The organism is Sphaerimonospora cavernae (assembly GCF_042435035.1).
GTDB lineage: Bacteria > Actinomycetota > Actinomycetes > Streptosporangiales > Streptosporangiaceae > Sphaerimonospora > Sphaerimonospora cavernae.
Map to the genome: position 1 here is coordinate 37,526 of NZ_JBHMQT010000037.1, position 55,430 is coordinate 92,955.

At 69.1% G+C, this 55,430-nt stretch carries 54 protein-coding genes and 2 tRNA genes (1 of these 56 cut by a window edge); 28 read left to right on the forward strand and 28 right to left on the reverse strand.

Annotated features, from left to right (window positions below):
- The first annotated feature begins 827 nt into the window (after window positions 1-827).
- Complete coding sequence (locus tag ACFHYQ_RS17280; RefSeq protein ID WP_394302179.1) at window positions 828-2,657, forward strand: HNH endonuclease signature motif containing protein; 1,830 nt, start codon at window positions 828-830, stop codon at window positions 2,655-2,657.
- 19 nt (window positions 2,658-2,676) lie between these two features.
- Here ACFHYQ_RS17280 and ACFHYQ_RS17285 read toward each other — a convergent pair whose 3' ends face one another.
- Window positions 2,677-4,116 carry a nitronate monooxygenase gene (locus ACFHYQ_RS17285; RefSeq protein WP_394302180.1) on the reverse strand — a complete coding sequence of 480 codons (1,440 nt, stop codon included), beginning with the start codon at window positions 4,114-4,116 and terminating at the stop codon, window positions 2,677-2,679.
- Between the two features lie 268 nt (window positions 4,117-4,384).
- On the opposite strand from ACFHYQ_RS17285, the gene ACFHYQ_RS17290 reads away from it, so the two are divergent.
- The 7 genes from ACFHYQ_RS17290 to ACFHYQ_RS17320 all read left to right on the forward strand — a co-directional run bounded on the left by ACFHYQ_RS17290 (window position 4,385) and on the right by ACFHYQ_RS17320 (window position 10,755).
- Entirely contained in the window at window positions 4,385-5,617 is a 1,233-nt protein-coding gene (locus tag ACFHYQ_RS17290; protein WP_394302181.1) for a helix-turn-helix domain-containing protein, read from the forward strand.
- 62 nt (window positions 5,618-5,679) lie between these two features.
- Window positions 5,680-5,916 (forward strand): hypothetical protein, encoded by a 237-nt coding sequence (locus tag ACFHYQ_RS17295; protein WP_394302182.1) that lies wholly within the window; start codon window positions 5,680-5,682, stop codon window positions 5,914-5,916.
- 129 nt (window positions 5,917-6,045) lie between these two features.
- Complete coding sequence (locus ACFHYQ_RS17300) at window positions 6,046-6,840, forward strand: DNA glycosylase family protein (protein ID WP_394302183.1); 795 nt, start codon at window positions 6,046-6,048, stop codon at window positions 6,838-6,840.
- A complete protein-coding gene (locus ACFHYQ_RS17305; protein WP_394302184.1) occupies window positions 6,797-8,254 on the forward strand; it encodes a B12-binding domain-containing radical SAM protein in 1,458 nt (485 codons plus the stop codon). The genes ACFHYQ_RS17300 and ACFHYQ_RS17305 overlap by 44 nt, the downstream gene beginning before the upstream one ends.
- Complete coding sequence (tmk, locus tag ACFHYQ_RS17310; RefSeq protein ID WP_394302185.1) at window positions 8,254-8,868, forward strand: dTMP kinase; 615 nt, start codon at window positions 8,254-8,256, stop codon at window positions 8,866-8,868. Before ACFHYQ_RS17305 ends, tmk begins: the two co-directional genes overlap by 1 nt.
- A 13-nt stretch (window positions 8,869-8,881) precedes the next feature.
- Window positions 8,882-9,340: an NUDIX hydrolase gene (locus ACFHYQ_RS17315; protein WP_394302186.1), complete on the forward strand. Its 459-nt coding sequence runs from the start codon at window positions 8,882-8,884 to the stop codon at window positions 9,338-9,340.
- 269 nt (window positions 9,341-9,609) lie between these two features.
- On the forward strand, window positions 9,610-10,755 hold the full coding sequence (locus ACFHYQ_RS17320) for a tellurite resistance/C4-dicarboxylate transporter family protein (RefSeq protein ID WP_394302187.1): 1,146 nt from the start codon (window positions 9,610-9,612) through the stop codon (window positions 10,753-10,755).
- Here ACFHYQ_RS17320 and ACFHYQ_RS17325 read toward each other — a convergent pair.
- The 3 genes from ACFHYQ_RS17325 to ACFHYQ_RS17335 form a co-directional block, all read right to left on the reverse strand.
- Window positions 10,716-11,933: a TIGR04053 family radical SAM/SPASM domain-containing protein gene (locus ACFHYQ_RS17325; protein WP_394302188.1), complete on the reverse strand. Its 1,218-nt coding sequence runs from the start codon at window positions 11,931-11,933 to the stop codon at window positions 10,716-10,718. The two genes, ACFHYQ_RS17320 and ACFHYQ_RS17325, sit on opposite strands and share 40 nt — an antisense overlap.
- A gap of 15 nt (window positions 11,934-11,948) precedes the next feature.
- Window positions 11,949-12,443, reverse strand: coding sequence for a hemerythrin domain-containing protein (locus ACFHYQ_RS17330; RefSeq protein ID WP_394302189.1), 495 nt, complete (start codon window positions 12,441-12,443; stop codon window positions 11,949-11,951).
- A gap of 146 nt (window positions 12,444-12,589) precedes the next feature.
- A complete protein-coding gene (locus tag ACFHYQ_RS17335) occupies window positions 12,590-13,090 on the reverse strand; it encodes a DoxX family protein (RefSeq protein ID WP_394302190.1) in 501 nt (166 codons plus the stop codon).
- Between the two features lie 786 nt (window positions 13,091-13,876).
- Here ACFHYQ_RS17335 and ACFHYQ_RS17340 point away from each other — a divergent pair.
- The gene (locus ACFHYQ_RS17340; RefSeq protein ID WP_394302318.1) at window positions 13,877-14,887 is read left to right on the forward strand and encodes a sulfite exporter TauE/SafE family protein; all 1,011 of its coding nucleotides are present in this window, start codon (window positions 13,877-13,879) and stop codon (window positions 14,885-14,887) included.
- Between the two features lie 87 nt (window positions 14,888-14,974).
- On the opposite strand, the gene ACFHYQ_RS17345 is transcribed toward ACFHYQ_RS17340, so the two are convergent.
- On the reverse strand, window positions 14,975-15,940 hold the full coding sequence (locus ACFHYQ_RS17345) for a TIGR03557 family F420-dependent LLM class oxidoreductase (RefSeq protein ID WP_394302191.1): 966 nt from the start codon (window positions 15,938-15,940) through the stop codon (window positions 14,975-14,977).
- 73 nt (window positions 15,941-16,013) lie between these two features.
- Complete coding sequence (locus ACFHYQ_RS17350) at window positions 16,014-17,111, reverse strand: NADH:flavin oxidoreductase/NADH oxidase (protein ID WP_394302192.1); 1,098 nt, start codon at window positions 17,109-17,111, stop codon at window positions 16,014-16,016.
- 205 nt (window positions 17,112-17,316) lie between these two features.
- Here ACFHYQ_RS17350 and ACFHYQ_RS17355 point away from each other — a divergent pair, with 205 nt between their 5' ends.
- On the forward strand, window positions 17,317-18,483 hold the full coding sequence (locus ACFHYQ_RS17355; RefSeq protein ID WP_394302193.1) for a sulfite oxidase: 1,167 nt from the start codon (window positions 17,317-17,319) through the stop codon (window positions 18,481-18,483).
- Between the two features lie 124 nt (window positions 18,484-18,607).
- Window positions 18,608-19,426, forward strand: a complete 819-nt coding sequence (locus ACFHYQ_RS17360; protein ID WP_394302194.1) for an SAM-dependent methyltransferase — start codon at window positions 18,608-18,610, stop codon at window positions 19,424-19,426.
- Window positions 19,427-19,442: 16 nt separating this feature from the next.
- Here the strand turns inward: ACFHYQ_RS17360 and ACFHYQ_RS17365 are convergent, their stop codons facing one another.
- Window positions 19,443-19,925, reverse strand: a complete 483-nt coding sequence (locus ACFHYQ_RS17365) for a hypothetical protein (protein WP_394302195.1) — start codon at window positions 19,923-19,925, stop codon at window positions 19,443-19,445.
- A 356-nt stretch (window positions 19,926-20,281) separates the two neighbouring features.
- Here ACFHYQ_RS17365 and ACFHYQ_RS17370 point away from each other — a divergent pair, with 356 nt between their 5' ends.
- Genes ACFHYQ_RS17370 through ACFHYQ_RS17385 form a run of 4 tightly spaced genes read left to right on the forward strand, consistent with a single transcriptional unit; the run spans window position 20,282 to window position 23,845 of the window.
- A complete protein-coding gene (locus ACFHYQ_RS17370; protein WP_394302196.1) occupies window positions 20,282-21,250 on the forward strand; it encodes a metal ABC transporter substrate-binding protein in 969 nt (322 codons plus the stop codon).
- Window positions 21,247-22,047, forward strand: a complete 801-nt coding sequence (locus ACFHYQ_RS17375; protein WP_394302197.1) for a metal ABC transporter ATP-binding protein — start codon at window positions 21,247-21,249, stop codon at window positions 22,045-22,047. The genes ACFHYQ_RS17370 and ACFHYQ_RS17375 overlap by 4 nt, the downstream gene beginning before the upstream one ends.
- On the forward strand, window positions 22,044-22,949 hold the full coding sequence (locus tag ACFHYQ_RS17380; protein WP_394302198.1) for a metal ABC transporter permease: 906 nt from the start codon (window positions 22,044-22,046) through the stop codon (window positions 22,947-22,949). Before ACFHYQ_RS17375 ends, ACFHYQ_RS17380 begins: the two co-directional genes overlap by 4 nt.
- Window positions 22,946-23,845: a metal ABC transporter permease gene (locus tag ACFHYQ_RS17385; RefSeq protein WP_394302199.1), complete on the forward strand. Its 900-nt coding sequence runs from the start codon at window positions 22,946-22,948 to the stop codon at window positions 23,843-23,845. Before ACFHYQ_RS17380 ends, ACFHYQ_RS17385 begins: the two co-directional genes overlap by 4 nt.
- Before the next feature lie 18 nt (window positions 23,846-23,863).
- On the opposite strand, the gene ACFHYQ_RS17390 is transcribed toward ACFHYQ_RS17385, so the two are convergent.
- Genes ACFHYQ_RS17390 through ACFHYQ_RS17400 form a run of 3 tightly spaced genes read right to left on the reverse strand, consistent with a single transcriptional unit; the run spans window position 23,864 to window position 25,548 of the window.
- Window positions 23,864-24,628: a DUF72 domain-containing protein gene (locus tag ACFHYQ_RS17390; protein WP_394302200.1), complete on the reverse strand. Its 765-nt coding sequence runs from the start codon at window positions 24,626-24,628 to the stop codon at window positions 23,864-23,866.
- Between the two features lie 40 nt (window positions 24,629-24,668).
- The gene (lipB, locus tag ACFHYQ_RS17395) at window positions 24,669-25,310 is read right to left on the reverse strand and encodes a lipoyl(octanoyl) transferase LipB (RefSeq protein WP_394302201.1); all 642 of its coding nucleotides are present in this window, start codon (window positions 25,308-25,310) and stop codon (window positions 24,669-24,671) included.
- 46 nt (window positions 25,311-25,356) lie between these two features.
- Window positions 25,357-25,548, reverse strand: coding sequence for a PspC domain-containing protein (locus ACFHYQ_RS17400; RefSeq protein WP_394302202.1), 192 nt, complete (start codon window positions 25,546-25,548; stop codon window positions 25,357-25,359).
- A 166-nt stretch (window positions 25,549-25,714) separates the two neighbouring features.
- Here ACFHYQ_RS17400 and ACFHYQ_RS17405 point away from each other — a divergent pair, with 166 nt between their 5' ends.
- The 4 genes from ACFHYQ_RS17405 (at window position 25,715) to ACFHYQ_RS17420 (ending at window position 29,931) form a co-directional block, all read left to right on the forward strand.
- On the forward strand, window positions 25,715-26,305 hold the full coding sequence (locus tag ACFHYQ_RS17405) for an LURP-one-related family protein (protein WP_394302203.1): 591 nt from the start codon (window positions 25,715-25,717) through the stop codon (window positions 26,303-26,305).
- Between the two features lie 309 nt (window positions 26,306-26,614).
- On the forward strand, window positions 26,615-27,283 hold the full coding sequence (locus ACFHYQ_RS17410; RefSeq protein ID WP_394302204.1) for a TetR/AcrR family transcriptional regulator: 669 nt from the start codon (window positions 26,615-26,617) through the stop codon (window positions 27,281-27,283).
- A gap of 45 nt (window positions 27,284-27,328) precedes the next feature.
- On the forward strand, window positions 27,329-28,267 hold the full coding sequence (locus tag ACFHYQ_RS17415; protein WP_394302205.1) for an ABC transporter ATP-binding protein: 939 nt from the start codon (window positions 27,329-27,331) through the stop codon (window positions 28,265-28,267).
- Window positions 28,264-29,931: an ABC transporter permease gene (locus ACFHYQ_RS17420; RefSeq protein ID WP_394302206.1), complete on the forward strand. Its 1,668-nt coding sequence runs from the start codon at window positions 28,264-28,266 to the stop codon at window positions 29,929-29,931. Before ACFHYQ_RS17415 ends, ACFHYQ_RS17420 begins: the two co-directional genes overlap by 4 nt.
- A gap of 62 nt (window positions 29,932-29,993) precedes the next feature.
- Here ACFHYQ_RS17420 and ACFHYQ_RS17425 read toward each other — a convergent pair whose 3' ends face one another.
- From ACFHYQ_RS17425 to deoC, 3 genes are read right to left on the reverse strand one after another with little or no spacing between them, the layout of a single operon-like run.
- On the reverse strand, window positions 29,994-30,860 hold the full coding sequence (locus ACFHYQ_RS17425; protein WP_394302207.1) for an aldehyde dehydrogenase family protein: 867 nt from the start codon (window positions 30,858-30,860) through the stop codon (window positions 29,994-29,996).
- Window positions 30,857-32,296 (reverse strand): aldehyde dehydrogenase family protein, encoded by a 1,440-nt coding sequence (locus ACFHYQ_RS17430; RefSeq protein ID WP_394302319.1) that lies wholly within the window; start codon window positions 32,294-32,296, stop codon window positions 30,857-30,859. Before ACFHYQ_RS17430 ends, ACFHYQ_RS17425 begins: the two co-directional genes overlap by 4 nt.
- On the reverse strand, window positions 32,296-33,234 hold the full coding sequence (deoC, locus tag ACFHYQ_RS17435; RefSeq protein ID WP_394302320.1) for a deoxyribose-phosphate aldolase: 939 nt from the start codon (window positions 33,232-33,234) through the stop codon (window positions 32,296-32,298). The genes ACFHYQ_RS17430 and deoC overlap by 1 nt, the downstream gene beginning before the upstream one ends.
- A gap of 388 nt (window positions 33,235-33,622) precedes the next feature.
- Between deoC and ACFHYQ_RS17440 the strand changes: the two genes are divergently transcribed.
- From ACFHYQ_RS17440 to ACFHYQ_RS17450, 3 genes are all read left to right on the forward strand, one after another.
- Window positions 33,623-34,078, forward strand: coding sequence for a helix-turn-helix domain-containing protein (locus ACFHYQ_RS17440; RefSeq protein WP_394302208.1), 456 nt, complete (start codon window positions 33,623-33,625; stop codon window positions 34,076-34,078).
- Window positions 34,079-34,080: 2 nt separating this feature from the next.
- Window positions 34,081-34,308 (forward strand): hypothetical protein, encoded by a 228-nt coding sequence (locus ACFHYQ_RS17445; protein ID WP_394302209.1) that lies wholly within the window; start codon window positions 34,081-34,083, stop codon window positions 34,306-34,308.
- Between the two features lie 413 nt (window positions 34,309-34,721).
- The gene (locus tag ACFHYQ_RS17450) at window positions 34,722-35,291 is read left to right on the forward strand and encodes a TMEM165/GDT1 family protein (RefSeq protein ID WP_394302210.1); all 570 of its coding nucleotides are present in this window, start codon (window positions 34,722-34,724) and stop codon (window positions 35,289-35,291) included.
- A 1-nt stretch (window position 35,292) separates the two neighbouring features.
- Here ACFHYQ_RS17450 and ACFHYQ_RS17455 read toward each other — a convergent pair whose 3' ends face one another.
- The 11 genes from ACFHYQ_RS17455 to ACFHYQ_RS17505 form a co-directional block, all read right to left on the reverse strand.
- Window positions 35,293-38,178, reverse strand: coding sequence for a helix-turn-helix transcriptional regulator (locus ACFHYQ_RS17455; protein WP_394302211.1), 2,886 nt, complete (start codon window positions 38,176-38,178; stop codon window positions 35,293-35,295).
- Between the two features lie 144 nt (window positions 38,179-38,322).
- A complete protein-coding gene (locus ACFHYQ_RS17460) occupies window positions 38,323-38,496 on the reverse strand; it encodes a hypothetical protein (RefSeq protein WP_394302212.1) in 174 nt (57 codons plus the stop codon).
- A gap of 155 nt (window positions 38,497-38,651) precedes the next feature.
- Entirely contained in the window at window positions 38,652-39,719 is a 1,068-nt protein-coding gene (locus tag ACFHYQ_RS17465; protein ID WP_394302213.1) for a UDP-N-acetylmuramate dehydrogenase, read from the reverse strand.
- A gap of 91 nt (window positions 39,720-39,810) precedes the next feature.
- On the reverse strand, window positions 39,811-40,287 hold the full coding sequence (locus ACFHYQ_RS17470; RefSeq protein WP_394302214.1) for a hypothetical protein: 477 nt from the start codon (window positions 40,285-40,287) through the stop codon (window positions 39,811-39,813).
- A 93-nt stretch (window positions 40,288-40,380) separates the two neighbouring features.
- Complete coding sequence (locus ACFHYQ_RS17475) at window positions 40,381-40,839, reverse strand: MaoC family dehydratase (protein ID WP_394302215.1); 459 nt, start codon at window positions 40,837-40,839, stop codon at window positions 40,381-40,383.
- Between the two features lie 2 nt (window positions 40,840-40,841).
- Window positions 40,842-41,291 carry an FAS1-like dehydratase domain-containing protein gene (locus ACFHYQ_RS17480; protein ID WP_394302216.1) on the reverse strand — a complete coding sequence of 150 codons (450 nt, stop codon included), beginning with the start codon at window positions 41,289-41,291 and terminating at the stop codon, window positions 40,842-40,844.
- A gap of 206 nt (window positions 41,292-41,497) precedes the next feature.
- Window positions 41,498-41,662, reverse strand: a complete 165-nt coding sequence (gene rpmG, locus ACFHYQ_RS17485) for a 50S ribosomal protein L33 (RefSeq protein ID WP_036325591.1) — start codon at window positions 41,660-41,662, stop codon at window positions 41,498-41,500.
- Between the two features lie 79 nt (window positions 41,663-41,741).
- Window positions 41,742-41,815, reverse strand: a tRNA-Met gene (locus ACFHYQ_RS17490).
- A gap of 127 nt (window positions 41,816-41,942) precedes the next feature.
- Window positions 41,943-42,015, reverse strand: a tRNA-Thr gene (locus ACFHYQ_RS17495).
- 102 nt (window positions 42,016-42,117) lie between these two features.
- A complete protein-coding gene (locus ACFHYQ_RS17500) occupies window positions 42,118-42,645 on the reverse strand; it encodes a hypothetical protein (RefSeq protein ID WP_394302217.1) in 528 nt (175 codons plus the stop codon).
- 50 nt (window positions 42,646-42,695) lie between these two features.
- Window positions 42,696-42,905 carry a transposase gene (locus ACFHYQ_RS17505; RefSeq protein ID WP_394302218.1) on the reverse strand — a complete coding sequence of 70 codons (210 nt, stop codon included), beginning with the start codon at window positions 42,903-42,905 and terminating at the stop codon, window positions 42,696-42,698.
- Between the two features lie 502 nt (window positions 42,906-43,407).
- Here ACFHYQ_RS17505 and ACFHYQ_RS17510 point away from each other — a divergent pair.
- Window positions 43,408-43,758 (forward strand): STAS domain-containing protein, encoded by a 351-nt coding sequence (locus ACFHYQ_RS17510; RefSeq protein WP_394302219.1) that lies wholly within the window; start codon window positions 43,408-43,410, stop codon window positions 43,756-43,758.
- Window positions 43,759-43,870: 112 nt separating this feature from the next.
- Here the strand turns inward: ACFHYQ_RS17510 and ACFHYQ_RS17515 are convergent, their stop codons facing one another.
- Window positions 43,871-45,382, reverse strand: coding sequence for a serine/threonine-protein kinase (locus tag ACFHYQ_RS17515; RefSeq protein WP_394302220.1), 1,512 nt, complete (start codon window positions 45,380-45,382; stop codon window positions 43,871-43,873).
- Window positions 45,383-45,393: 11 nt separating this feature from the next.
- Window positions 45,394-46,848 (reverse strand): DUF4407 domain-containing protein, encoded by a 1,455-nt coding sequence (locus ACFHYQ_RS17520; protein WP_394302221.1) that lies wholly within the window; start codon window positions 46,846-46,848, stop codon window positions 45,394-45,396.
- Between the two features lie 208 nt (window positions 46,849-47,056).
- On the opposite strand from ACFHYQ_RS17520, the gene ACFHYQ_RS17525 reads away from it, so the two are divergent.
- Genes ACFHYQ_RS17525 through ACFHYQ_RS17535 form a run of 3 tightly spaced genes read left to right on the forward strand, consistent with a single transcriptional unit; the run spans window position 47,057 to window position 51,773 of the window.
- On the forward strand, window positions 47,057-48,538 hold the full coding sequence (locus ACFHYQ_RS17525; protein WP_394302222.1) for a hypothetical protein: 1,482 nt from the start codon (window positions 47,057-47,059) through the stop codon (window positions 48,536-48,538).
- An 8-nt stretch (window positions 48,539-48,546) separates the two neighbouring features.
- The gene (locus ACFHYQ_RS17530; RefSeq protein ID WP_394302223.1) at window positions 48,547-49,554 is read left to right on the forward strand and encodes a DEAD/DEAH box helicase family protein; all 1,008 of its coding nucleotides are present in this window, start codon (window positions 48,547-48,549) and stop codon (window positions 49,552-49,554) included.
- Window positions 49,551-51,773 (forward strand): hypothetical protein, encoded by a 2,223-nt coding sequence (locus tag ACFHYQ_RS17535; protein WP_394302224.1) that lies wholly within the window; start codon window positions 49,551-49,553, stop codon window positions 51,771-51,773. Before ACFHYQ_RS17530 ends, ACFHYQ_RS17535 begins: the two co-directional genes overlap by 4 nt.
- Before the next feature lie 37 nt (window positions 51,774-51,810).
- On the opposite strand, the gene ACFHYQ_RS17540 is transcribed toward ACFHYQ_RS17535, so the two are convergent.
- On the reverse strand, window positions 51,811-52,515 hold the full coding sequence (locus ACFHYQ_RS17540; RefSeq protein WP_394302225.1) for a response regulator: 705 nt from the start codon (window positions 52,513-52,515) through the stop codon (window positions 51,811-51,813).
- Entirely contained in the window at window positions 52,512-53,741 is a 1,230-nt protein-coding gene (locus ACFHYQ_RS17545; RefSeq protein ID WP_394302226.1) for a sensor histidine kinase, read from the reverse strand. Before ACFHYQ_RS17545 ends, ACFHYQ_RS17540 begins: the two co-directional genes overlap by 4 nt.
- A gap of 169 nt (window positions 53,742-53,910) precedes the next feature.
- On the opposite strand from ACFHYQ_RS17545, the gene ACFHYQ_RS17550 reads away from it, so the two are divergent.
- On the forward strand, window positions 53,911-54,990 hold the full coding sequence (locus tag ACFHYQ_RS17550; RefSeq protein ID WP_394302227.1) for an ABC transporter permease: 1,080 nt from the start codon (window positions 53,911-53,913) through the stop codon (window positions 54,988-54,990).
- A protein-coding gene (locus tag ACFHYQ_RS17555; protein ID WP_394302228.1) for an ABC transporter ATP-binding protein crosses the window boundary here: on the forward strand, window positions 54,987-55,430 show its 5' portion. 276 nt of this gene lie beyond the right edge of the window; the window shows 444 of its 720 coding nt (coding positions 1-444); the start codon lies at window positions 54,987-54,989; its stop codon lies beyond the right edge, outside the window. The genes ACFHYQ_RS17550 and ACFHYQ_RS17555 overlap by 4 nt, the downstream gene beginning before the upstream one ends.

Here is a 55,430-nt window from a genome sequence, read left to right on the forward strand (position 1 = left end):
CCCCACCCCGACACCCCATCCCGACGGCCCTCCCGTGACAGCCCTGCCCTACCGGACAAGGCGGTCGCCGTGCCGAACTGCATGCTCGGTACGGCGACCGCCGCATTTTTCCCGTTTTACGCCTTACCCCCATATCTACATTCTCCATTACCGGCATTTCGGACTTATAAAGCAAGTGGTATCTATTTCTCATAATTCTTTCCAAACAGATCGAGGAAGGTATTGCGATCCTCGGGTGGGCATGAGATTATTCAGACAGGCTTTCGACAATCGAAGTCTCGGCAAGAAGTGGCACCGAAAGGGGGGCTATGGAGTCGGAAAAGCTAACCAACCTCGACGAGCTGTTCCCGTCGGGTTTGCCGCGTCCAGGGATTCCACCCCTACTTGGGCCCGAGTGGTGGGCCGAGGTGAAGGCGGAAGCCGCAGCACGTGCTGCGGCCCGTTCCTCAGGCTCTTCGACGGACGCCTCATCGTGGACCGACTGGTCCGCAGCGTTCCGCCGTACGCCTCCGGACGCTTCATCTCCAAGTGCCGACTCTCCGCAAGGCGGCTGGCCGGCCAATGCGGTTGTCGGTGATAGGACTCGTACGACTGGCGGTTCCCGGGCGCGCGTCGCAGATGGTGACGGCCCCCATCGGCAGCGCGCCCCAGAGACCACGGCTGCGCCTTCTGATGGCCCATCTGACAATCCCCCTGGCAAGCACTCTGAAAAGCACTCTGGCAACGCCCCTGATAATTCTTCTGACGGCCCCTCGGGCGGCTCAGCGGACGACCCTAAGGGTGCCTCTGCGACTTTTTCCGCAGTCGGGTCGGCGTCGTGGCCGTTGGTGAGTGAGATCCGGGAGAGCACCCTGTCGCTGGCATTGACCCCGGCGCCGGACTCGCCCCAACAGTGCCTGGCCCAGATGGAGGAGTTGGCTTTCGCGCGTGACCGACTGGAAGCGGCGATCGCGATGCGGACCCAGCGGGTGCACGCCGCCGGGGCCGCCCGCGAGCACGGACACGCCTCCACCAAGACATGGCTGCGCTCGGCATGCGGGATGAGCCGACGTGCCGCCAACCGCCTGGTGGCTCTGGGGACCGATCTGGAGCGGCTACCGGAGGTCCGGCACCGGTACGCCGCTGGGATGCTGAATGAGGGGATCGTGTCGGCGATCTGCGCGGCCACGAGCGGTCTCGGTGACGAGGACGCCGCCAAGGCCGAGGCCATCTTGTTGGAACTGGCCGTCGCCGCCGGTCCGGATGAGATCGCCAAGGCGGGGCGATACCTGCGGGCGGTTCTGGATCCCGACGGGGAGATCGCCGACGCGAACGCCGACAATGATGCCCGGTTCCTCCTGGTGCGGGAGACCGGCACCGGTGGGCTGGAAGGGGAGTTCCGCCTGCCGCGTGAGGCCGCGGCCCGACTACGAACGCTCCTCGACTCGTATGCCAAGCCCAAGGCGCGGGAGGATGACCGGCCGCTTCGGGTCCGCAACGCCGACGCGTTCATCGCGTTCTTGGAACAGCAGATCACAACCGAACTGCTGGTGCTGGTAAACGCCGAGTCCCTCCCCGACGACCCGGCACCCGCCGGCGGCCCCGCCCCCAGTGCCCCCGCTCGCGACGACGATACCGCTCGCGACGACGACACCGCCGACCACGGCGATGCCGCCTCCAAGACTCCCACCCGAGACGACGCCGAAGCCGACGCCGACGCCGACGCCGACGCCGATGACGATGCCGGCTCCGAGGCTCCCGCCCCTGCTCGGGAGGGCGTCGCCGCCGACTCCGCACATGGTGGCGGCTCAGCGAGCGGGGCTGGTGAGGGCGAGGCCGCCGGAGGTGAGACCGCCGGAGACGGCCACCTCGGGAGCGGGGTCGATGAGGGCCACGATCCCGCATCCCCGCCGGCAGCGGGCATCGGTAGCACTCTGGCGCGCCCGCGACACGGAGGCGAAACCGCTGACGGTGACCAGACGGGCCGGACCGGCGACCATGACGAGAGCCGCGCCCACGATGAGAATGGCGGCCAGGGCCAAAACGGCGGACGGGGAAGGAACCACGGCAGCGGGACCGACACCCGCAGGAGCGGCGATCCCGGCAGGAGCGGCGATCCCGGCAGGAGCGGCGATCCCGGCAGGAGCGGCGATCCCGGCAGGAGCGGCGATCCCGGCAGGGGCGGCGATCCCGGCAGGGGCGGCGATCCCGGCAGGGGCGGCTACCAGATCGGTGACTGGCGGTGGCACGCTGTGCTGCGGACCCTGCCCGGGCTGCTGCTGTCCACCGGACACCTGCTACCCATCACCGACGTCCACCGCCTGGCCCGCACCTCCACCCTCATGCGCATCGTCATGAACGCCCAAGGGCAGGTCCTGGACATGGGCCGCAAAGTCCGGCTGGCCACCCCCGCCCAGCGTCGCGCCGTCCTGGCCCGTTACGCCACCTGCATGGTGGACGGCTGCCCCCTCCCGGCGAGCATGTGCCAGGTCGACCACGTGGACAACTGGAGCGACGGCGGCCGCACCGACCTGACCAAACTCGGCCCCACCTGCCAACATCACAACCGGGACCGCTACCGGCACCCCGACCGCTACATACGCCGCCAGATCGGCCCCGACCGATGGGCCTTCATCTACACCGGCCCCTCCCGTACGAGACAACAGACACGTTGGTAGCGATCGTCGGGCAGACCTCCTAGCGCGCGCCCAGAAGGTGGCGGACGACGTCGGCGGCGCCGTACTCGCCGGACGGGAAACCGTCCAGGAATCCCTCCAGGAAGCTCACGTCCTGGCCGAGGGTCAGCAGCGGGGGTTCGACGTAGCCGTCGCGCCGGTGCTGCCCGAGGCCGACGTCGGCGGTGAGCGCGTTGCACAGACAGCGGCGTCCGGTCGTGTCCGCCGCCGACCCGCCCTTGCGCACATAGTCGTCGACCGGCTCGGCCGGGCAGCGGTAGCCGACCCCGCCGTCGGCCTTCAGATACGGCGTGCGCAGATATCCCAGGTCGCACAGGCGTGGGCGCTCGGCGTAGACCTCCTCCTCCGACAGCGTCCCCGGCGCCTTGGCGACCTTGAACGGGAATCCCGTCGGCGAGGCGTACGGGTCGTTGCGCACCTCGAGCGTGCCGTCGGCCGCGTCGCTGAGCAGCCGCCGCCGCAGCTCCGGCGTCATGCCGGACTCCCGGCACAGCGCGAAAGCCGTGCCGACCTGGATCCCCGCCGCCCCAGCCGCCCGGGCGTCCGCCAGCGCCTCCGGCGTCGCCTGGCCGCCGGCGAGCCAGAACGGCAGGCCGAGGGCGGCGACCTTCGCCAGATCGGCGCGGTCACGCGGGCCGTAGACGGGCTCGCCGGTGTCGTCCAGCCGCAGGCGTCCCCGCGGCGGGGCGCTGTGACCTCCGGCCGACGGCGCCTCCACGACGAACCCGTCCGGCCGGGTGATCGGAGACCGGTTCAGGTAGAGGGCGAGCACGTCGGAGGAGACGATGGCCAGGAAGCGCGGCCTGCGTGGCGGGTTCCCAGCCGATGCGAGCAGCAGGGCGGGATCGAACGCGACGATGTGCCGGTCGTCGGATCCGGCCACCGTCACCGACAGCTCCGCCTTGGCGGGCACGGCGAGCGCGTCCAGCAGCGCCGGGATCTCGCTGGGAATGCCGGCCCCCATCAGAACGTAGTCGACCCCGGCCAACATCGCGCCGAACACGGCGGCCGGCGTGGCGAGCTGGATCTTCTCCAGATAGTTGACCCCCACCAGACCGTCGTGGCCCTCCTTGGCGAGCCATACCTCGACGAAGTTGCCGGCGACGGTCAACTCGTCGCGCCACCGGTTGGGGCGCAGGCCCAGCCGCGGGACCGGCCTGAACGGGCTTCCCTTGGCGATCCCGCCGGGCACGTAGAACTTCCGCAGGATCCGCTCGACGACCTCCTGGTTCGGGAAGCTCGCCAGCGCCCGGCGCACATGCCCGTCGGGATCGCCGAGCTGCAGGCGGCGGGCCATCAGCGCGTCCTGGGCGACGCCGGACACGACGCCGAGCTGCCCGGCCATGGCCACCGCCCGGGCCAGCCGCCACCCGGAGACCCCGACCCCCATGCCGCCCTGGATCATGAGCGGAAGAGCGGACTCGGCAGCTGGTTCAGCCACGACGATGCCCGGCCCGGGCCGTCTCGGTGAATTCTTGAAGCATGGAGTTCCCCTCCCCGTTGGAACCGTCCCGGCCTAAGATCATGCCCGGTCGCCGGACCGAAATACTGGGGACTTTGGTCCCCAAAACCCGGCTCATGGTCCCATCCTGATCACAGCGGAAACGGCTGGCCGAGCCGTACGGCTGTCAGAGGTGAGCGATCCCTCGCATGAAACATGCCCTGCGCCTACGCTGGGATTTGCTGAGATCGTCAGGAGGGGCAGGGCCTTGAACGACGCTACGAATGATTTCACCGGACCAACACTCACTCTCGGGCAGCGCATCCGCTCCTTGCGTGAACGCCGCGGCATGACCCGCGAAGTCCTCGCCGGACTGGTCGGGAAATCCGCGTCCTGGCTCAAGCAGGTCGAGACCGGCCGCCTGCAGCAGAGTCCACGACTGCCGATTCTCCTGCAGCTCGCCGAGGCACTCCGGGTTCGCGATCTCTCAGAGTTGACCGGTGACCAGTCCATGCCGGTGCGGATGTTCACCGGCCCCGGCCATCCCGCCCTGGACGCGGTACGGCACGCCATCAACGCCGCGCCGCTGCAGCCCACCGGGGTCGTGCAACCGCTCAGCACGCTCCGTGCACGACTGGACACCGCATGGCGGGCTCGGCACGCCTCCCCCGACCACCGGACCATGCTCGGCCGGATCCTGCCCGACCTGATCCGAGACGCCCAGCTCGCCGCGGCCATGTACGTCGGGCTTGATCGTCGCCGCGCCCAGGCGTTGCTCGCTGAGACCTACGGCCTCACTCAGATGTTCCTCGCCTATCAGCCGGCCCAAGATCTGCTGTGGCGGGTTGCCGACCGCGCACTGCTCGCCGCCCAGGAGTCCGAGGACCCGCTTGCCCTGTCATGCGCCGTGTGGTTCCTCGGGCAGGCCCACCGCGACGCCGGGGACCTCGACTCCGCTTGGGATATCAACGAGCAGGGCCTGGCCGCGATCGAGCCGCACATGGACTCCGTAGGCGTGGAACTGCGGGCGATGTGGGGAGCGCTGAGCTTCGAGTTGGCCTTCACCGCCGCCCGGCTCGGCGAGGTCGGCGAGGCCTGGCGGCACTGGGAAGAGGCCGGGCGAGTGGCCGACCGGCTGCCGTACGACTACTACCAGCCATGGACAAGCTTCTCCCAGGTCGTCATGGGCGCGCACGCGGTCACGGTCGCGGTCGAGCTGCATCAGGGCGGCGAATCGGCGCGGCAGGCCGACCGGGCGCTCTCCGCGCCGATCCCGTCGCGGCCACGGAGGGGACGCCACCTGATCGAAGTGGCCCGGGCGCACCACCTGCAACGCGACCACGCTGCAGTACTCGGCACGCTGCAACTCGCCCAGCAGACCGCCCCGGAGACGATCCGCTACAACGGCTATGCGCGAAGGATGACGCTGGAACTGACGGAGCTGCCCGGCATACGGCAGCAGGCGCATGAACTCGCGGACAAAATCGGGCTGATGGCCTGACCAGAACCGGGGGGCAGAAACTGTGCCCCCGCTAGCACGGAGCGTTATCTACGGTCCTCGCTATGACATCGGAACATGCCCTGGAGGAGCAGGCGGCCGACTCGGTGGCGGCCCTGGCTGAGCAGTTCCCCGAATGGACGATATGGCGCAGCTCAGCCAGACGGCTGTGGGCGACCAGGGCACGGTCGTTCCCCCCGGCCGCCGAGCGCGCAGGAGCGTATCGAACCGTCGACGCCGACGACATTGGCGAGCTATGCCAGATCATCGCTGAGCAGGAGCGCAAGGCCGAGGGCCTGTGATGACCCCAGAGGGCTCTCAATCGTCACGTCTCCCTATCCCGAACTCATCAGCCCTACTACCGTGTCGCGGGCGTGGCCCACCCACAAATCGGCCATCGCAGTAACGGCGGCGAACCCTGGAGACCACCGATGTACATGCTCGATCACCCCGGCTGGGACACCGCAGACGGGACGCTCATCCGGGCCATGCGCACTCTGGCCGGGACCTGGCTGATCCCTGCTGTAGGTGAGGCAAAGCTGATCAGCGGTTCGGGAGACGCCCCACCCGTGGACACCTATGAGCCGGTCGCCCTCGACCTGGCCGCGCTCCCCCCAGGGCTCGCCCATGCGCTCCGGACTCTCGGCCCGGTACGGCGGTGGCGGAACACTGACCTGTGGGACGCTCTGGCCACTGCGATCATCCGGCAGGTCATCCGCGCCGGGCAGGCCAGGAAGATGCATCAGGTGTTCCGTGCCGTATCCGGCGACAAGGTCGCCGTGACCGCGCTGATACCGACCCCGGAGCAGGTACTCGCCATGTCCGCCGAGAAGTTCGCCGACCTGGGGATGGCGTTCAAGCGCCGGCCGTTGCAGGCGGCGGCCGGCGCCTATCTCGACCACCACGCCGAATGGTCGCAGTTGCCCGCCGACGTTCTGGTCAAGGCCCTGCAGGCTGTCCCCCGCATCGGCCCGTGGACCGCAGGCACCGCCGTCGCCGACCACACCGGGGACTTCTCGGTCTATCCGCACGCCGACCTGGCCGTGCGCACATGGGCCGCGACCGCAGACCCCACCACCGCGTGGCCCGCCGACGAACCCGGCTTCACCGCCGTCTGGCAGCGGCTGGCCGGTCCGCACCTGTCCACCCTGACCGTGCTCACCCTCGCATGGGGAGACGACCATGCCCGAAAAACCCCCGTTGATCCAGGGACCCAACCCCGCTGACCCCCTCGACCTGCTGCTCGTCAACGCCCCACTCCGCGACTACGCCACCCGACCACGGGTCAACGACTACACGCTGCCCGTCCTCGGGATGGCCTACATCGCCACCTACGCCGCCGCCCACGGTTACAACGTCGCCGTGCTCGATGCCGAAGCCGTCGGGCTGCCCATCGCCGACACCATCGCCCTGATCAACCGGGTCACACCCCGCTGGGTCGGGTTCAATCTGCTGGCACCCACATACGAGGTCAGCGCCACGATCACCGCATCCATCGACCCGGGCATCCGCATCATGGTCGGCGGCCACCACGCCAAGGCGATGCCGACCCGGATTCTCACCGATGCCCGCATGGCCCGGTGTGACGCCTTGATCCTTGGCGAAGCCGAAACCCGTGTCGTCGAACTTCTCGCCGACCACCGCAACCGTGCCGACCTTCCCGGGATTATGTGGCTCGACCCCGTCCTCGGCACACCGGTGACCGGGGGACGCCCCGGGACAGGCCACTATCTGGCCCCGGACATCAACACGTTGCCGTTCGTCGACCGCACGTACCTCGCCCAGGACCCGTACCGGGCGGGTGACGGCCGGATCGAGGCGAACATGGTGGGCGCCCGCGGCTGCCCGTACGACTGCTCGTTCTGCGGCGCAGCCGTCTCGGCGAACCCCGACGTGACGATCAGGGTGCGCGACCCGCTCAACATCCTGTCGGAGATGCATCGGCTACGTGATCAGGGCGAGGTGACCGCGTTCCGGTTCGTCGACGACCTGTTCCTCGGCGCCCGCCGGGTGATCGACCAGATGATGGCCGCGTTCGCCAGCGAACACGTCGGCGACTGGGCGGTCTGGGATGCGACCGGCCGCATCAACGTCCTTCACCGTGCACCAGACGCCACGCTGGATCTGCTCGCGGCGTGCGGCCTACGGGAGGTCGCACTCGGCATCGAAAGCGGATCCGAGCGCATGCTCACCTACATCGACAAGCGGATCACCTGCGACATGGTGACCAGCGTCGTCGAGCGGCTCACCCGCAGGGGAATCAAGGTGAAGGGCTACTTCATCCTCGGATTCCCCACGGAGACCCGGACCGAAATGGCCGCGACGGTCGAACTGATCCACCGCCTGTGGGACCTTACCGACAGCCGTATTGGAACGTTCCGGGCATCCGTCTTCCAGTTCCGTCCCTACCCGGGCACCCCCGAATGGGACCGGCTCATAGCCACCAGCCGCTACACCCCCGAGCAGCTCCTGAACTACACCCCCGTCGACCTCGGCAGCGACGACGAAGCGCTCCGCGGGCGAGACGAGTTCAACTTCTCCTCCCGACTCAAGTTCGGCGAGGCAACCGAGGAGGAGATCCACGCCCACCTCGTCGAGCTCGCCCGCGAGCAACACGCTCGAACCCAGGGGAGCAGCTGATGCCCGGCCTGTTCGTGACTCTCGACGGGCCAGGCGGCGCCGGGAAATCCACCCTCGCCCGGCTCCTGGCCGACCACCTCGCCGATACTGGGTATCCCGTAACAGCAACCCGCGAGCCCTCCGATGGACCGCTGGGACAGGTCGCCCGCCACCAGACCGCCGCCTACGCCGGGCCGGCGCTGGCCTGCCTGGTCGCTGCCGACCGCTACCACCACCTGGCTGGGGAGATCCAGCCCGCACTGCAGGCCGACCGGCTCGTTCTCTGCGACCGATACGTGCCGTCCTCCTATGTCCTGCAGACCCGTGACGGCGTGCCGCTGGAGTACGTCCGTCGCCTCAACGCGCTCGCACTGCGGCCCGACCTGGCCGTGCTCGTGACCACCGACCCGGCCATCCTCGAAGAGCGGTTAGCCCTGCGAGGCGCGCACTCCCGGTTCGAGCACGCCGGGTCCAGCCACGTAGAAGCCCGGCTCTACGACGATTTGGCCGACGTGCTCGCCGAGGACGAGTTCCCGATGTACCGACTGGACACCGGGGACGTTCCCCCGCAAGTCGCCGTCCAGGCCATATCCGAACGCATCAGTGAGCTATGGTCGCGTCGGCAACGGGAGTAGCTGGAGGTGCGTGATGTCGCAGAGGTACCAGGTCACCGTCGACGTCCACGTGCTCCTGGAGCGAGCCGGCCAGATCCTGCTCTGCCTACGCCAAGGGACCGGGTACGCCGACGGCCTGTACTGCCTGCCATCGGGGCACCTGGAAGAAGGCGAGACCGTCGTGCAGTGCGCGATCCGCGAAGCCCGGGAGGAGGTCGGCGTCATCATCGACCCGGCCGACCTGCGGCCGGCCACCGTCGTCCACCACCTGTCCCCCGAAGGCTGGCCACGGATCGGCGTGTTCTTCGCAGTCTCACGATGGAGCGGCGAGCCGTACAACGCCGAGCCAGGCAAGTGCGGCGGCCTGGCCTGGGCGCCGATCGACGCCCTCCCGGACAGCACCGTCCCCTACACAGCAGCCGGAGTTGAGCTGTACCGGTCGGACATGGGCATCGGCGTGCACGGCTGGCCCGAATTGGCCACTACCCGGTAGACCAGTGCCTTCATCGCCGGAAAGGCACCCCGATGTCGACCCGAATGCGGCGACGTGGCGGATCCACGCCGGGTGGTGGCCGTACCTGGGCCGAGCAGCCCCGCGCCAGCGAGGATGGGCCGACTTCTCGAGGGTAGCTCAGCAGGCCGGACGGCGTTGAGCAAGAATCAGCCGTTCATGCCTTTCGCCCCGAAATGTCGGGACCATGGCCTCTAAACTAGGCTTCGGCACGAGGGAGACACTCGACCCCGCCCCTTCGCCGTCACGCCGTGGAGACCTCCTTGGCCGACCAGATCACTCCGATGCCGCACGTCAGCCGACCGTCCGGGGAGAAGCGCCTCGGGGTGGTGCGCCGGCTGTATCCCGGCTACTTCGCGCTGGTGATGGCGACGGGGATCGTATCGACGGGGCTGTATGACATCGGCTGGTCGACCGTGTCGGCGCTACTGCTGATCATCGGCGCGGTCTGCCTCGCCGTGCTGCTGGCGGCGACGGCGATCCGCGTCGCGCTCTTCCCTCGCGAGGTCGCCGCGGACCTGTCGGCACCCGATCGGGCGTACGCGTTCTTCACTTTCGTCGCCGCGTGCACGGTGATCGGCGCCCGGTCGGCCGGGGCCGGTCTGCCCTCCGTCGCCTGTGTGCTGGGCGGGATCGCCTTCCTCGCCTGGATGGGCCTGAGCTACGGCATCCCGGTGCGCCTCGTCCTCGGCCCGCGCCCACAGCCGGTGCTCGCGGGCGTGAACGGCACCTGGTTCATCTGGGTGGTCGGCACCCAGTCACTGGCTGTGATCTCCGCCGTACTCGGCACGGCGTACCGCGGACATGCCGAGTTCGTGCACTTCACCGGGCTCACCGCCGTACTCATGTGGTCGGTCGGCGTGGTGCTGTACCTGATGGTCGCGACGCTGGTGCTGACCCGGCTGCTGCTGCTCGAAGTGCGGCCCGAAGACCTGACGCCGCCGTACTGGGTCACCATGGGCGCGACGGCGATCACCGTGCTCGCCGCGGCCGAGATCCTCGCCATGCCCGTGACCCCGGCGACCAGCGCGGCCCGGCCCGTGCTCGCGGGCCTCGGCATCGTGCTGTGGGCGTTCGGGACCTGGCTGATCCCGATGCTCGTTCTGTTCGGCCTGTGGCGGCACGTGCTGCGCCGTACCCGGCTCGAGTATCTGCCCCAGCTGTGGAGCATCGTCTTCCCGCTCGGCATGTACGCCACGGCCAGCATGGAGCTCGGCCGGGCCGTGGGGCTGCCGATCATCGAGGAGATCGGCCGGACCTGGGTCTGGGTGGCCTTCCCCGCCTGGGCGGTCACCTTCACAGCCATGCTCGTCAAATTGCTCGTCACGCTGTCCGCCCGTCTCACTCCCCGTCTCACTCAGCGGATGAGACCCAGGGCCGCGAGGTCCGACTCGTAGGGGAAGCTGCCGGGAGTGTAGGCGCACCAGGGATCACCCGCCATCGGATCGCCCGTGAGGGCATAGGCCCGGGACCTCGAACCCCCGCATACGGTACGGAACTCGCAGGCGCCGCACCGGCCGCCCAGCCGGTCGGGGTCGCGCAACCAGTTGAACACCGACGAGGTCCGGTAGATGTCGGTCAGCGGGTGATCACGGACGTTGCCGGCCAGGAGCGGCAGGAAACCCGAGGGGTAGACGTCGCCGGTGTGCGACACGAACACGAACCCCCTGGCCGCGTTGACGTCCAGCGGCGGGCGCCGTACCCGGGTGTCCCGCATGAGGCCGGCGCCGACCGCCTGCTTGCGGAGCGAACGGTAGAGACGGCCCACGCCGAGCGCCCGCATGTGGTCGATCCCGCGCTGCTCCAGGACATGCCGCTGGATCATGACCCGGCGGAAGTGGTGCGCCTCAGTCGTCTTGATCGGGATCGCCGATCCGAGATCGTAGGCGAAGTGCAGGACGTCCTCGGCCTCGCGCGCGGTGAGCCCCTCCAGGCGACGGGCCCGGCCGGTGGGGACGAGGAAGAACAGGCTCCACAGCGCCGCGCCGTGGTCGCGGACGAGTCGCGCCATCTGCGGCAACTCGTCCAGGTTGTTCTTGGCGACCGTGGTGTTGATCTGCACCCTCAGGCCCGCCTGCTTGGCCGCCTGCCAGGCGTGGAACGTCTGCCGGAACACGCCGTCGATGCCGCGGAAGCCGTCGTGGGTCCGGGCGCTCGCCCCGTCCAGACTGAGCGAGACGGCCCTCGCGCCCGCCTCGTGCAGGCGGCCGAGTGCCGCCGGGGTGACGGCCGATGTGACCGAAGGCGACACCGCGGGGGCCAGGCCGAGCCGTACGGCCTGCCGTACCAGGTCGAACAGGTCGGGCCGCTGGAAGGGGTCACCGCCGGTGATGACGAACAGCGGGGCCGGCCGGCCGAACGCCGCGATCTGGCTCATCATCTCGCGCGCCTCCGCCGTGGTGAGCTCGGCGGGATGCCGCTGCGGCCTGGCCTCGGCCCGGCAGTGCAGGCAGGCCAGCGGGCAGGCCCGGGTCGCCTCCCAGATCACGATGAAGGGAGCGAGCGCGGCATCGTGGCGGACCTGCCGCAGGGGACGGCGGGCGCGTACGGCGACGCGCGCCGGTTCGTCGTTCATCACGGCTCCGAACGCTCAGGCGGAGCGGGGACGGACGGTGCCGGCCCAGGAGAGGAGGTCGAGCCCCTTCTCCATCGCCGTGTCCCGCGTCGACAGGATGTCGATGACGTCCTCGTCGGGGAAGGTCTCCACCATGATCGAAAGCCCGTCGCAGTCGCTCACGTGCGGCAGGATCTGCCGGACGAGATGGACGGCCCGCTCGGCCTGGGCGGGCTCGAGGGAGTCGAGATCGGCCAGCTCGGCGAGCTCGCGGGCATTGCGGATCGCACCGTCGTGGTCGGCGAGGAGCTTGTCGACGTACTCGCCGCCGAAGATCCGTACGAGGCGGGGATACATCGACTCCTCCTCGTACCTGAAGTGCGGGCCGGTGGCGCGGGCCACCGCGGCGACCCCCCGTCGCGCCGCGGTCATGTCCCCCGCCTCGAAGTCGCGGACCAGCGACAGGAGCAGGTCGCGGACCTCGCGGTGCTCCTCGCGGAAGATGTCGATGAACTGCTCGGCGATGGTCACGGAAGACCTCCTGCGTCGAAGTCGGAAACCCGTCACCGATTCAACGCCGAGGTACGACGTCGGCTGTAGTGACCAAAGCCCCCCGAAGGGGGGCCGCCGGTCACACTCCCTACAGGCCGGGAGTCCACCACGGGAAGGCCCGGGGCTCACCCTTCGGCGGGCGCCTCCGCCAGAACAGGGGCGGGCGCCTCCGCGAGAACAGGGGCGGGCGCCTCCGCGAGAACAGGGGCGGGCGCCTCCGCTCCCGATTCGCCGCGCCGGACCAGCGCGTCCAGTGACCACGGGCCGGGTCCGAGCACGAAGATCAGGAAGAACGACCAGCAGAACACCACGGGGAGTTCGCCCCCGTTCTGCATCGGCAGCACGGCGTGCGGCTGGTGGACGACGAAGTACGCGTACGCCATCGAGCCCGACGAGAGGAAGGCTCCGGCGCGGGTGAAGAGGCCGATGAGAACGAGCCCGCCGCAGATGACCTGAATGAGCGCGGCCCACCACCCGGGCCAGGTGCCGATCGGGATGGCGTGGCCCGACCCCTGGTTGCCGCCGAACACGTTGAACACCGACGACAGCCCGTGGCAGACGAACAGGAGTCCCGTCACGATGCGGAACAGCGAGAGCACGGGTCCGGCGTGCCTGTCGAACTTCATGTGATCACCTCTTGATCCTCGCGGTGGCCATCGTGTCGATTCCACGATCACGAAAGAAGGCCACGACGGCATTTAGAAAATGCCATTGTCAGGCGTCGGCGGACAATGGCCAGAACCGGCACCCTTAGTGCAAACAGCTATCAACAGAACTGGTGAAGCGCGGAAGAGAACTGGTCCGCGACGATGTCACGACCGGCGCATATTCCTCCCTTGTACCTTGATTCCACCGACCGTCGGCGGAATCGCCGAAACCGTGTGGGCACGCCCGAGACGCCCACACAGGCGCGAAAGGAGCGCAACCTGGTGACATTTTCGCTGGATATGACCGTCTTCTCGATCATGAGCCGCGAGGGTCGCCCGGCCCGGATTCGCCATCGAACAGGATCCGAGCGACAAACATGAGAATACGTACAGGGGTACCCCTAGTCAACATTTCAACCGCACCTCAGTTAAGGATATTTTTGGAACATTCCACGCTCGCCTGCCACGCCCTCCTTTACCTGCCGTCTTCCCGGATGCGAGGAGACGGCGACCCCGCATACCGACGAATATTCCGTTGAAAGTCCCCTTGTCAGAGCGCACGCGCCACGGTGAGAGCCCGGCGGGAACTCAGGGGAAGCTCAGGGGGGGGGCCGGAGGGGGCAGGTGGCGGGAACAGGCGGCGAACCAAGATCATTAGAGATGGGGCCCACCGGCCCGAGGCCGGCTTTCGAGGACGTCGCCACAACCCCCTATCCATAATCCCGATTGGTTAGGTAGGGTTATGACGTGCATTTCGACTACAGCATGGCGATCGGCTCGTTCCTGGTCGCCGTCGTCGTCGGATTGACCGGCATGGGCGGCGGCGCACTCATGACGCCCATGCTCGTCACGTTCTTCGGCGTTCCCCCGCTCACCGCCGTCTCGAGCGACCTCGTGGCCGCGGCCGTGATGAAACCGGTCGGCGGCCTCGTCCATCTCCGGCACGGCACCGTCAATCTCAAGCTCGTCGGCTGGCTGTGCGCGGGCTCGATCCCGGCGGCGTTCTGCGGCGTACTGCTCGCGCGTGCGCTGGGGAACGGAGAGGGCGTCCAGCACGTGATCCAGACGGGCATGGGCATCGCGCTCCTGCTCGCGGCCGGCGGCCTGGCCGTACGGGGCTGGCTCACGCTGAAGGATCGGGCTCGGGGCCGAACCACCGACGCCGACCTCGCCGCGTCCGCCCTGCCCGCCGTTTCGGCGCGGCCACTCCCGACCGCGCTGGTCGGCGCGGTCGGCGGACTGGTGGTCGGGATCACCTCTGTGGGCTCCGGCTCGCTGATCATCGTCGCCCTGCTGGCCCTCTATCCCGCGCTCAAGGCCAACCAACTCGTCGGCACCGACCTGGTGCAGGCCGTGCCGCTCGTCATGTCGGCCGCGCTCGGCCACCTGTTGTTCGGCGACTTCAGGCTCGAGGTCACCGCCGCGCTGCTGGCCGGTTCCATCCCGGGCGTCTATCTCGGCTCGCGGATCTCCGCCCGGGCGCACGGCGGTCTGATCCGCCGGGCTCTGGCGTTCGTGCTGCTGGCTTCGGCGCTGAAGATGTTCGGCTTCGGCAACGCCGTCACCGTTTGGGTGCTCGCCGGTGTGGCCGTCGCCGCCCCGGCTCTCTGGATGGGACTGCGCTCCCGGTACGGCCTCCCGGCGCTCCCCCGGGCTCTCCGGATTCCCCGGATTCCCCGACCGCGTCGGTCTCACCCCGGAGCTCGCCTGCCGACGCCGTGGACCGTGGCGTCCACGGCCGACAACCCCTCGAAATCCCCAGACGTGGCAGCCTGACAGGGCCGGTTCAGAGCCGGTTCAGGGCCGGTTCAGAGCCGGTTCAGGGCCGGTTCAGAGCCGGTTCAGGGCCGGTTCAGGGCCGGTTCAGAGCCGTCGAAGCGCCGGCAGCAGCTCCTTCTCCGACCAGTCGAAGAACTCCCGCTGGTGCTCGTACCCGATCTGGACCAGCGCGACGTGCGTGAACCCCGCATCGGTGTACTGCCGCACCGCCTCCACGACGGCGTCCACGTCCGGACCGCACGGCACCTTCTGTGCGACGTCCTCCGGGCGCACCGTTTCGGTGCTCGCGGCGAAGCTGACCGGCGCGGGCAGCTCGGACATCACCTTCCAGCCCGGCAGCGACCAGCGCCACAGCCGGTGCGCCCGCTCGACGGCGGCCGCGCGATCGGAGTCGTAGCAGATGGCGAGCTGGCCGTAGACCGGCTTGCCGTCGCCCCCCGAGGCGGCGAAGCCCTCGACCAGGTGATCGTCCGGAGCAGTCGCCACGAGAGCGTCGCCGTACTCCGCGGCTATCTCCATCGACTGGGTGCCCGACGCCGCGATCGCGAGGGGCACCGGCCGCTCCGGCAGGTCGTACAGCTTGGCCGAGTCGATGTCGAAGAATTCGCCCCGGAAGTTCCGGTAGTCGCCCTCGAACAGCATCTTGATGATCTCGATGGCCTCCCGGAACATCTCGTGCCGCGTGTTGACGGGTGGCCAGCCGTGGCCGACGACGTGCTCGTTGAGGTTCTCCCCCGAACCCAGGCCGAGCGTGAACCTGCCCTCGCTGAGCACGCCCATCGTGGCCGCCTTCTGCGCCACCACGGCGGGGTGGTAGCGCATGATCGGACAGGTCACGTAGGTCATCAGCGGCAGCCGTTCGGTGGCCCGCGCCGCGGCGCCGAGCACCGACCACGCGTACGGCGAATGCCCCAGCTCCTCCAACCAGGGAAAATAGTGGTCGGAGACGACGGCGTAGCCGAAGCCGACCCGTTCCGCCGTGACGGCGTCGTCCACCATCTGCCCGGCCGGTGTCTGCTCGCTCATCATCGTGTAGCCGATCTCTGCCATGGTTCCGCTCCTACCCACCGGTACGGAATTCTCTCGGCACGAAGCGTCTTTGCCGATGATCGGCTCGGCGGGCTCAGACCGCCCGGTGGTACTGGATGGGCCGGCGGGGGGACGCGCCGAGCTCACCGGCCGCGATGTTGGGCCAGTAGGGGCTGCGGAGCAACTCCCGGCCGAGCATCACCGCGTCGGCCCGGCCGGAGGCGACGATCTCCTCCGCCTGGCGCGCCTCAGTGATCATCCCGACCGCGGACACCGGCAGGTCGCTCTCCGCCTTGACCTTGGCCGCGAACGGCACCTGGTAGCCGGGCCCCACGGGGATCCGCGCTCCCGCGGCGTTGCCGCCCGTCGAGGTGTCCAGCAGGTCGACACCGTGCGCGAGCAGTTCCTTGGCGAGCCGCACGGTGTCGTCCGCGGTCCAGCCCTCCCGGTCGTCCTCCGGGTTCTCGGTCAGCCAGTCGGTCGCGGAGACGCGGAAGAAGACCGGCAGGTCGTCGGGCCACACCGCACGCACCGCGTCGACGACCTCCAGCGCGAAGCGGGTCCGGTTCTCGAAGGAGCCACCATAGGCATCAGTGCGATGGTTGCTGTACGGCGAGAGGAACTCGTTGATCAGGTAACCGTGCGCGCCGTGGATCTCGACCACCTGGAAACCCGCGGCCAAGGCCCGCCGCGCCGCCGCCGCGAAAGCCTCCACCAGTTCACCGATCCGCTCCACGGTCAGCTCCGCCGGGACCGGGTGGCCGTCGGCGAACGGGATCGGGCTGGGGGCGACCGGCTGCCAGCCGTACGCCTCCGGACCGACGGGCGCGCCACCGCGCCACGGCCGGTCGGTGGAGGCCTTGCGCCCGGCGTGGCCGAGCTGGATGCCCGGCACCGCGCCGTGCTCGCGCACGAACCGGGTGATGCGGGTGAACGCCTGCTGCTGACGTTCGTTCCACAGCCCCAGATCGGCCGGGCTGATCCGGCCCTCGGGGGTCACGGCGGTGGCCTCCACCATGATCAGCCCGGCCCCGCCGACGGCGCGGCTCGCCAGGTGAGCGAGATGCCAGTCGTTCGACACCCCCTGATCGGGCCCTTCGACGTCCGCGGAGTACTGGCACATGGGGGACATCCACACTCTGTTGGGGATGGTCAGGCTCCGCAGTGTCAACGGCTCGAACAACGCGCTCATGAAGCGCTCCTTCCCATGGGATCGAATAGTGATAGTACGATAAACATCGTAGTACGACAGATGTCAAACCAGATGCCCGTGAGCGCATCGGCGAACCGCGGGTAAGAAGACGGACGGAAGGCCCGGGGGAAGGCGATGGGACGCGATGACCGATCAGCCGGTGGCGAATCAGTCCGTGGCGAATCAGGCGGTGGCGAATCAGCCGGTGGCAGATCAGCCGCGCCACGGAACCGCATACGCGTCGGCCGCGCCGTCGACGACGCGGCGGGTGGTGAAGCCCACGCCGACCGACCTGATGGAGGACGCCGGCACCGGCCTTGACTACGGTACTCGTCCCGACCGCCTGCCCGGCTTCCTCACCCCCGTCGGCCGCTTCTTCATACGCAACCACGCGCCCACCCCCCGGCTGGACCCGGCAGCGTGGACGCTGCGGATCGAGGGCGACGGCGTACGGCGGGCCGTCTCCTATACCTACGACGACCTGTGGCGGCGCTTTCCGCTGACCTCTGTCGTACGCACACTGGAGTGCGCGGGCAACCGACGGAGGCTGCTCTGCGCGGAGCACGGATGCCGGTTCGAGGGCGTCTCATGGGGGCGTGGCGCGATCGGCACCGCCGAGTGGACCGGAGTCCGGCTGCGCGACCTGCTGAAAGCGGCCGGCCTCACCGACGACGCGTGCGAGGTCATGCCGGAAGGCCTCGACGAGGTACGCGCCCGCCGCCCGATGCCGGTGGCCAAGGCGTTGGCCTCCGACACCCTGCTCGCGCTCGCCATGAACGGCGAAGTGCTGCCGCCCGATCACGGCTACCCGGCCCGCGTCGTGGTCTCCGGCTGGCTCGGCGCCGCCAGCATCAAGTGGGTGGGCCGGATCGAGGTCGCCACCCGAGAGCTCCGTGTCCCGTGGAACACCGATGACTACGTCCTCGTCCCGGAGCGCCACACCCCCGATCAGTCGGCCGGCCACTCCGAGCCGGGCATCCCGATCACAAGTGTCCCGGTCGCGAGCCTGGTCGAACTGCCCTGGCCCGCCCGCCTGCCGCCGGGGCCGAACGTCGTCAGAGGGCGGGCTTTCGCCGGCGAGCACCTCATCGACGCGGTGCACTATCGCGTCGACGACGGCCCATGGCAGGCCGCCGAGATCGGGACGCGCCAGGAAACGGGCGCGTGGGTGCGCTGGCAGTTCCGTTGGGACGCCCAGCCGGGCGACCACGCGATCCGGGTCCGGGCCACCGACGACCGGGGGCGCACCCAGCCGGAACGCACCTCCTGGAACGCCCTCGGCTACTGCCAGCACTCGGTGCTGGCCCACCCCGTCCACATAGGCGAAGGGGTGGGCGATGGGGGACTCGTTGATCCGAATTCTCTTGATTAGCCGCCCCCGGCCCATATGCTCGCGGTAGGGAGTGTCTGACAAATGCTGCCCGCGCGCAGCAGGGCATGATTTGACAGACACGACCTGGGAGCAGATCTCGACCGACAGTGAGAGGAGACGGCGCTTGGCCGAGGACGCAGCGGTGCCCCCGGGCATCGACTCGCATATTCCGAACGCCGCCCGCATGTACAACTACTTTCTCGGAGGCAAGGACAACTTTCCAACGGACCGGGAGGCGGCCGAGCGCGTACTGACCCTCGCGCCCGAAGCCCGCGAACTGGCGCGGCAGAACCGTGCGTTCCTGCGCAGAGCCGTCCATCATCTCGTCGCCGAGGCCGGGATCCGGCAGTTCGTCGACATCGGCGCCGGCCTGCCGACGGAAGGCAACGTCCACGAGGTGGCGGCGGAGGTGGACCCCGGCACCCAGGTGGCCTACGTGGACAACGACCCCGTGGTGCTCACCCATGCCAGGGCCCTGCTGTCCAACGCGACCAACACCGTCGCCGTGCAGGGCGACCTTCGGGATCCGGAGGCCATCCTCGACAGCCCCGAGCTGAACTCCCTGATCGACTTCACCGAGCCTGTCGCGATCCTGCTGGTCGCCGTGCTGCACTTCGTCCCCGACGGCGACAAACCAGACGAACTCATCGGCCGGCTGCGCGACGCCGTACCACGTGGGAGCTATCTGGTGCTGTCGCACGTGACCGCCGAAGAGCGATCCGACACCGCACACCAGGCTGCCGACGTCTACCGGAACGCCAACATGAGCGTGACGCTCCGGAGCCGGGAGCGGATCCGGCGGATGTTCGACGGGTTCGAACTCATCGAGCCGGGTCTCGTACGAGAGGACGAGTGGCGCTCCGGCCCGGATGCCGCATTGGCCGGATCCGCCGGGCAGGCCACGCCCACCTGGTTCCTCTGCGGAGTGGGCCGCTCGATCTGAGCTCGATGCGCACACGTCACCGTCGGGCCCTGAATGCGTGATCGGCGGCGGGATCGTTGACGGGATCGTTGGCGGGGTCACCGCCTGCCCGGGAGCCGCCGGCCACCAGGTGGTCGTCGCCCCGACGCGTGGCGCCCTCGGACGCGGAGCGTGGGCCGTTTTCGGGGCCGGGAGCCGTCTGGGCCCGGGCGTTTTCCAGCTTCCGCTCCAGGTCGCGCTTCTCCGACGCCAGCCGGTCCAGGCGCTCGCGTTCAGATCGCCGCTCCTCGCGCAGCCGCCGATGCCGGGCCGTGGTACGGCGCATGCCCGCGCTGACGAGGGCCAGGCCGATCACGAACACGATCGCCGTGGCCGCGCCCGCGGCGAACGTCTCGAACGGGGTCAGGTTGAACGTCCGGTCCAGGACGGTGATCGGGATGGCGCCATCGGCGCCGTTCATCCAGAGTCCGATCACGGCCGCGGCGGCGACCAGGATGAGAAGAACACCCAGGAAGACCATTTCCCCTCTCCTCTCTCCTCCACACAGTGATGCGCTTCGTAGACGATGCGCTGGCGTGGACGATGCGCTTCGTGTACGCGGTCCGGCTGCCCCCAGCGCGCCCGATCATGTCCCGAGGTAAGAAGACCATCACCCGTCAAGCCCCTCCCCCACCCCCCTCCTCGTGATCTTGCACTTTCTCGCATACCCGCCCGGCTGCCTGGGCGTACACCCTTCATGATCTTGCACTACACGACCACGGAGCTGGACGCGCCCAGAGGCCCGCGACATCGGAGTGCATTTGACAATCATTTTCATTTGCGTCACGATTCGGCGGTAGCTCCCCTCAACTACGGCAAACTGCGTGAGGAACCGTCGTGCTGTCGCTGCTGGCCCGATCACCGGCCCGATCGCTGTCCGCGGTGCTCCTCGTGCTCTTCGTGGTGCTCTTCGTGACCGCCTGCGGCGGCGGTGCGGGCACCTCGTCGTTCAGTCAGGTCGACGTGCTGAAGGTCGTGGCGACGACCACCGAGGTCGCCGACTTCGCCCGCAATGTGGGTGGCGACAAGGTGGAGGTCCATCAGATCCTCAAGTCGAACGTCGACCCGCACGACTATGAGCCGTCCCCACTGGATCTCCAGGCCATCGCCGAGGCCGACGTCGTCGTGAAGAACGGCGTGGGCCTGGAGAAGTGGCTGGACCCGGTCATCGCCTCGGCCGGGTTCGAGGGCGCCGTGGTGGACGCCAGCAGCGGCGTGTCCATCCGCAAGGGCGGCGGCTCGGCGGAGGACGCGGAGGGCGACCCGCACATCTGGCACAACCCCATGAACGTCAAGACCATGACCGCCAACATCGAGAAGGCGTTCGCGGCGGCCGACCCGGCTGACGCGGCCGCCTATCGGGCCAACCTTGCCGCCTACACCGTTAAGATCGACGCGCTGGACGCGGAGATCGCCGAGAAGATCGAGACGATCCCCGCGGACAGACGCAAGCTGGTGACCAACCATGACGCCTTCGGCTACTACATCGAGCGGTACAAGCTGTCCTTCGTCGGGTCGATCATCCCCAGCTTCGACACCTCCGCAGAGCTGTCCGGCAGACAGATCTCCGATCTGGTCGTCAAGATCAGGGACGCGGGGGTGACCGCGGTCTTCTCCGAGGCGTCGCTGCCTCCGAAGACGGCGGACGCCATCGGGCGGGAGGCCGGCGTGAAGGTCGTGGCCGGCGAGGACTCGCTGTACGGCGACACGCTCGGCCCCGCAGAGTCCGCCGGGGCGACCTACCTGCAGATGGAAGCACACAACACGGACACCATCGTCAACGCGTTGAAGGATCCGGCGGGATGATCGAGGAAACCACTACCGGGCAGATCGCGACAGAACAGCCGGGCCGTACGGCTGCGCTCGTGCTCGACCGGGCCAGCGTCGCCTACGGGGACGTCCCCGCGCTCGAGGAGCTGGACGGGGTCGTCCACCCCGGCGAGGCGGTGGCGCTGATCGGCCCGAACGGCGCCGGCAAGTCCACGCTGATCAAGGCGCTCCTGGGCCTGGTCCCGGTGGTGCGCGGCAGGATCGAGGTGCTCGGTACGACTCCGGCCCGGGCGCGGCGCCAGGTGGCGTACGTGCCGCAGGCCGACACGCTCGACCCGGACTTCCCGGTCTCGGTCGAGCAGGTCGTGATGATGGGCCGGTACCGGAAGATCGGGTGGCTGCGCCGTCCCTCCGCCGCCGACCGCGCCGAGGTGGCCGCCGCCCTGGAACAGGTCGGGCTGGCCCGCCGGGCCCGTGACAGGTTCGGCACGCTGTCCGGCGGCCAGCGCCAGCGCGTCCTGCTCGCCCGTGCGATCGCCGCCCGTCCCCGGCTGCTGCTGCTCGATGAGCCGTTCAACGGCGTCGACGCGGTCAGCCAGCATGCCCTGCTGGAGGCGATGGCCGCGCTCAAGGAGCAGGGCGCCGCCGTCGTCGTCAGCACCCACGACCTGGCCATCGCGCACCTGGCTTGTGAAGAGGTGTGCCTGCTCAACAAGCATCAGTACGGCTTCGGCCCGACCGAGTCGGTGCTCACCCCGGAGCGACTGCGCGCGACGTACGGCGGGCAGGCGCTGGAGTTGCGGGGTGACCGAGTGATCGTGACGCGCACATGAGCGCCGGTTTTCTGAGTGGCCTGTTCGAGCCGTTCCACCTGCCGTTCATGGCCCGGGCGCTGGCCGAACTGGTCATCCTCGGTGCGCTCGCCGGCACGGTCGGGGTGCTGGTCCTGCTCCGCCGCCTCGCGTTCGTCACCGACACCCTCACCCACACCGTCTTCCCCGGCGTGGTGATCGGTTACATCCTGGCCGGAGACGGCGGCGTCTTCTGGGGCGCACTGGGCGCGGGAGCCGTCACGGCCGTGCTTCTCACGCTTTTCACCCACCGGCGCCGGGTGAGCGAGGACGCCGCACTGGCCATGCTGCTCACCACGCTGTTCGCGGTCGGGGTGGTGCTGGTCTCACGGCGCAGCGGCTACACCTCCGATCTGACCGCGTTCCTGTTCGGCCGGGTGCTCACGGTCACCGGGGAACAACTCGTGCAGACCGGCGTGGTGACCGTACTGGTGGTGGCGCTGCTGGCCGTGCTGCGACGGCCGCTGACGCTGCGCACGTTCGACCCCGAGGGCGCGCGGGCCGCCGGCGTCAGCGTCGGCCTGCTCGACCTGGTCCTGAACGCCGCGATCGCGCTGGTGGTCGTGGCCGCGGTGCGCGCGGTCGGCACGATCCTGGTGATCGCACTGCTGATCGTGCCGGCCGCCGCCGCCCGCACGCTGTCCGACCGGCTCGCGGTCATCGTGCCGCTCGCCTGCCTCATCGGCGCGGCCGGCGGCTGGCTCGGGCTCGCCGTCAGCTACGAGGCCGCCGTCCACCACGACCTGCGGCTCGCCGCCGGCGGCACCGTCGTGCTGGTCCTCGTCGCGATGTACGGCCTGGCGTCCGCCGCCGGGTTCGTACGACGCAGGCGGGCCCTGTCGCGGGTCTCCCACGAGGTCGTACGAGAGGTCGAACCGGCATGAACTGGCTTGACGCGGGTTTGTTCGACACCACCTGGTTCGACTCGACCATCCACCGGGCCATGTTCGAGGCGGCCCTGGTCGGCGCGCTGGGCGGCCTGGTCGGGGTCCTGGTGGTCGTACGGCGGCTGCCGTTCTTCACGATGGCGCTGACCCATGCGACCTTCCCCGGGATCGTCGTCGCCGCGCTGCTGGGGATCGACCTCTACCTCGGCGGAGGGCTGTTCGGCCTGCTGGTCGTCCTCGCGGTCGTCGCGTTCTCCCGGATGCGCGGCCAGGATCTCACCGCGGCGACCGGCATAGCGCTGTCCGGCGGATTCGCCCTCGGCGTCGTGCTCGTGTCCGCCCAGGACGGGTTCTCGAAGAACCTGACGCACTACACGGTCGGCGACATCCTGGCGGTGAGCACCGCGGATCTCACCGTCACCCTGATCGTGGCCGTCGCGGTGGTGCTCGTGCTGGCCGCGCTCGGCAAGGAACTGCTGTTCTCCGCGTTCGACCCCGTCGGGGCGTCGGCCGCCGGGCTGCCCACGGTGCTGCTGGATCTCGCCCTGCTCGCCGTCATCGAGGTCACGGTCGTGGTGACCGTGCCCGCGCTCGGCGCCATCCTGGCCGTCGCCCTACTTGTGGGCCCGGCCGCGACCGCGCGGCTGCTCACCGACCGGCTGGCGCTGCTCTTCCCGATCTCGGCCGTGATCGGCATCGGCTGTGGCCTGGCCGGAGTTTGGCTTTCCACCCGGTTGGACATCGCGGCCGGAGCGTCCATCGCGCTGCTCGTCGGCGCCGTGTTCGGGCTCGCCTTCCTCGGCTCAGCCGTACGCGCCCGGCTGAAGCTCCCGGCCGCGGCCCGTCACCCGATCGCCCTGGAAGCCGTCAAAGACGGAACTGCTCCGCTGTGACACGATCCGGTCCTTGGCTCAGTCCTCGCCGGGCGAACCGGTCGGCAGGGTGGCCCGGGTCGCCGGGCGGCCGGCGGCGCGGGCGAGGCCGGCGAAGGTGACCGCGTTCCGTACGGCCGCGCCGCCGGGATCGTTGTTGAAATAGACGTAGGCGTCCGGGACGTCGCCCAGCCGGTCGAGCCGGCTCCGCAGCGCACGGGACCCGTAGCTCGGCCACGGCCGGGCGGCGCCCTCGTGAAACCGCAGGTACGCCCAGTCCGCCGTACGCCACAGGGGACCGTCCGGCCGACCCAGGTGATCGGCCCAGCACAGGGCGGCACCGGCCGCGGCGAGCACGTCGCGGATCTCCTCGGTCCACCACGAGGCGTGTCGCGGCTCGACCGCGATCCGGACACCGGCCGGGAACCGGGCCAGGCAGTGCCTGAGACGTTCGGCGTCGACGTGCAGCGTCGGCGGCAGCTGCAGCAGGATCGGGCCGAGTTTGCGGCCGAGACCGGCCGCGACCCCCATCAGGCGCTCGACCGGCTCCTCCGGGTCCTTCAACCGTTTGATGTGGGTGAGGAAACGGCTGGCCTTGACCGCCATCACGAAGTCGTCGGGCGTCCGGTCCCGCCATGCCTCGAACGTCTCCAGCTTCGGCAGCCGATAGAACGCGTTGTTGTTCTCGACCGTGGCGAACGCCTCGCCGTACCGTTCCAGCCAGAGCCGCTGCGGCACCCCCGAGTAGAGCACGTCACGCCAGTCGGCGTACTGCCACCCCGATGTCCCGACGAACACGGGCATGTCGTTCCCCTACCCGGCTCACCTCCTTGATACCGCGGGCTCAGGAGGCCTCGAACGCGTGGGCGACCGCGGTCCGGGTCTCATCCATCGACGCCCGGCCGATCTCGTGGGCGATCGAGGTCATCTCGACGTCCGGCATGCCGCACGGGATCGCGAGGTCCCACGGCGTCAGGTCGCCGTCGACGTTGAGGGCGAAGCCGTGGCTGGTGACCGACCGGCTGGCGCGCATGCCGATGGACACGATCTTCCGTCCGGTGCCCCGGGTCCAGACCCCGGTCAGCAACTCCGATCCGGGCGGCGTGTCCCGGCGCTCGGCCGCGACCCCGAGCTTGTCCAGCGCCTCGACCAGCCGCAGTTCCACCTCGCGGATGTAGTCCACGACGCCCTCGCCGGTCCGCAGCTTGACGATCAGGTAGCCGACGAGCTGGCCGGGACCGTGATAGGTGAGCTGCCCGCCGCGGCCGGTGGTCACGACGGGGATGCCGTGCGTCGGGTCGGGCAGGTGCTCCGTCAGGGTGCGCTTGCCGATCGTGAAGACCGCCGGGTGGCTGAGCAGCCACAGCGTGTCGGGCCGCTCGTCTTCCTGCCGTTCGCCTACCAGCGCGGCCATGCGTTCCATGGCCTTGTCGTAGTCGACCAGGTCGTCCTGGACCAGCGCCAGGGGCCGTTCCTGCATAGTCATGTCACCTCTCCGGATGCGAGCATATGCCGCCGACCGTGAGAGAGCTTCAGTAGTAGCCCGGTCGCTCCGGCTCCTTCGGGATCAGCACCCACATGATGAGGTAGATCACGAACTGTGGACCAGGCAGGATGCAGGAGAGCAGGAAGAGCAGCCTGACCATCGTCGGCCGCATGCCGTACCGCTCCGCGATCCCGCCGCAGACACCTGCGATGATCTTGTATCGTCTCGATCGGTACATCACCGAACCTCCTTCGTCACCCGTCCACCATCACCTGGTCAAACGGGCCGCCGTCAACTCCCGGTTCCACCGGCGACCCTGAGATAACCCCGAGAAGACCCTGATCCGGCGTTCAAATGGTGATCTCCCGACGGATCAGGGCATATAGGGGAAGTCGGATCCGGCGATGGAGATTCCCATGGACATCTCGGCACTGCAGGGGCAGACCAGGCTGCTGCTGCGACAGAAGATCACCGTGATGGTGAACCGGTACGTCGTCCATGTGGCCGGACCCGGCGGCTCGGAAGGACCGGTCGTGGCCTTCGCCGAGCAGAAACGGATGGCGCTAAAGGAGCAGGTGACGCTCTACACCGACGAGTCCCGCGGGCAGGTGCTCGCCGGTTTCAAGGCCCGCAAAGTGATCGACCTGGCCGGCGGGTACGACGTGGTCGACGAGGCGGGCAGGCCCCTCGGCATGTTCCGCAAGGATTTCGGGCGGTCGCTGATGCGCTCGACCTGGCATCTCCAGCAGCCCGGCCTGCCCACGCTCAAGGGTCACGAGCGCAATCTGCCGGTGGCGCTGCTGCGCCGGTCCTCCGACTCGCTGTCGTGGCTGCCGTACCACTTCGACTTCAGCATCGGCGCCTCGATCGCGTTCTCGGTCGACCGCCGGTGGGGCCTTCGTGACCGCTATCTGATCGAAGTCCACGATCCCCGCCTCGACCGCCGACTGGTCATCGCGATGGCCGTGGCCCTGGACGCGCTGCAGGCCCGCTAGATCACGCTAGATCCTTGCCCCGTGATCACACACCCCACCCCCCGGCCCGTGATCTTGCGAATACTCGCACATCGGGCCTTGACCAGGCATTTCACGTTCGCGATCTTGCAGTTCCTCGCAGACATGCGCTCCCACGTCCGGCCATATGGGGATCACCGGGCGTGCCCTATCGGTCTCGAGCCGCGCATCCCTCCTCGGTCGCGCCCTCGGGCTCCTCGGCCGCCATCTCTGAATCGTTGACAGGATGCTGAACGCGATTTAGCCTGAATCCAGTTCAGCATGCTGATGGAAGTTCAGGGAAGTACGGATATGAGTGCGCAGTCCCAACCCAGACGGAGACGGTCGTCCGACGACCGCGACCGCACCGCGCGGGCGCGGATCCGAGACGCCGCGATCGAACGGTTCGCAGACAAGGGCGTGGCGGCCACCAACCTGAAGGACATCGCCGCCGACGCGGGAGTCTCGACACCGCTCGTCATCCACCACTTCGGCTCGAAAGACGGGCTTCGGGTCGCCTGCGATGAGCACGTCGCTTCGCTGATCAAGGAACAGAAGACCAAGGCGATGGCGGCCAGCAGGGGTTTCGACCCGTTCCAGGCGGTCCGGGAGGCGTACGAAGGCACCCCGATCATCAGGTATCTCGCGAAGACGATCGTGGACGGTTCTCCCCACGTGGACGAACTCCTCGACGAAATGATCGAGGACGCGCTGGTCTACATGGCCGAGGGCGTCGAGAACGGAATCCTCAAACCGGCCGAGAACCCCCGGGAGCAGGCGATCGCCCTCATGCTGTGGCAGTTGGGCGCGCTCGCCATGCACGAGCAGGTCAAGCGGCTGCTGGGCATCGACCTGATCGACAACACCGCCGGTTCCACGCTCAGGTGGGCGCGGATCAACTTCGACATCCTCGCCAAGGGCGTCATCACCGATGAGTTCTACGAGAAGTGGCGGGACGCCATGAAGGCCGCCGAACAGTAGAGCGAATAACCACAAAAAAGGCACAGGCACAGACCGGGAAACGACATGACCACTGCCATCGCCATCTCCGGGCTCGTCAAGACCTTCGGGTCGACGCGGGCCCTCGACGGGCTCGACCTCACCGTGAACGAGGGAGAGGTGCACGGCTTCCTGGGGCCGAACGGCGCCGGGAAGTCCACGACCATCAGGGTCCTGCTGGGCATCCTGCGGGCGGATTCGGGCTCGGTCACCATGCTGGGCGGTGATCCGTGGGCCGACGCGGTGGCGCTGCATCCGCGCCTGGCGTACGTGCCCGGCGATGTCGAGCTGTGGCCGGGCCTCACCGGCGGTGAGGCCATCGACCTGCTCGGCAGGCTGCGCGGCGGACTGGACAGGCGACGCCGCGACGAGCTGATCGAGCGGTTCGACCTCGACCCGTCGAAGAAGGGCCGTACGTACTCCAAAGGCAACCGGCAGAAGGTCGCCATCGTGGCCGCGCTCGCGTCCGACGCCGAGCTGCTGCTGCTCGACGAGCCGACGGCCGGCCTCGACCCGTTGATGGAGGTCGTGTTCCAGGACGTGATCGGCGAGGCCAAGGCGGCGGGCCGTACGGTCCTGCTGTCCAGCCACATCCTCGCCCAGGTCGAGAAGCTCGCCGACCGGGTCGGCATCATCCGGCTGGGCAAGATCGTGCAGTCCGGAACGTTGGCCGAGATGCGGCACCTCACCCGTACGACCATCGAGGCCGACACCGCCGGCCCGGTGACCGGCCTGGAGCGACTGCCCGGCGTGCACGACGCCGAGGTCGGCGACGGCCGTGTGCGGTTCGCGGTGGACGGCGCCCACCTCGACGGCGCGATCAGGCACCTCAGCGGGTTCGGCATCCGGGCGCTCACCAGCCATCCGCCGACGCTCGAAGAGCTCATGCTCCGGCACTACGGCGACGAACTCGCCGCCGAACACGCCGCCGAACACCAGGGAACCCGTCAGGCGGTGCGGAAATGACCGCGACCGCCACGCCCGCCGTGGGCCGTACGACCGAACGGGCCGGCGGAGGCGCCCTGGCCGGAACGGGCGTCCTCCTGCGGTTCGACCTCCGGCGCGACCGCGTCCGCATCCCGGTATGGCTCGCGGCCCTGACCCTCGGCACCCTGTGGGTGGCGGCCGCCTTCCCGCAGCTGTACCCGACCGCCACCGAGCGGCAGGCCGCGGCCGCCACCATGAACAGCCCCGCCGGGCTAGCGTTCACCGGGCCCGCCCACTACCTGACCGACTACCACTACGGCTCGATGCTGAGCCACCAGATGCTCGGCTTCATGGTGATCATGGTCGGGATCATGAGTGTGCTCATGGTGGCCCGGCACACCCGGACCGAAGAGGAGACCGGGCGGGCCGAGCTCGTCCGGGCGGCCGTGGTGGGGCGGCACGCTCAGCTCGCCGCGGCGCTGATCCTGACCGTCGCGGTGAACATCGCCCTAGCGCTGTTGCTCACCTTGAGCCTGGGTTCGCTCGGGATCGGCGGAGTGACCTGGGCGGGGTCGCTGCTGTACGGCGCGGCACACGCGGCGGCCGGCATCACGTTCGCCGGGGTCGCCGCGGTGACCGTCCAGATCACCGAGCACTCCCGGGGCGCGTCCGGCATGGGACTCGCCGTCGTGGGGGCGGCCTACCTCGTCCGGGCGGCCGGGGACTCTGCGGCCGGGGACTCGGCGGGCAGCGGCCTGTCGTGGGCCTCGCCGATCGGCTGGGCGCAGCAGACGTTCGCCTACCTCGACAATCACTGGTGGCCGCTGCTGCTGAACCTGGCCGCGGCCGCGGCGCTGGCCGCGCTCGGGTTCGCGCTCAGCACCCGCCGCGACCTCGGGGCCGGACTGCGGGCGGCCCGGCGCGGACGGCCGGAAGCCTCTGGCCTGCTCACCACGCCACTCGGGTTCGCCCTCCGGCTGCACCGGGGCATGCTGATCGGGTTCGCCATCGGCATGTTGGTGCTCGGGATGTCGTACGGGCCGTTCCTCGGTGACGTCGAAACGAGGCTCCAGGACGTCGAGGTGTTGAAGGAGGCGCTGGCTCAGCTGGGCGGGGCCACGTTCGTGGACTCGTTCATCGCCATGATCATGACATTGCTCGCGGTCGTCGCGGCGATCTACGTGGTGATCGCGACGCTGCGGCCGCGGTCGGAGGAGAGCTCCGGCCGGGCCGAGCCGGTGCTGGCGACCGGGCTCTCCCGAGCCGGCTGGCTCGGCAGCCATCTCGCGGTGGCGCTGGTCGGCGGACCGGTGATGATCCTGCTCGCCGGTCTGGCGCTCGCCGCGGCCGGGGCGCCCACCGTGGACGAGAGCGGCCTGTTCTGGGAGATCGTCGCGGCCGCCGCGGCCTACATCCCGGCGCTGTGGGTGACGGCCGGTCTCGCGGTCGCCCTCGTGGGATGGTTTCCCCGGGCGAGCGCGCTGGCCTGGCTGGTCGTGGTGTACGCCGGCGTGGTCGGGTATTTCGGGACGATCCTGCGGTTCCCGGGCTGGATGAGCGACCTGTCGCCGTTCGGCCACATCCCGCGGATCCCGGTCGAGGGCTTCAGCTGGACTCCGCTGCTGATCCTGACCGCGATCGCGGCCGGACTCATCGCCCTCGGGCTGTACGGCTTCCGCCGGCGCGATCTCGAGACCAAGTGACCGCGCAGGGCCTCCTCGGACATCGCGGGGACACCCCCACGACGCCCGAGGACGCCGGAGGATCAGGTGCCGATGGGATGCCAGACGGTCTTGGTCTCGAGGAAGGCCGCCATCCGCTCGGTCCCCGGGTCGGCCGGCCAGTCGACCGGGCCGGCCGGCGGGCGCAGCACCCGCTTGAGGTTCTCCGCGGCCAGGTCCTCGCAGGTCACAGCGAGCTCCGGGGTGGCACCGGTGAGGTCGATCGCGTTGACGTCCATGTGGCCGGCGAGCCACGGCGCGATCTCCCCCTGGTGCCCGGTCAGGATGTTGACAACGCCGCCCGGCAGATCGGAGGTGGCCAGCACCTCGGCCAGCGTGATCGACGGCAGCGGGGCACGCTCGGAGGCGACCACCACGCACGTGTTGCCCGTCACGATCACCGGGGCGATCACGCTGACCAGCCCGAGCAGCGGCCCCATCGGCGGCGCCAGGACCGCGACCACCCCGGTCGGCTCGGGGCTCGACAGGTTGAAGTACGGCCCGGCGACCGGGTTGGCCGACCCGAGGACCGCGCCGATCTTGTCGGACCAGCCCGCGTACCACACCAGCCGGTCGATCGCGGCGTCCACCAGCTCGCCGGCCTTCTTCGCCCCGACCCCGTCGGCCTGCACGACCTCGGCCACGAACTGCGCCCGGCGCCCTTCCAGCATCTCCGCGACGCGGTAGAGGATCTGCCCTCGGTTGTAGGCGGTGGCGCCCGACCAGCCGGGGAACGCCTTGCGGGCCGCGGCCACCGCGTCCCTGGCGTCCTTACGCGAGGCGCGGGCCGCGTTGGCCAGGAAGTCGCCCTTGGCCGAGGTCACGACATACGACCTTCCGCTCTCAGAACGCGGGAACGCGCCGCCGACGAACAGCTTGTACGTCTTGCGCACAACCAGGCGCTCACTCATCGATGGTTCCAATCCAGATAGGCCTCCAGCCCGTGCCGTCCGCCTTCGCGGCCGTAGCCGGACTCCTTGTAGCCGCCGAACGGCGAGGCGGGGTCGAACCGGTTGAACGTGTTGGACCACACGACGCCGGCCCGGAGCCGGGACGCCGTCCACAGCATGAGCGACCCCTTCTCCGTCCAGACGCCGGCGGACAGCCCGTACGGCGTGTTGTTGGCCTTCTCGACGGCCTCAGCCGGAGTACGGAACGTCAGCACCGACAGCACCGGGCCGAAGATCTCCTCCCGGGCGATGCGGTGCGACTGGGCGACGCCGGTGAAGACGGTCGGCGGGAACCAGAACCCCCGGTCCGGGAGCGGGCACGGCGGCGACCACCGCTCGGCGCCCTCCGACTCCCCCGCCGCCGACAGCTCCCGGATCTTGGCGAGCTGGGCCGCCGAGTTGATCGCGCCGATGTCGGTGTTCTTGTCGAGCGGATCGCCGAGCCTGAGCGTGGCCAGCCGCCGCTTCAGCGCCTCCAGCAGGTCGCCGGCGATCGACTCCTGGACGAGCAGCCGCGAACCGGCGCAGCACACGTGACCCTGGTTGAAGAAGATGCCGTTGACGATGCCCTCGACCGCCTGGTCCAGCGCGGCGTCCTCGAACACGATGTTGGCCGCCTTGCCGCCCAGCTCCAGGGTCAGCTTCTTGCGGGTCCCGGCCAGGGTCCTGGCGATCTTCCTGCCGACCTCGGTCGACCCGGTGAACGCCACCTTGTCGACACCGGGGTGGGCGACCAGCGCCGCTCCCGTCGCGCCCGCGCCGGTCACGATGTTGACCACGCCGGGCGGCAGATCCGCCTGCCGGCAGATCTCGGCGAACGCGAGCGCGGTCAGCGGGGTGGTCTCGGCCGGCTTGAGCACCACCGTGTTCCCGCAGGCGAGCGCGGGTGCGATCTTCCAGGCCAGCATGAGCAGCGGGAAGTTCCACGGGATGACCTGCCCGGCCACGCCGAGCGGCCGGGGGTCCACCCCGAGCCCTGCGTAGGCGAGCTTGTCGGCCCAGCCGGCGTAGTAGAAGAAGTGCGCCGCGACCAGCGGCAGGTCCACATCACGCGACTCCCGGATCGGCTTGCCGTTGTCCAGCGACTCCAGCACGGCCAGCTCCCGCGACCGTTCCTGGATGATCCTGGCGATCCGGAAGATGTACTTGGCCCGCTCGGCGCCCGGCAGCGCCGACCAGGTGGTGAACGCCGTGCGCGCGGCCTGGACCGCGCGGTCGACGTCGGCCTCGCTCGCCCAGCCGATCTCCGCCAGGACCTCCTCGGTCGCCGGGTTGATCGTCTTGTGGCGCTCCTCCCCCTGCGGCTCGACCCACTCGCCGTTGATGAACAGGCCGTACGACGGCCTGATGTCGACGATGTCCCGCGACTCCGGCGCGGGTGCGTACTCGAACATGATCAGTCCAGAGTGAAGTAGTCGGGGCCGGCGTATCGGCCGGTGGCCATCTTCTGACGCTGCATGAGCAGGTCGTTGAGCAGCGACGACGCGCCGAGCCGGAACAGGTCGGGGTCGAGCCAGTCCGGCCCGGCGGTCTCGTTGACCAGCACCAGGTACTTGATCGCGTCCTTGGTGGTGCGGATGCCGCCGGCCGGCTTCACGCCGATCTTCCGTCCGGTCCGCCGGGCGAAGTCCCGTACGGCCTCCAGCATGATCAGCGTCACGGGCAGCGTCGCGGCCGGAGACACCTTGCCGGTCGAGGTCTTGATGAAGTCCCCGCCCGCGACCATCGCGAGCCAGGACGCCCGCCGCACGTTGTCGTACGTCGCGAGCTCACCGGTCTCCAGGATCACCTTCAAATGGGCGCCGCCACAGGCGGCCTTGACGGTGGCGATCTCCTCGAAGACCTTGAGGTAGTCACCGGCCAGGAACGCGCCGCGGTCGATCACCATGTCGATCTCGCTCGCCCCGGCGGCGACCGCGAGCCCGGTCTCGGCCACCTTCACCTCAAGCGACGAGCGCCCGCTCGGGAACGCCGTCGCGACCGACGCCACCTTCACCCCCGAGCCCTCGACTGCCTGTACGGCCGTCGCGACGAGGTCGGGGTAGACGCAGACCGCGGCGGCGGACGGCACGGAAGGGTCGGCCGGGTCGGGCCGTACGGCCTTGGCGCACATCGCCCTGACCTTGCCGGGGGTGTCCGCGCCTTCGAGCGTGGTGAGGTCGACCATGCCGATGGCCAGATCGATGGCCTGCCGCTTGGCCGTGGTCTTGATGGATCGCGTGGCCAGCATCGCGGCCCGGGCATCGGCGCCCACCCGGTCGACCCCGGGCAGCCCGTGCAGGAACGCCCGCAACGACGCATTGGAGGTGGCGACCTCCGCGAACGGAGTAGTCAAAGTTGACACCACCCCAGCATCCCCGACCGGTCCGACAGATTCCAAACCCACCCGAGCCGAGATCCCACCTGGGATTTTGGCAGCTCTGGCCGTCAGTAGGGTCGGGACTACGCTCGTTTACGGCTGAGAAGCTGACGGCCTGTTCAGGTAGGTGAGAACGGCGAGGACCCGGCGGCCGTAGCTGTCGTCATCGGTGATGCCGAGCTACGCCGACCACCTCAGGAGCGGGCGGCGTTAGGTACGCCTCCACAGTTAAGTCGCGAGAGCGAACCCATCCACACTGCGGTACCGACGACGGCGTCCACTTTCGACTGGTTGTAGGCGACGCCGGACGGGTGGTGTTGCGTTTACTTCACTTGTTGCGGATACTGCGAATGAGGAGGTTGGCATGGCAGACGTCCAGGCCAAACGTGTTCGCCCGGGAACGATCGACGCCGAGGTAGCCGGCCGCGCGATGCGTCGGATCAAGGACTATCTGATGCGGCATCCCGGGCAGGCGGCCATCCCTGTCGCAGGTGAGCATGGCGGCGAGGACGCGTTGGTCTTGCCCCGTGAGGCCGTGAGCCTGCTCGCCTTCATCCTTGCCCAGGCTGCAGAAGGGCGAGGCGTGACGGTCATCCCGTCTCACGCCGAACTCACCACCCAGGAGGCGGCGGACATGCTGAATGTGTCACGGCCGTACCTGATCAAGCTTCTGGAGACGGGCGAGATTCCCTTCCGCCTGGTAGGCAGGCATCGGCGCATCACCTATGAGGCCCTCCAGGAATACAAGCGCCGCGACGACGCCGAACGGCGGGCCGCGGCTGACCGACTGGCCGCGCTGGGCCAGGAGCTGGGCATCTGATCATGAGCCATGTGGTGATCTACGATGCCAACGTGCTCTACGGCAACACGCTCCGCGACCTGCTCATTCGCTTCGCGATGACGGGCCGTGTGCAGGCCAGATGGACCAACGACATCCTTGACGAGATGCAGCGTAATCTCGCCGCCAATCGACCGGGATATCCCCGAAGAGAAGCTGGTCAAGCTCCGCCGCCTCATGAACTCGGCCATTCGGGACTGCTTATCCGTTGAGGCGGCCCCGCGTTGCTACCGTGGGCCCGTGACGGCAGAGGTACGGCGTGAAGTGATGAGTGACTCTCCGCGGCTGCCCGCCTGGGTGTTCCCACCCCCGGGAGGGTTCACCGCAGCGGACCCCGACCACTGATCTCTGAGCAGTGAGTCGATCGCCCGATCGCACCCGGAGGGGGCCACGGACCGGCCGGGGGCGGTTAGACTCGGGGGCATCCGAAGGGGAGTAGTCCGAAATCCACTGATCGACATACTGGCCTAGCGTTCTGCGCTCGTGCCCGGTCGTGGAGCCCGTGCGGCGGACGAGACCTTCGGCCCGACAGTCATGTCCATCATGCTGCCGGGCCGAAGACCTGTCCGGAGAACTCCCCCGGTACGGAACGGCGGCCCGGCCGCGCCTTACGGAAAGGCGGCCAGTGCAAGCCTTCTGGATCTCCCTGGCGGTCATCTTCGTGGCCGAGCTCGGCGACAAGAGCCAGCTCATGGCCCTGACCTTCGCGACCAGGTTCAAGCCGCTGCCGGTGCTGGCCGGCATCACGGCGGCGACCGCGGCCGTACACCTGGCGAGCGTCGCCCTCGGCCAGGTGGTCGGCGGCGCGATGCCGACCACCGCCATCTCGATCGTCGGCGGGATCGCGTTCCTCGGCTTCGCCGCGTGGACGCTGCGCGGCGACGAGCTCACCGAGGCGGAGTCGGCCAAGGCGGCCAGGACCACGCGGAACGCGTTCTTCGCCGTCGCCGCGGCGTTCTTCCTCAGCGAGCTCGGCGACAAGACCATGCTCGCGACGATCACGCTGGCCACCCAGCACGGCTGGTTCGGCACGTGGATCGGCTCGACGATCGGCATGGTCGCGGCCGACGCCCTGGCCATCCTCGTCGGCCGCTGGCTCGGCTCCCACCTGCCCGAGAAGTGGATCAGGTACGGCGCGGCCGCCGCCTTCGCCGCCTTCGGCCTGCTCCTGCTGGCCGAGCCGCTCCTGACGTGATTCAGCCCAGGAGGGAGAGGCGGTGGGCGGCGGCCGCCGCCTCGGCCCGGGTGGAGACACCCAGCTTGGGCAGGATGTTCGACACGTGGACGCTGACGGTCTTGGCGGAGATGAACAGCTCGGCCGCGATGTCGCGGTTGCCGCGCCCGGCCGCCACCAGCCGGAGCACCTCCAGCTCACGCCGGGTCAGCGCCGCCGATGCGACAGCCTGTGCCGACGCGGCGGCCTGCCGTACCGGATCGTCGTCGAGGGGCGTGCCGACGCGGCGGGCGAGGGTCTCGATCCGGGTCACCAGTGGGGTGGCCCGCAGGGACATGGCGACCGGATGCGCCTCGCGCAGCCGGTCGGCGGCCCCCTCACGGTCACCCGCTCCGGCGGACCCGGCGGCCGCGTGCAGCAGCGCCTCGGCCCGGACATATGGCCGCCCCAGTTGCCGCCACGCCTGGGCCGCCGCGTCGAAGTCGCCCTGGTGGACGAGGCGGTATGCCGCGCACGCCGCCCCGTTGCCGCGCATGTCGGCGGCCAGGTCGCCGGTCCCCGCGCGCAGCGCCGCGACCCGGACGGCGTCGACGGGCGCGGCGGCGTCGCAGACGAGCCGCATGGTGGCGAGCAGCCGCCAGCCCAGGGTGTCCTTCTTCGCCGGCACCGATTCGGCCAGGATCTTCTCCGCGACTTCGACCGCCTTCAGCGGTTCACCGCGCAGCAGATGCCAGGTGAGCAGCAGGAACGCGTTGTTCGCATGCTCCTGGGCGGTTTCATCCGAGCGCGGGGCGAAGGCGCCGATCTCGGTGAGGAACTCCCGGGCGAGGTCCTCCTCACCCCGCCCGATGGCGATCTCCGCCTTCACCCGCAGCATGTGCCAGCGGTTACGCAGGGTGGAGCCCATCCGCATCGCGTGTTCGACGACTTCGATCGCCTCGTCCCAGCGGCCGAGCGACGTCAGCGCCTCCGCCCGGTTGTTGGCGATGAACACCCCCTGATGGCGATATCTGCCGTACTGCCGGGCGAGCTTCTCGCCCTCGACGGCGAGCTCGACGGCCTCCTCCGACCGGCCGAGTTTGTCGAGCGCGTCCACGTTGTTGGCCAGCGCGCGCAGCACGATGCGGGGCGAGCTCAGCCGTCTCCCCATGCGCAGCGCGTGATCGTTCGTCTCGACCGTCCGGTCCAGGGCTCCGGAGACGGAGTGGCCGAGCGCCAGGTTGAGCAGCAGGTCGGCCTCCAGGCGTTCGTCGCCCATCTGGCGGGCGATGCGCAGCGCCTCCTCGGTGAAGGTGGTGCCCTCGATGGTCTGCTCGGTCAGCATGAGCACGGTGCCCAGCCGGGTCAGGACGTTGACCCGTGCCTCGGTCGGCAGCGGCACCAGACGCTCGGCACGCCGGAGGTCGTCGAGCGAACCGGACTTGCCCTTCTGGCTGTTGATGTTGGCCCGGCGCACCAGCAGCTCGGCAACCCGTTCGGGCGCCGTCTCCTCGTCGAGCTCACTGAGCGCGGCCCGGACGAACTTCAGCCCGCGGTCCATGTCGCCGCTGACGTACGCCGCCTCGGAGGCACGTTCCAAGATCGTCACGTGGTCGACGCCGATCCGCTCGGCGGCGTCCGGCACCTTGTCCCACAGGGTCAGCACGCGTTCGAGCAGCTGGATCTGCTCGGTGTACGCGAACGACCTGGCGGCCTTCCCCGCCGCGTCCCACGCCGAGGTCAGCGCCCACTGGTCGTTTCGCGCCGCGTACCAGTGGTGGGCGATCTCGATGGCGGCCCGGCCGGGCGGCACGAGCGACCGGTCCTGTTCGATCTCCTCGGCATATCGCGCGTGCATCCGGGCGTGCTCGCCCGGCAGCAGTTCGTCGTGTACGGCCTCGCGGATGAGCGCGTGCCGGAACGCGTACGCTCCCCCGTCGGCCACCTGCAGGACGTTGGCCGCTATCGCGGGCCGCAGTGCGTCCTCGAGCTCGGTGTCGGACAACACGCTGACCGAGGCGAGCAGTGCGTGGCCCACCCGGATGCCTCCGGCCGCGGCCGTACGGAGCACCCGCTGGGTCTCCTCGGGCAGGCGCTCGATCGACCCGAGGATCAGGTCATGGAGCGAGTCGGGGACCGTGCAGTCGTCCGCGGAGTCGAGCAGCGCCTCCACGAACAGCGGGACGCCGCCGCTTCGCGCGAAGACCGTGTCCACCTTGGTGAACTCCGGTGTGACGCCGAGAATGCCGGCCATCTGCGCGGCGACCTCGTCCTGGGTGAAGCGCGGCAGCTCGATCCGTACGACTCCCTCGACCCGGCCCAGCTCGGCGAGCACCGGCCGGAGGGGGTGCGTGCGGTGCAGTTCGTCGGACCGGTACGTCATGACCATGAGGACCGGCGACGCCCTGAGGTTGCGGCTGAGGAACGCGATCAGATCACGGCTCGACCGGTCGGCCCAGTGGACGTCCTCGATGACGAGGACCACGGGTCGCCGTTCCGCGAGCCGTTCCAGCAGCATGAGGATCAGCTCGAAGAGCCGGGCGCGCGCCGTCTCCGTCTCGCCGTCCCCGCTGGGCTCGCCGAACTCCGGAAGGAGCCGGGCCAGGTCGCGGGCGGCGCCGTCTGGTAGGAGCGCGGCCACCTCGGCCGCGCTCGTCTCTCTGACGAGCTGCCGCAGCGCCGCGGTGAACGGAGCGTAGGCGAGACCCTCGGCGGACAGTTCCACGCAGCCCCCGACGAGCACGTGGGCGTCCTGCTGACCGGCCTGTTCGGCGAAGCTGCCGATCAGCCGGGTCTTCCCGACGCCGGCCTCGCCTCCGAGGAGCACCGCCGCCGTGGCCTGCTTGCGGGCTTGGTCGAAGGCCTCTTTCAAGGTCTCCAGTTCCGCTTCCCGCCCGACGAAGACAGGACTCACTGCGCGGTGCGTCATGACCTCAAGCATGTCATGTCCCCTGTCGCGTTTCGCCGGATTTTTCGTGGGTTCGCCAGGCACTTAGCGACATGCCGGACACCATTCAGGGAGGCTGCCGAGCCCGGCCGGGAGGGAGGATCCGGCCGGGCCTTCGAACGCGGGTCATGACGTGCGGAGCTTGCCGAAGACGGCACGCGAGCGATGCCGCTCACCGCCGGACGGCTCGTCCCCCTTCCTCGCGGCCCGCGCCTCACGGGCGAGACGCTGCCGGGCGGCCTCCGCCCTGAGCTCGGCCGTACGACTCATGATCATCTGGTAGTGCAGCTCCGGACCCATCGTGGTCTCCCCTTGCGTGTGCCTTCGCTTACACACTCAAGGTTCGGTCTAAGACCCCTGTTGCCACATCGGGCGGATGCCTTATCTATCGCCCCATCTTTGGGCGTAGGTCCCCTAAGACATCCTCATGACGTCTTATCCGGGGTCCCGACGGCTCAGAGAGAGACCCCCACCATGACGGGTTCGTTCACGAGCAGCACGCCGAACTTCTCGTACACGCCGTCGCGGACCTCCCCCGCCAGGGCCAGCAGATCGCTGGTGGCCGCCGCGCCCGTGGGGTTGGTGAGGGCCAGCGTGTGCTTGGTCGAGATGCGCACAGCCCCCTTTTCGTACCCCTTCGGGAACCCCGCGTTCTCGATCAGCCAGGCGGCCGGCACCTTGACCGAGCCCGAGCCGTCCGGCATCTCCCAGCGGGGGTGACCGGGGGCACGCAACTCCAGGTCGGCCGCCTGCTCCGCGGTGAGGACCGGGTTGGTGAAGAACGAACCGGCGCTGCGGGTGTCCGGATCGGCGGGGTCGAGGACCATGCCCTTGCCCCGGCGCAGGTCGAGCACGGCGGCGCGGGCCTCGGCCAGCGGCACCCGTTCGCCCAGCCCCACGCCGAGCCGTACCGCCAACTCCTTGTACGCGATCGGCCCCGACATATCGGACCTGTGCAGGACGTAGGTGACCGCCAGCACGACATGGCGCCCCTGGTCGTCCTTGAACGCGCTGTGCCGGTAAGCGAAGCCGCACTCGGCAGGCGACAGGTCACGCGTCTGCCCGGTCATCCGGTCGTACACCCGGACTTCCGTGATCGTCTGGGCGACCTCCTGGCCGTACGCACCGACGTTCTGGATGGGCGTCGAGCCGACCCTGCCGGGAATGCCCGACAGGCACTCGATCCCCGACCATCCTTCGGCGACGCATCGGGCGGCCAGGGCATCCCAGTCCTCACCCGCCTGCGCGGTGACCACGACCCGCTCGCCGTTCCCGTCCGCGTCGGCTCTGACGTCGACCCCTTCGCTGGACACGTGTACGGCGAGGCCGTCGAATCCGTCGTCGGACACGACGAGGTTGCTGCCGCCGCCCAGGACCAGCACTGCCTCGCCCTCGCGGTCGGCCTCGGCCACGATGCCGACGATCTCCTCCGGAGATCGGGCCTCGCTGAAGGCTCGGGCGGGCCCGCCCAATCGCAACGTCGTGTACGGCGCGAGCCGTACCCCTGCCAACCGGTCGGCCATACGTCCTCTCAGCGGCTCCTCATCGGATTCCCGGCCCGGATTCCCGGCCGGATTCCCGGCCCGGGCCGCGCCGGCCGGACCAGGATATTCCTCAATCCGAGTCGGAGCCCGTGTCCGAGTCAGAGTCCTCGTCGTCCGCGTCGGTTTCCGCTTCCGTTTCCGCCTGGGCGATCGATCTGTCGATCCTCGACGTGGCCGAACTGCCGTCCCACAGCAGTTGCGAGGCGACCATGGACTCCGTCCCGGACTCCGTCAGAGCGGTCTCGATCGTGCCACCGGGGGCGATGTCGCGCTTGGCCTCCGTGATCTCGGCAGGACCCACGGTGTCCGCCGCCGCGCCGGCGGCCTCGGCCCGGGGCCGCGGCATCGCTCCCCCTATCGCGTCGCCGGTCCTCCCGGGCACCTGCTCCTCTGCCGCGACACCGGCGACGTCCTCGCTCTCCCGCTGCGAGACGACCGGGTCCTCGATGCGCGTCCCCGCGTCCTCACGCTCACACCGATCGTGTCCAGCTCCGCGTTCAGACCGGTCGCGTTCGCGGCGATCGTCTTTACTGCTTCCCTCATTCACATCCCGACCGCTACCCACCCCCACCCCACCCAATGGCGTGATCTTGGAAAAGCTCACGGCACGGCGGGTTCGGGTCGGGGGTCGGTTGAGGAGTCAGGCGAGTTGGACGATGGCGCGGGCCTTGGACAGGACCCGGGAGTCGCCGGATTTCGCGGTGAGGACCACGATCACTCGGTTGCCGTCGAGCTTCTCCTCGATCCGGCCACTGATCGAGACCGTGGCGCCCTCGTCGTCGTCCGGGACCACGACCATCGAGGAGAAGCGGACGCCGTAGTCCACCACCGCGCCCGGATCACCCGCCCAGTCGGTGATGAAACGCCCGCCCTGGGCCATGGTGTACATGCCGTGGGCGATGACGTCGGGCAACCCGACCGCCTTGGCGTGGCGCTCGTTCCAGTGGATGGGGTTGAAGTCGCCGGAGGCTCCCGCGTACATCACGAGGTTCACCCGGCGCACCGGGTAGCCGACGGCCGGGATCTCCTGGCCGACCTCCACCTCGTCGTACTTGACCGTCGCGATTCCGCCCTTGGCGGCCCCAGGCTTGGCCGTCATGGTCACGCCGCTCCCCCTCGTTCGACGATGGTGTTGTAGGCCCGACAGACCAACTCGCCCTCGCCGGTGCTGACATCGCTGCGGAGGGTCAGGAACTCGTTGCGGCCCACGCTGCGGATCTCGGTGATCGTGGTGGTGCAGTGCAGCCGGTCCCCCGCGTAGATGGGCCGCTCGTACTCGAAGCGCTGCTCGGCGTGGACCACCATGGCGAAGTCGAGCCCGAGTTCGGGATCGCCGAACGCTTCGCCGGCCGCGGACATGCTGAACACGATGGGGAAGGTCGGCGGTGCGACCACGTCCGGGTGTCCTGCCGCGACGGCGGCGTCTTCACGGTGGTAGATCGGGTTCTGATCGCCGATCGCGGTGGCGAACTCTGCGATCTTCACCCGGGATACCTCATAGGGGACGGACGCTTCGTACGCCCGCCCGACGAACTCACGGTTCAACGCCATCAGGCCGGTGCTCCTTCACGCCAAGAGCTTTCGAGGCGACGGTAGCAGTCACCCGGTCCCCGCCCAACGCAAGAACCCGCGAGAACCTGCGGCGCGCTGCGAGGAGCCACCGACTCGACGCACCCGGATGGGTGTGGACATGACAAACCGGCGTCCCGTACGGGAACGCCGGTCGTGCTGGTCTTGGCTGGCCGGAGCCTTCGGCGCTATCGGGTCTCGCGGTGCGCCCGGTGCGTCTTGCAGTTGGGGCAGTACTTCTTCAGCTCAAGCCGATCCGGGTCGTTGCGCCGGTTCTTCCGCGTAATGTAGTTGCGGTGCTTGCACTCCTGGCAGGCCAGCGTGATCTTCGGCCTAACGTCTGTGGCAGCCACGTGGGAGTGCCTTTCTGCGTCTGGGACTACTGGACAACCCGAGCCGGAACCGCGACATACACGGAGCCGACGAGGGTAGTAGCGGAGGCCGGACTTGAACCGGCGACACAGCGATTATGAGCCGCTTGCTCTGCCTGACTGAGCTACTCCGCCTGGACCGGCGAATTCGAACCGGCCACGCAAGGATACCCGACCTTCGCGGCAACTCGCGCACATGGACCGGGCCCCCGCCAAACCGAAAGCCCCATCCGAGAACGCCCGGACAGGACTTTTCAGCCAGAGCCCCCAAACGGAATCGAACCGTTGACCTTCTCCTTACCATGGAGACGCTCTGCCGACTGAGCTATAGGGGCAGGCCGCCTGCGCTCTCGCCCTGGCGGACAGGTGTAACCATACACGGCCACGACGAACGACGCGAATCCGATCTTCGGCTCGTCGTACGGCCACTTGGGGCCTCAGCGTCCCGTGCTCTCCGGTCCGGGGACGGACCCCCTGAGGTCGGCCTGTTCCCGCAGGTCAAGTGGCAGATCGGCGACGATCTCATATCGGGTGAAGTAGCCCTTGCCGCGCACCGGCACCACGCCGCTGAGCGTCACCGTCGCCGCGTACGGCGTGTCGGCGCACGCGGGGAGGCACCAAGATCCACTCAGCCCGCCCGTCCCGATGGCTCTCGTGGGGCCCCAGGTGCGCCAGGTCACCCCGTTCAGCGTGGTGAACTCGGAGATCACAAGGTCTGCCGGCCGCTGATCCGCCCTGCCCTGCTCGGCAGCGTAGAGGTTCATCACGTAGACCGGGGTCTCGGGGATGGCCCTCCTGCCGTCCGGTTGAGCCGTACCGGTCGAACCGCAGGCGACCGCTCCGAGGGTGACCGCGCTCACAAGGACCGCGCTCACGAAGACTGTGCCGAGACCGGCGGCGGACGGAGAGACACGCCGCGGATCCGGCATGGACAGGTGCGCCGAAGGCGCGTCGATCAGGCGCATGAAGTCCCCCTCGCGAGTCTGGTGCCCAGAGGCTGGAAGGGATACTCCGGCTATCGGGCGGCGGTCCGCGCGTCCCCGTTCCGTCCGGGAAACGGAAACACCTCGCACAGGTCGGCGAGGTCGACGTGACGGGCGACATCCTCAACGGACAGGCAGTCGGCGACGAGCCGGCCGTGGCGGCGGATGCGCAGGACCTGCCGGCCGCCAAGGTGCGCCGGCTCGATCTCGTACCCGTCGGGTCCCACCCATCGGCTGCTCACAGCAGTACAAGCTATCGTGTTTTCCCACCCTTATCCGGCAATGACACAGGTCACAGCCATGCTTCAGCGTCAAGCCGCCCCCCTGTGCACGCGATCTCACCATGCACCACTCACGCGCTCCAAGATCACGACAGGTGGCGCCACGATCGGACAGAACAGATGAAACCCATAAATGGCGACAATCGCGTTTTAAGGGAACTTTTCGCTGGCAGGGACGACAGCCTTTACCTTCCCGAATCGACGCTGCGGAGGAAAAGCGTTACTCTCGGTAAGACCGAGCTTGTCCCGCGCTTGTCTCGGTGACGACAGCGCGTGGTCGAGAGTGCTTGACAAATGCTGCCCATAGCGAGCGGAGACCCGGACGGGCGTTCCACGCACAGCAGGGCATGCTTTGTCGGGCACGACCTACTTCGTCGGTGCCCTGTTGTTTATACGATGACAATGTTTAGGCGATGACAGCGCGTTCGACGCGTCCACGGCGAGAAGAACGAGAGGAACCACCGTGGAGACGTGGACGGTACAGACACCTGATCACACCCGCTGGGCGGTGATGGGACTGCGCGGTGAGTTGGATCTGCACGCGGCGGGTGAGCTCCGCGAGCCCCTGCTCGAGCTGATCACAGACCGCGGCCCCTGGCTCGCCCTCGATCTGAGCGAGCTCCATTTCATCGACACGACCGGTGTGGGGCTGCTCGTGCGGCTCGTGCACAACCTTCGCGAGAAGGAGGGCGATCTCGCGCTCATCGGGCCGCGCGGACAGGTCCTGCGCATCCTGCGCTGGACCAACCTCACCCGCCTGTTCCCCGTGTTCGACTCGGTCGCCGACGTGGTGGCCGACCCTCCCGCCCATTGATCGGCAAAGTCGGACAAATTAGAGTACGTGAAATTTTCACTTCCTGTCACGGCATTGTCGCAGGCTGCGCGAGGCCAGTCCTTCTTCAGTTCCTCCCCCAACGCAGGCGCGGTCAGGTGGGCCGGGCAAGCCGAGCGACCTCCGCACGCACCGGCCCGCTGAGCCCGTTGAGCAGGCGATGGCCGCGGCCGTCCAGGGACTCGGGCAGCAGGTCGGCGATGAGGGCCGGCGGCACATACTCGAGCACCCGCCATGCCCGCTGCAACGTCATGGCCTCGACCAGTCGCACCGTCGCGGAGGCGACGCCGAGCGTACGGAGGACCTCCGCGACGACCCGTTCGTCGGCGTACGCCAGGATGCCCGCCCCCTGGCCGGGCGGCAGCACCCGGAACAGCTCGGCAGCTCCCTCGGCGGACATGTGGTTGACCGTCCGCCCCGCCGTCGTCTTCGGCAGCAGCGTGAGCACGGCGGCCGCCCGGGCCGGCTGGGCGGTCATCCCGTCCAGCAGCGGCCCGCCGGCTCTCGGTCCGACGGCGGCGAGCAGCGAGGCCGCCTCGTGTGGGGGCCGCGCGAGCAGCGACCGGCCGCCCTTCACCGGCCCCGCCGCACACAGCGCCTCCGGCGTGAGCCGTACGTGCGGGCCACGGTTCGGCCCGGACGGCCCGGACGGCCCGGACAGCCCGGGCAGCGGACGGTCCGGCGTGCCCGGCATGCCTCCCGCCGGCTCGTACGGGCCGGGCCGGGCTGTCGGATGCACAACGGGGGGCTTGGCCGGGGGTCGCGGCAGGCGCTGGGACCGGTACCGATCTGTGCGGGGGGCCGGCCTCACGATCTCGGCCAGTCTCCGGTCCAGTTCGGCGGCCCGCATCCGCCGCCCGGGGTCCTTTTCGAGCAGCCCGGCGATCGCGTCGAACAGCGGACCCTGCCGCCGGGGGCGCGGGAGGGGTTCTGCGGCGATGGCCCACAGAGTCGCCGGGTCGGTGTCACGCCTGAACGGCGAATGGCCCTCCAGGGCGTAGTACAAGGTGACGCCGAGCGACCACAGATCCAAGGGCGGTCCCGTCTGGGTGCCGTTGAACCGCTCAGGGGCCATGTACTCCATTGTTCCCACCCGGGCGTTCCGCTCGGTGAGTCCGCTCGTGCCGTCGATCCGCGCGATGCCGAAATCGATCAGGAAGACCTTGTTGTCGCGGCCGAGCAGGATGTTGGCGGGCGTGACGTCCCGATGCAGCACGCCCTTCGCATGCGCGGCCGTCAGCCCGCCCAGCACGTCCCGCCCGATGCCGGCGATCTCCCGCTCGCCGAGCGGCCCGGCCGAGATCCGGTCTCTCAGCGACTCGCCCTCGACGTGGGCCATGACGATCCACAGCGTGTCCCCCTCCTCGAACACGTCGTGGATCTCGACGACCGAGGGATGGCTGATCCGGGCGAGGGCCTGCGCCTCCCGCCGGGCCCGCCCCCGCTGGACGGCGACGGGCTCACTGCCGGAGCGCTTCAGCACGATCTCCTTCAGGGCGACCCTGCGTCCGAGTCTCCTGTCCACCGCCAGCCAGACCTTGCCCATGCCACCTTGGCCGAGCTGGGACAGCAGCTCATAGCGGCCGTTGATCAACCGTCCCGTCATGTCCGGCTGCCTCAGTCGTCATCCGGGAGCAGCTCGACCCCGCCGGAGTGCTGGGAGCCCCGGCCCGGCAGGTGCACGGTCCGCGTGTCCGTCATCCCGCGCAGCGCCTCGTCGTCCGGCGACCCGTACTCGCGCTCGTATTTGGGCTCGTATCCGGGTTCAGGCTCGGGCTCCCGCCGGAAGCCGGGCGCCGGCTCCACGCGGGTGCCCGTCGGTCCGCGGTACGGCCGCTGGTCGGTCTCGGTCAGGACGACGGTGGGCTGAGGCCCGGTGTCGCCGAGGCGGGACTCGTTCCAGATGGACCACAGATTCCCGGAGCCGTGGGCGGGCTCCGCCGGCATCGGTGTGGCCGACGACCTGGGGGCGAAGCCGGGCGTGAAGCTGCTGCGGGCGTCGCGGAACTCGTGCTGCTCGGCGAGCGCGAGCACCTTCTCGTAGTTCCCCGGCCGCTGCATCAGCTTGACCGTGACCGGGAGACACTCGATGACCAGGAACAGCAGGAACAGCAGCAGCCGGGTGATCCCGAGCGTCGTGTCCGTGCCGGTCACCTCGTTGAGCGCCTGAAGCCGGATCAGGATGCCGTTGGTCGCCATGTTCTCCGCGTCGAAGGACGCCTGCAGGTCGGCCTGCCGCCTGAGCCCGGCGTCCAGCTCCGCCCGGGCCTTCGGCAGCGACTCCTGCGCGCTGGCCAGCCGGGTCTGCTTGGCCGCGTCGTCGCTGGCTGTGAGCTCCTTCTTGCGCTTGTCGATCTGCCGGTTGAGCCGGTCGATGCGCTGCTTGTTCTTGTCGTACGCCCGCTTGCTGTCCTGGGCGAGGGGGCCGTCGCCCTTCTTCGGGCAGGCCGGCCCCCCGTAGAGCTGGCACTGCCATTCCTTGTAGTGCTTGTCGGCGCGCTTCTGCTCGTTCGCCCGGTCCTCGGTCAGCGCTTTGATCTTCGGGTCCTGGGCCGGATCGATGGGGACGTCACCGCCGGAGGAGATCACCTTCTCCAGGGCCGCCACCTCCCCGCGGAGTTGGGTGACGTCCTTGCCCACATTGCCCTGCTTCTGCTGCGCGGTGAACGTGTCGGCACGCCGCTGCTTGATCTCCACAATTTGGGCGTCGATTTCGCCCTTGAAAATCTGGAGCACCAACGGTGTGGAGATCACGAAACCGAGCAGCAGCGCCATGAGAAACCGCGGCAGGGCCGTGAACAGCCGATGGCGGAGCGACGCGTCCGCCCTGAGCGTGCTGACCAACCACCGGTCGAGACTCAAGATCGCCAACCCCCACAGGAGGCTGGCCACGATCGCCAGGAAGAGGTTGACCCCGAGGGCGCTGTGCAGCGCGAACGTCATGGAGACGACCGCGAGGACGCTCGTGGTGAGGACGGCGCCGCCGATGCCCTCGAACTTGCCGTATTCGGTCGGACAGCGCTGCAGAACCTCGGGCCGCGCCCCGGACAGGTTGATCAGAAAACGCCTCACGCTTCTCCTTGCGAATGGAGTCTCACCTTCAAGCGGCGCTTTGGAACGTCGCAAACCCCCTTAACTCGGGATATCGTAGTTGCCCCCACGGCTATGGCACGACAGGAAGTTTCGGCACATGGGACAAGTCGCCACCTTCTGGACGAGTTAGTTTAAATTTGGAGGACAGCGACATAACGAATTCGACACAATGACGGAGGATCCCCCTGTGTCGGAGCCCGACAAGGACCTGCTCCGCAAGGCCCTCGCCCGGGCCGTGGCACTGCTCACCGGCACCGACTGCCTCATCGTGGTGGAGGCCGCAGCCGACGGCATCGCCACGTTCGCCATCCACCAGGACGAGCACGGCACGCCCCGCGCCCGCCGCTGGTTCAGTTCCTGGGCCGATCTCACCGCGGCGTCCGCGCAGGAAGACCCCACAGCCGGTCGGGATGCCGTGCTCCAGACCGTCACAGCCGTCTCCCAGGCGCACCCGGGAGACATCTCCGAGGTCGTCCTCGCGCGCTCCGTCGCCGGGAACCCGGCGGCCGAGCAGGCGCTCGAATGGTTGTGCCAGGCCCATCCCCCGGACGTCTACTCGACCGACACGCCGGTCGCCGGGCTCGTCAAGGAGGCCATCCGCGACGACCCGCTGACACGGTCGTACGACCTGGTCGTCCTGCGGCCCGACCCCGCGACCGGCCGACTCGATCTGGGGGGCAGACAACTCTTCCCCGTCGGCACACGCCCGGGCACGCTCACCGACGTCACCGTCCGATGCGAGCCCGGCGACGAGTACGGCACAGCATTCGCCGTGGTCACCTGGCAGGGCCGGGAGCCGCGTCTGCTTTCCGTCGCGTCCGTCCATCTCGTCCCAGGGACCTACACGTTGACGGCCGAGCTGGTGCGTGCCGGAAAGGTCCGCTTCACCGGTCTGCCGGGGCTGGTTGAAGATCCGCGCGGCTGGGGCGAGCTGATCGCGTCCGTACCGTCCCTGCTGCCGCCCGCGACCCGTGCGGCGCACCTCATCTGCGGGGTCGAGATCTGCGGCCCGGACGAGAAGGTGATCGAGCGGCTCGGACGTGCCCACCAGGTCATCGCGTTCCTCGCCGCCGAGTTCGGCGACCGGCTGCGGGTCTCCCTCCTCGCGTACGGCGCGCACTCATTCGATCAGTCCGCCCCGGAGCATCCGGTCGAGGTCACCGCATGGCGGGCCACGCCCGAACATGCCCTGGCCGGACTGCGCCTGCTGGAGGAGCGTGGGGCGATCACCCGAGGTTTCCCCTACCATCCGCATGCCGCGCAGCTCGAGGACATGCTGGCTACCGTGGTCCGGCGGCTCCTTCGGGAGGGGACGGCCGTGGACGGCCTCGACCAGCATCGTCCCGCGCCGACAGTCCTGCTCACCGTGGGCGATCGGCCGCCGCACCCCGCCCGGGCCGACCGGTCGGGAGTCCTGCCGTGCCCCCATCGGCACGACTGGCAGACGATGTTCCAGCACCTCGGAAGCCGGCCGGGAACCGTGTTCGGGGCGATCTGGGACCAATCACCTGACCGGGCACGCACCGCACACCTGATCTGGCGCTACCTGGGGACGAGCGCGCTCGCGCACCTCGACGCCCTCGACGTCCGGGAGCTGACCGCCGACCTCGGACTGGCCGCACCCGTCGTCGGCCGCATCCCGTTCCCCCTCATCGACGATACGGAGTGAGACCACGCATGCCCGTTGAGGTCACGCCGGGGCAGACCTCCCATGGAGGCTCCCACGGCATCTCCATGTGGGGCGCCCCCGGCAGCGGCAAGACGACCTTCCTGGCCGCCCTGTCCATCGCCCTGTCCCGCCGGAACGACGACTGGAAGATCGTCGGCTCCGACCCGGCGTCCACCGACTACCTCATCGACAAGACGAGTGAGCTGTCGGGCGGCCGGGTCTTCCCCGAAGCGAGCAAGGTCGTGGAGCGATATCACTGGATGCTGATCGGCCCCACGGCCAGGAAGACCAGGTGGTGGCGCCGCAAGCCGAAGCTCGGCGCCCAGCCCCGGATCCGCATCAACATGATCGATGCGCCTGGCGGCCTCTACGCCCCGGGTGGGCGGGCCGCCGAAGGTCTCGCCGACCTCCGCCAGCGGGAACTGCTGGACAGCCTGACGCAGGGCCGGGGCATCGTCTTCCTCTTCGATCCGATCCGGGAGTTCAAGGTCGGGGACGCCTTCGACCACCTGCACGCGCCGCTCACCCGGCTCGCCGAACGGATGCTCGCCGCCGACGAGATGCAGGACGGGAAGCTCCCCCACCACATCGCGGTCTGCATCACCAAGTTCGACGACCGCCGGGTGCTGGACACGGCGATGGGCCAGCACCTGATCAACGTCGAGCCCGACGATCCGTACGGCTTCCCCAAGGTGAGCGACGAGGACGCCCAGACGCTCTTCCGCGAGCTGTGCCGGATCTCGCGGAGCGGCCATGCCGAGCTGGTCCTCAACACGCTCGGCAAGTACTTCCACCCCGACCGCATCCAGTTCTTCGTCACCTCGTCGATCGGGTTCTTCATGGACCGGCACAGGAACGTCTTCGACTGGGACGACTCGGAGAACCTGCTGCCCCAGGAGCCCGGCCAGGGCCTGCGCGTACGCGGCCAGGTCCGCCCGATCAACGTGGTCGAGCCCATGCTCTGGCTCGGCCAGCGCCTCGCCGCCACCAACCCGGCCGGGGTGATCCCCCGTTGAACGACGAGACCCGCGTCGTACGGATGATCCCCTTCGAATGGGCCCTCGAAGGCAAGCGGTCCGGCAGCTTCGACGACTACGAAATCCTGGACGACAGCAAAAAGACTATCGATAGCAGAAAGACTAACAACAGCAAAGAGCCCCTCGGCAGGACGGCGTTCGAGCAGATGAGAAGCCGGTACGCCACCGGCATCTCCCCCCAGCTGCCCCAGGTGACGATCGCGAGGGTGACGAGCAGGGACCATGTCCGCTACGTGGTGCTGGCAATCCAGGTGTGGTCCGAGCACCGAGACGGCACCGATCGAAGGATCGCCCACACTCGCTGGTTCTGCGTGCCGTACAAGGATCTCGCCGGGCATCCGGTGACGTACGAGTCCCTCTACGATGCCTTTTCAAGACACACGCTGGAACTGCCCCCACCAGAGGCCGTGGTCGTACCGGCGCTCGACCCACGGGCCGTTGTGCCGTCGACATCGGAGACGCTGTCCGCCGCGAAGTCCGCCGCAGCATTGCTCATGACAGGCGAACCCGTGTGTGTGACAGGTGCCGAGGGCGTCTCCATGCGTGAGCGCCTGCGGTTTCTCGACACCGTCGCGGCGCTGCTCCCGTACGGGATGCGGGCGGGCCTGACCGCGGCCACCTGGATCAGCAGCACAGCTTGGGACAGCAGCCCGGCAAAGTACAAGATCAGGCTGTTCTTCGCCCGGCACGCTCCAGGAGGGGCTCATCCCATCGCCTGGGGGAAACAGGCGGAAATCCCCGCCAATGCCGCTGAACTGGCGCGGAGCTACTTCGACGCGTTTGGCTCATCCGATGTCCCCTTGCCTCAAGTCATCGGATCACTCGCCCAGCAAACGAAGTCTCTCTCGTTTATCGACTCCGACCATCGGGACGAGGCGCTGCGTTTACTCAAACATGCCTGCCGTCCGTCACAGCAGCACGACACCCGTCCCCAGCCCGAAGAGATCTACTCCGCGGGCGATCCTGACTGGGTCCCCGTGTCCCCAGAATCGGTGCCGGTGGAAATCCAACACCCCGGCAAGCCAACCGAAATCCTCCCCGAATCCATGCGGCATCTCACTCAGGACAAGAAGCCCACCCGGCTCACGTGGCATCAGCGCCTCGGGAAGAAACTTTCCCATCCACTGCCATGGCTGTTTACGGCGATGGTGGCGGCCGCGGTCGCCGCACTTTTGATCGTTTTTCTACCCGATCGTGATGCCGCGCCTTCCGAAGGGCCGGTAGCCGCTCCGCCGCCGAAGATCTACGTCCAGGCGTCAGCCGAATCGACGGAGTCGTACGTCGCCCATTTCATAGGCGAAGCGCTCCAGCACGAGGGGTACGAGGCTGTCGCTGACGATGTCGACGAAACGAATCCCATCGGCCTCCGCATCGAACCAACCGTGGTAATCACCTACGACCTCGACATCCTGCGCCTTTTGCGGCATGGCGATGTTCCGGCCACGACCTCTGAGAAACTCCGGGACCTGCTGTCGACCGCGCTGACTGAGCAGCACCTGACCAAGGTTGCGGCCCTCCCGTGGGTCAGCCGAGATGTCCTGCTCTTCGACTCCGGTCAGATCACACGCAAGGATCTGGAGGCCGACCTGAAAGATGGCGCCACCCCGGTTGATGTCCTCGTGCCGGAGAACTTCGGCCAAGGCTTCGAAGACGAGTTGAAGCAGCACTATCCCGGACTTCGGCTGCACCCGACACCGGCTCAGGATCTTATGCGGGAGCTCCGGCAGAAGACCGCCACGGCCGCGATCATGCCCGGGGACCGCGACTTCGAGGACTACCGGCGTTCGGACCTGCTGAGGGACCGGCTACCGAAACGGCAGCTGATCGTCATCGCCAACACCTCCGTGGACGTCACGCTTCGCAGCATCCTGACCAGGATCTCAGGGCATCTTGATCAGAAGAGCATTGAGACGGGGCGGAACAATCCCCAGCAGGCGGCGAAGGACCTGGCCGACCGCGTCTACCAGCAGCAGGCCGCCGAGCAGAACGCATCCATCATCGTTGCGACTGACACCCCACAGGAACCTGGCCTATCCTTCAAAACCATTCTCATGATCTTAGCCATGGCTGCGCTCGCGATCTGCGGAGTCCTGCTGTTCTTCCGCTTCTTCCGGCTGCCCGACCGGCTGCCCGACCGACTGCCCGAGTCTTCGGGGCGGTCGCAGCGGAAGGGTCAGCACCACCGGAAGGAGACTTGACCTCGGCGGGGAGCGGATCGATCCCTGGAACTGGGGATCAGGTGGGGCGGATGAGGCCTTTCTTGGTGGCGGTGGCGACGGCGGCGGTGCGGGAGTCGACGCCGAGCTTGGTGTAGATGTGCACCAGGTGGGTCTTGACGGTGGTCTCGCTCAGGAACATCCGCTTGCTGATCTGCCGGTTGGACAGCCCGGCGGCGACGTGGCCGAGGACCTCCAGTTCCCTGGGGCTCAGCGTGGCCCGCGGGGTGCGTACCCGGCCCAGCAGGCGGGAGGCGACGCTGGGCGCCAGCGTGCTGGCACCGGTCGCGGCCGAGCGGATCGCGGCGTGCAGGTCGTCGGAAGGTGCGTCTTTGAGCAGGTAGCCGGTGGCTCCCGCCTCGATCGCGGCCACGATGTCGGCATCGGTGTCGAACGTGGTGAGCACGAGCACCCGGGGAGCGATCGCGGCGGTGCCCAGGGAGGTGGTGTCCGTGGCGGCGGTGCCCAGGGCGACGGTGTCCAGGGCGACGGTGTCCAGGGCGACGATGAGCCTGGTGGCCTCGCTGCCGTGCATGCCCGCGCCTAGCTGGAGGTCCATCAGGACGACGTCCGGGCGGAGCCGGCGGGCCGCCTCGACGCCCTCCTCGCCGGTGGCGGCCTCCCCGACCAGCTCGAAATCGGGCTGCCCGGCGAGCATCGCGCGGATGCCCGAGCGCACCACGGGGTGATCGTCCACCAGGAGGATGCGGATCGGCGACGTCATCGGCCTTCTTCTCCCTCGCCCTCTCCCCTGCCGAGTGGCAGGGTGGCGACGACGGCGGTGCCCTCTCCGGGCGCGGACTCGACCGTGAGCGCGCCGCCCAGCGCGGCCACCCGGTCGCGCATCGCACGCAGACCGAAGCCGGTGTCCCCGGTGTCCCTGGTCTCCGCGGCCGGCTGCGCCGCCGGGTCGAAACCGCGACCGTCGTCGTAGATGTCCAGCATGACCATGTCATCCAGGTAGGTGAGGGTCACCCGGGCGTTGTCGGCCTCCGAATGGCGGCTGACGTTGCCCAGTGCGCCCTGGGCGATGCGCAGCAGCGCGACGTCGTAGTCGGCCGGCAGCGGTACGGGAGCCCCGGACACCTCGAACCGCACCCGCGTGGCGGTGCCGGCCGCGGCCGAGTCGCTGACCCTGCCCAGCGCCTCGACCAGGGAGGAGTGCTGCAGGGCGGGCGGCGCCAGCGCGCGGACGAAGTTGCGCGCCTCCTCCAGGTTCTCCTGCGCGGCGCGCCCGGCCTCGGCGATGCGCTGCTCGGCGTCCGCCGGCCGGTCCCGCAGGTCTCGGTGGGCGGCGCGGAGCAGCAGGATGATGCTGGACATGCCCTGGGCGAGCGTGTCGTGGATCTCCCTGGCCAGGCGCTCCCGCTCGGCCAGGCGGGCCGCGTCGCTCTCGGCCTGGACGAGCATCCCGCGGGTGCGGACCAGATCGTCGATCAGCAGGCGGCGCTGCTCGCTTTCGGAGTAGAGCGCCTTGTAGACCAGCGCCATGAGGGTGGCGACCGCCGCGCCGAGGGACGGACCGATCACCTGTGGGGCGTGCACGCCGCCCGCGTGCCAGCCGGCCGCCGCGATCGCGGCCGCGGTCAGTACGGCCACGCCGGGCAGCGCGACCGCCAACGGCAGCAGGTGGAGATAGGCGAAGAACAGCGGGAAGGCCAGCCAGACGAACTTCGGCGCGTTCAGCGCGAGCGCGGCCCAGCCGAATGTGATCACGACCAGCCAGCTCCGCCCGAGGACCAGGTGCGTACGGCCGCCGAAATGCGACAGCCGCCCCTCGATGAAGATCCCCACGCCGTAGAGCAGGCCGAGCAGGCCACCGCCGACCGCCAGAGCCGTACCTCCCGAGCGGACGACCCCGGCGACCGCGATCACCAGCAGGACGGCGAAGGTGCCGTGGATGGCCCACCGCAGCAGCCTGAGCGCGGGCGGGAACGGAAAGTCCATCATTCTTTCTCAGGGTATGCACCCCATGCCACCTGGCACATCGTTCGAAAGGTGGATGTCCGGGTGACCGAAGGAGCGAACTCGGTCTGATCGACTTCACGATGTGTGAGAGCGGTCGCCGGGACAGGCTGAACCTGTCCAGTTCAGCCCAGTCAAAACGGGGGGATGCGCCGTGTTCGTGGCGCTGAGAGACCTGCGTTTCGCGAAGGGACGGTTCGCCCTCATGGGCGCGGTCGTCCTGCTCATCACGCTCCTGGTGACCATGTTGTCGGGTCTGACCGCCGGGTTGGCGCAGGAGAACATCTCGGCGATCGAAGGGCTGCCGGCCGACCGCGTCGTCTTCTCGAAGTCCGAGAAGCCGTCGTTCTCCGACAGCCGGATCACGGAGACGACCTGGCAGGAGTGGCGGAAGGTCGCCGGTGTCTCCGCGGTCGAACGGCTCGGCATCACCATGGGCCGGCTCACCTTCGGCGACGAAAGCACGGGGGCGGCGACGGCGCTGTTCGGCGTGGAGCCGGGCGGCTCCCTCGCCAAGGGGTCGGGCGCCACGGTGGACACCGGCAAGGTGGTCCTGTCCGCCGCGCTGGCCGCCGACACCGGGCTGACCACCGGCGACGACGTGCGGATCTCGGGCCGCGACTTCACGGTCGCGGGCATCGGCGGCAAGGCCTCCTACAGCCACGCTCCCGTCGCGTGGATCGGCATCGGCGACTGGGAGTGGATGGGCCGTCAGAGCGGCGCCGACACGGTCGCCACCGTGCTCGCGCTGCGCACCACCGGAGACACGGATCTCGCCGCTGTCGACACGCGCCTCAGCACGACCACGATCCCCTTGGCCGCCGCGCCCGCGGCCATCGGCTCCTTCTCTTCGGAGAACGGCTCGCTGCAGCTCATGCGCGGGTTCCTGTTCGCGATCTCGGCGCTGGTCATCGGGGCGTTCTTCACCGTGTGGACGATCCAGCGGCGCGCCGACGTCGCCGTGCTGAAGGCGCTCGGCGCGAGCACCGGCTACCTGCTGCGCGACGCGCTCGCCCAGGCCGTCATCGTGCTGCTGCTCGGCGCGGGCATCGGCGGCGCCATCGGTGCCGGGCTGGGGGCGCTGGCCGAGGGCACCGTCCCGTTCGTCCTGTCGATCTCGACGACCGTCGTCCCCGTCGCCGTGATGATCGCACTCGGCGCGCTGGGCGCCGCGCTGGCCATCCGAAAGATCACCTCTGTCGACCCGCTGACCGCCCTGGGAGCCTCCCGATGAGCCTCGTCCTGTCCGACATCGTGCTGACCTACCCCGACGGGGACCGCAGGCTGACCGCGCTCGACCACGTCGATCTCTCCGTCGCTCCCGGCGAGTTCACCGCGGTCGTCGGCCCGTCCGGGTCGGGCAAGTCCAGCCTGCTCGCCGTGGCCGCCACCCTGATCACCCCGGACTCGGGCACCGTACGGGTGGCCGGACACGACGTCACCCGGGCCGGGCAGGCGGCCAGGACCCGCATCCGCGGCGACCACATCGGCATCGTCTTCCAGCAGTCCAACCTGCTCGCCTCGCTGACCACCCTCGACCAACTCCTGGTCATGGCCCACCTGTCGGGAGGCTCGACGCGCGAGGCCGTGTCTCGGGCCCGCGAACTGCTCGATGCCGTGGACCTGGCCGGCAAGGAGCACAAGCGGCCCCACCAGCTCTCCGGTGGCGAGCGT

Excerpts from the sequence above, each read along its gene's own strand:
- ACFHYQ_RS17530 (WP_394302223.1), top strand. The coding sequence starts at position 48,547 with ATGCCCGTTGAGGTCACGCCGGGGCAGACCTCCCATGGAGGCTCCCAC.
- ACFHYQ_RS17425 (WP_394302207.1), bottom strand. The coding sequence starts at position 30,860 with ATGAGTGAGCGCCTGGTTGTGCGCAAGACGTACAAGCTGTTCGTCGGC.
- ACFHYQ_RS17400 (WP_394302202.1), bottom strand. The coding sequence starts at position 25,548 with ATGTACCGATCGAGACGATACAAGATCATCGCAGGTGTCTGCGGCGGG.
- ACFHYQ_RS17385 (WP_394302199.1), top strand. The coding sequence starts at position 22,946 with ATGAACTGGCTTGACGCGGGTTTGTTCGACACCACCTGGTTCGACTCG.
- ACFHYQ_RS17475 (WP_394302215.1), bottom strand. The coding sequence starts at position 40,839 with ATGACGGCCAAGCCTGGGGCCGCCAAGGGCGGAATCGCGACGGTCAAG.
- ACFHYQ_RS17460 (WP_394302212.1), bottom strand. The coding sequence starts at position 38,496 with ATGGGTCCGGAGCTGCACTACCAGATGATCATGAGTCGTACGGCCGAG.
- ACFHYQ_RS17445 (WP_394302209.1), top strand. The coding sequence starts at position 34,081 with ATGAGCCATGTGGTGATCTACGATGCCAACGTGCTCTACGGCAACACG.
- ACFHYQ_RS17335 (WP_394302190.1), bottom strand. The coding sequence starts at position 13,090 with ATGAAGTTCGACAGGCACGCCGGACCCGTGCTCTCGCTGTTCCGCATC.
- tmk (WP_394302185.1), top strand. The coding sequence starts at position 8,254 with ATGCCCGGCCTGTTCGTGACTCTCGACGGGCCAGGCGGCGCCGGGAAA.
- ACFHYQ_RS17515 (WP_394302220.1), bottom strand. The coding sequence starts at position 45,382 with ATGACGGGACGGTTGATCAACGGCCGCTATGAGCTGCTGTCCCAGCTC.
- ACFHYQ_RS17325 (WP_394302188.1), bottom strand. The coding sequence starts at position 11,933 with ATGAACGACGAACCGGCGCGCGTCGCCGTACGCGCCCGCCGTCCCCTG.
- ACFHYQ_RS17545 (WP_394302226.1), bottom strand. The coding sequence starts at position 53,741 with ATGATGGACTTTCCGTTCCCGCCCGCGCTCAGGCTGCTGCGGTGGGCC.
- ACFHYQ_RS17380 (WP_394302198.1), top strand. The coding sequence starts at position 22,044 with ATGAGCGCCGGTTTTCTGAGTGGCCTGTTCGAGCCGTTCCACCTGCCG.
- ACFHYQ_RS17340 (WP_394302318.1), top strand. The coding sequence starts at position 13,877 with ATGGCGATCGGCTCGTTCCTGGTCGCCGTCGTCGTCGGATTGACCGGC.
- ACFHYQ_RS17315 (WP_394302186.1), top strand. The coding sequence starts at position 8,882 with ATGTCGCAGAGGTACCAGGTCACCGTCGACGTCCACGTGCTCCTGGAG.
- ACFHYQ_RS17295 (WP_394302182.1), top strand. The coding sequence starts at position 5,680 with ATGACATCGGAACATGCCCTGGAGGAGCAGGCGGCCGACTCGGTGGCG.
- ACFHYQ_RS17420 (WP_394302206.1), top strand. The coding sequence starts at position 28,264 with ATGACCGCGACCGCCACGCCCGCCGTGGGCCGTACGACCGAACGGGCC.
- ACFHYQ_RS17415 (WP_394302205.1), top strand. The coding sequence starts at position 27,329 with ATGACCACTGCCATCGCCATCTCCGGGCTCGTCAAGACCTTCGGGTCG.
- ACFHYQ_RS17365 (WP_394302195.1), bottom strand. The coding sequence starts at position 19,925 with ATGGTCTTCCTGGGTGTTCTTCTCATCCTGGTCGCCGCCGCGGCCGTG.
- ACFHYQ_RS17390 (WP_394302200.1), bottom strand. The coding sequence starts at position 24,628 with ATGCCCGTGTTCGTCGGGACATCGGGGTGGCAGTACGCCGACTGGCGT.
- ACFHYQ_RS17375 (WP_394302197.1), top strand. The coding sequence starts at position 21,247 with ATGATCGAGGAAACCACTACCGGGCAGATCGCGACAGAACAGCCGGGC.
- ACFHYQ_RS17455 (WP_394302211.1), bottom strand. The coding sequence starts at position 38,178 with ATGACGCACCGCGCAGTGAGTCCTGTCTTCGTCGGGCGGGAAGCGGAA.
- ACFHYQ_RS17405 (WP_394302203.1), top strand. The coding sequence starts at position 25,715 with ATGGAGATTCCCATGGACATCTCGGCACTGCAGGGGCAGACCAGGCTG.
- ACFHYQ_RS17305 (WP_394302184.1), top strand. The coding sequence starts at position 6,797 with ATGCCCGAAAAACCCCCGTTGATCCAGGGACCCAACCCCGCTGACCCC.
- ACFHYQ_RS17345 (WP_394302191.1), bottom strand. The coding sequence starts at position 15,940 with ATGGCAGAGATCGGCTACACGATGATGAGCGAGCAGACACCGGCCGGG.
- ACFHYQ_RS17440 (WP_394302208.1), top strand. The coding sequence starts at position 33,623 with ATGGCAGACGTCCAGGCCAAACGTGTTCGCCCGGGAACGATCGACGCC.
- ACFHYQ_RS17350 (WP_394302192.1), bottom strand. The coding sequence starts at position 17,111 with ATGAGCGCGTTGTTCGAGCCGTTGACACTGCGGAGCCTGACCATCCCC.
- ACFHYQ_RS17465 (WP_394302213.1), bottom strand. The coding sequence starts at position 39,719 with ATGGCCGACCGGTTGGCAGGGGTACGGCTCGCGCCGTACACGACGTTG.
- lipB (WP_394302201.1), bottom strand. The coding sequence starts at position 25,310 with ATGACTATGCAGGAACGGCCCCTGGCGCTGGTCCAGGACGACCTGGTC.
- ACFHYQ_RS17540 (WP_394302225.1), bottom strand. The coding sequence starts at position 52,515 with ATGACGTCGCCGATCCGCATCCTCCTGGTGGACGATCACCCCGTGGTG.
- ACFHYQ_RS17410 (WP_394302204.1), top strand. The coding sequence starts at position 26,615 with ATGAGTGCGCAGTCCCAACCCAGACGGAGACGGTCGTCCGACGACCGC.
- ACFHYQ_RS17480 (WP_394302216.1), bottom strand. The coding sequence starts at position 41,291 with ATGGCGTTGAACCGTGAGTTCGTCGGGCGGGCGTACGAAGCGTCCGTC.
- ACFHYQ_RS17300 (WP_394302183.1), top strand. The coding sequence starts at position 6,046 with ATGTACATGCTCGATCACCCCGGCTGGGACACCGCAGACGGGACGCTC.
- ACFHYQ_RS17500 (WP_394302217.1), bottom strand. The coding sequence starts at position 42,645 with ATGCGCCTGATCGACGCGCCTTCGGCGCACCTGTCCATGCCGGATCCG.